The organism is Frigoribacterium sp. MCBA15_019, from assembly GCF_001864945.1.
In the GTDB taxonomy this organism is placed as follows: Bacteria; Actinomycetota; Actinomycetes; order Actinomycetales; family Microbacteriaceae; genus Frigoribacterium.
The window spans coordinates 124,172-180,210 of the sequence record NZ_MJGS01000017.1 but is presented as its reverse complement, the minus strand read 5'-3'; the positions used below and the strand labels follow the sequence as shown (position 1 = coordinate 180,210).

At 72.1% G+C, this 56,039-nt stretch carries 53 protein-coding genes, 1 pseudogene and 1 riboswitch (2 of these 55 running past the window's edge); of the genes and pseudogenes, 37 read left to right on the top strand and 17 right to left on the bottom strand.

From position 1 onward, the window contains the following. The 10 genes from ligA to BIV04_RS12965 all read left to right on the top strand — a co-directional run. Nucleotides 1–1,968 carry the 3' portion of an NAD-dependent DNA ligase LigA gene (gene ligA / locus BIV04_RS13010; protein WP_071256729.1) on the top strand. The gene continues 381 nt to the left of window position 1, outside the view, so 1,968 of the gene's 2,349 nt are visible here — the last part of the coding sequence; the start codon falls outside the window, past its left edge; its stop codon occupies nt 1,966–1,968. A gap of 125 nt (nt 1,969–2,093) precedes the next feature. After that, complete coding sequence (locus BIV04_RS13005; RefSeq protein WP_071256728.1) at nt 2,094–3,521, top strand: alpha/beta hydrolase; 1,428 nt, start codon at nt 2,094–2,096, stop codon at nt 3,519–3,521. A 111-nt stretch (nt 3,522–3,632) separates the two neighbouring features. Next, nucleotides 3,633–4,907, top strand: coding sequence for an MFS transporter (locus BIV04_RS13000; protein WP_071256726.1), 1,275 nt, complete (start codon nt 3,633–3,635; stop codon nt 4,905–4,907). A gap of 54 nt (nt 4,908–4,961) precedes the next feature. Continuing rightward, on the top strand, nt 4,962–5,261 hold the full coding sequence (gatC, locus tag BIV04_RS12995) for an Asp-tRNA(Asn)/Glu-tRNA(Gln) amidotransferase subunit GatC (RefSeq protein ID WP_043594160.1): 300 nt from the start codon (nt 4,962–4,964) through the stop codon (nt 5,259–5,261). A gap of 2 nt (nt 5,262–5,263) precedes the next feature. Continuing rightward, nucleotides 5,264–6,814, top strand: a complete 1,551-nt coding sequence (gene gatA / locus BIV04_RS12990; RefSeq protein ID WP_071256725.1) for an Asp-tRNA(Asn)/Glu-tRNA(Gln) amidotransferase subunit GatA — start codon at nt 5,264–5,266, stop codon at nt 6,812–6,814. Beyond that, entirely contained in the window at nt 6,814–8,313 is a 1,500-nt protein-coding gene (gatB, locus tag BIV04_RS12985) for an Asp-tRNA(Asn)/Glu-tRNA(Gln) amidotransferase subunit GatB (protein WP_071256723.1), read from the top strand. Before gatA ends, gatB begins: the two co-directional genes overlap by 1 nt. 37 nt (nt 8,314–8,350) lie before the next feature. Continuing rightward, complete coding sequence (locus BIV04_RS12980; RefSeq protein WP_071256722.1) at nt 8,351–9,148, top strand: hypothetical protein; 798 nt, start codon at nt 8,351–8,353, stop codon at nt 9,146–9,148. Beyond that, entirely contained in the window at nt 9,141–9,977 is an 837-nt protein-coding gene (locus BIV04_RS12975) for a DUF3097 domain-containing protein (RefSeq protein WP_071256721.1), read from the top strand. Before BIV04_RS12980 ends, BIV04_RS12975 begins: the two co-directional genes overlap by 8 nt. Nucleotides 9,978–10,078: 101 nt before the next feature. Beyond that, a complete protein-coding gene (locus tag BIV04_RS12970; RefSeq protein WP_071256720.1) occupies nt 10,079–10,921 on the top strand; it encodes a hypothetical protein in 843 nt (280 codons plus the stop codon). Nucleotides 10,922–10,973: 52 nt separating this feature from the next. Continuing rightward, nucleotides 10,974–11,390: a DUF3054 domain-containing protein gene (locus BIV04_RS12965; protein ID WP_071256719.1), complete on the top strand. Its 417-nt coding sequence runs from the start codon at nt 10,974–10,976 to the stop codon at nt 11,388–11,390. Between the two features lie 24 nt (nt 11,391–11,414). Here the strand turns inward: BIV04_RS12965 and BIV04_RS12960 are convergent, their stop codons facing one another. Continuing rightward, on the bottom strand, nt 11,415–11,741 hold the full coding sequence (locus BIV04_RS12960; protein WP_054147332.1) for a hypothetical protein: 327 nt from the start codon (nt 11,739–11,741) through the stop codon (nt 11,415–11,417). A 190-nt stretch (nt 11,742–11,931) separates the two neighbouring features. Here BIV04_RS12960 and BIV04_RS12955 point away from each other — a divergent pair, with 190 nt between their 5' ends. The 5 genes from BIV04_RS12955 to BIV04_RS12935 all read left to right on the top strand — a co-directional run bounded on the left by BIV04_RS12955 (nt 11,932) and on the right by BIV04_RS12935 (nt 16,729). Then, the gene (locus BIV04_RS12955; protein ID WP_071256718.1) at nt 11,932–12,648 is read left to right on the top strand and encodes a DedA family protein; all 717 of its coding nucleotides are present in this window, start codon (nt 11,932–11,934) and stop codon (nt 12,646–12,648) included. 109 nt (nt 12,649–12,757) lie between these two features. Continuing rightward, on the top strand, nt 12,758–13,606 hold the full coding sequence (locus tag BIV04_RS12950) for a hypothetical protein (RefSeq protein WP_071256862.1): 849 nt from the start codon (nt 12,758–12,760) through the stop codon (nt 13,604–13,606). Nucleotides 13,607–13,694: 88 nt separating this feature from the next. Further along, complete coding sequence (locus tag BIV04_RS12945; RefSeq protein ID WP_071256717.1) at nt 13,695–14,705, top strand: SDR family oxidoreductase; 1,011 nt, start codon at nt 13,695–13,697, stop codon at nt 14,703–14,705. Beyond that, nucleotides 14,702–16,165, top strand: coding sequence for an NAD(P)/FAD-dependent oxidoreductase (locus BIV04_RS12940; RefSeq protein WP_071256716.1), 1,464 nt, complete (start codon nt 14,702–14,704; stop codon nt 16,163–16,165). The genes BIV04_RS12945 and BIV04_RS12940 overlap by 4 nt, the downstream gene beginning before the upstream one ends. Before the next feature lie 108 nt (nt 16,166–16,273). After that, nucleotides 16,274–16,729, top strand: a complete 456-nt coding sequence (locus BIV04_RS12935) for an SRPBCC family protein (protein ID WP_071256715.1) — start codon at nt 16,274–16,276, stop codon at nt 16,727–16,729. Between the two features lie 85 nt (nt 16,730–16,814). Here the strand turns inward: BIV04_RS12935 and BIV04_RS12930 are convergent, their stop codons facing one another. Next, nucleotides 16,815–18,497, bottom strand: a complete 1,683-nt coding sequence (locus BIV04_RS12930) for a long-chain-fatty-acid--CoA ligase (protein WP_071256714.1) — start codon at nt 18,495–18,497, stop codon at nt 16,815–16,817. 123 nt (nt 18,498–18,620) lie between these two features. On the opposite strand from BIV04_RS12930, the gene BIV04_RS12925 reads away from it, so the two are divergent. From BIV04_RS12925 to lepB, 3 genes are all read left to right on the top strand, one after another. Beyond that, complete coding sequence (locus tag BIV04_RS12925; protein WP_218141855.1) at nt 18,621–19,439, top strand: SDR family oxidoreductase; 819 nt, start codon at nt 18,621–18,623, stop codon at nt 19,437–19,439. Between the two features lie 130 nt (nt 19,440–19,569). Then, nucleotides 19,570–20,487 (top strand): oxygenase MpaB family protein, encoded by a 918-nt coding sequence (locus tag BIV04_RS12920; protein WP_071256712.1) that lies wholly within the window; start codon nt 19,570–19,572, stop codon nt 20,485–20,487. A gap of 86 nt (nt 20,488–20,573) precedes the next feature. After that, a complete protein-coding gene (gene lepB / locus BIV04_RS12915; protein ID WP_071256711.1) occupies nt 20,574–21,215 on the top strand; it encodes a signal peptidase I in 642 nt (213 codons plus the stop codon). Between the two features lie 52 nt (nt 21,216–21,267). On the opposite strand, the gene BIV04_RS12910 is transcribed toward lepB, so the two are convergent. Together BIV04_RS12910 and BIV04_RS12905 are read right to left on the bottom strand one after the other, a co-directional pair. Then, entirely contained in the window at nt 21,268–22,962 is a 1,695-nt protein-coding gene (locus tag BIV04_RS12910) for a long-chain-fatty-acid--CoA ligase (protein ID WP_071256710.1), read from the bottom strand. Nucleotides 22,963–23,067: 105 nt separating this feature from the next. Beyond that, nucleotides 23,068–23,625 (bottom strand): TIGR03086 family metal-binding protein, encoded by a 558-nt coding sequence (locus tag BIV04_RS12905; protein ID WP_071256709.1) that lies wholly within the window; start codon nt 23,623–23,625, stop codon nt 23,068–23,070. A 144-nt stretch (nt 23,626–23,769) separates the two neighbouring features. Here BIV04_RS12905 and BIV04_RS12900 point away from each other — a divergent pair, with 144 nt between their 5' ends. Next, nucleotides 23,770–24,066, top strand: coding sequence for a DUF6412 domain-containing protein (locus BIV04_RS12900; protein WP_071256707.1), 297 nt, complete (start codon nt 23,770–23,772; stop codon nt 24,064–24,066). A 94-nt stretch (nt 24,067–24,160) separates the two neighbouring features. Then, nucleotides 24,161–24,904, top strand: a complete 744-nt coding sequence (yidC, locus tag BIV04_RS12895; protein ID WP_071256705.1) for a membrane protein insertase YidC — start codon at nt 24,161–24,163, stop codon at nt 24,902–24,904. A 54-nt stretch (nt 24,905–24,958) separates the two neighbouring features. On the opposite strand, the gene BIV04_RS12890 is transcribed toward yidC, so the two are convergent. Together BIV04_RS12890 and BIV04_RS12885 are read right to left on the bottom strand one after the other, a co-directional pair. Further along, the gene (locus tag BIV04_RS12890; protein ID WP_071256704.1) at nt 24,959–25,510 is read right to left on the bottom strand and encodes a YceI family protein; all 552 of its coding nucleotides are present in this window, start codon (nt 25,508–25,510) and stop codon (nt 24,959–24,961) included. Nucleotides 25,511–25,663: 153 nt separating this feature from the next. Beyond that, on the bottom strand, nt 25,664–26,668 hold the full coding sequence (locus tag BIV04_RS12885) for an aldo/keto reductase family protein (protein WP_071256702.1): 1,005 nt from the start codon (nt 26,666–26,668) through the stop codon (nt 25,664–25,666). 183 nt (nt 26,669–26,851) lie between these two features. Between BIV04_RS12885 and BIV04_RS12880 the strand changes: the two genes are divergently transcribed. The 8 genes from BIV04_RS12880 to BIV04_RS12845 all read left to right on the top strand — a co-directional run bounded on the left by BIV04_RS12880 (nt 26,852) and on the right by BIV04_RS12845 (nt 36,405). Further along, a complete protein-coding gene (locus BIV04_RS12880) occupies nt 26,852–28,306 on the top strand; it encodes a glycosyltransferase (RefSeq protein WP_071256701.1) in 1,455 nt (484 codons plus the stop codon). An 85-nt stretch (nt 28,307–28,391) separates the two neighbouring features. Further along, nucleotides 28,392–29,003 (top strand): GtrA family protein, encoded by a 612-nt coding sequence (locus BIV04_RS12875; RefSeq protein ID WP_071256700.1) that lies wholly within the window; start codon nt 28,392–28,394, stop codon nt 29,001–29,003. 15 nt (nt 29,004–29,018) lie between these two features. Next, entirely contained in the window at nt 29,019–30,509 is a 1,491-nt protein-coding gene (locus tag BIV04_RS12870) for a glycosyltransferase (protein WP_255364287.1), read from the top strand. After that, complete coding sequence (locus BIV04_RS12865; protein WP_071256699.1) at nt 30,506–32,512, top strand: hypothetical protein; 2,007 nt, start codon at nt 30,506–30,508, stop codon at nt 32,510–32,512. Before BIV04_RS12870 ends, BIV04_RS12865 begins: the two co-directional genes overlap by 4 nt. A 98-nt stretch (nt 32,513–32,610) precedes the next feature. After that, on the top strand, nt 32,611–33,477 hold the full coding sequence (locus tag BIV04_RS12860) for a DUF4397 domain-containing protein (RefSeq protein WP_071256697.1): 867 nt from the start codon (nt 32,611–32,613) through the stop codon (nt 33,475–33,477). A gap of 142 nt (nt 33,478–33,619) precedes the next feature. Continuing rightward, the gene (locus tag BIV04_RS12855) at nt 33,620–34,795 is read left to right on the top strand and encodes a glycosyl hydrolase family 8 (protein ID WP_071256696.1); all 1,176 of its coding nucleotides are present in this window, start codon (nt 33,620–33,622) and stop codon (nt 34,793–34,795) included. Further along, nucleotides 34,792–35,469 (top strand): class F sortase, encoded by a 678-nt coding sequence (locus BIV04_RS12850; RefSeq protein ID WP_143048709.1) that lies wholly within the window; start codon nt 34,792–34,794, stop codon nt 35,467–35,469. Before BIV04_RS12855 ends, BIV04_RS12850 begins: the two co-directional genes overlap by 4 nt. A 129-nt stretch (nt 35,470–35,598) precedes the next feature. Beyond that, nucleotides 35,599–36,405 carry a polyprenol monophosphomannose synthase gene (locus tag BIV04_RS12845; protein ID WP_071256694.1) on the top strand — a complete coding sequence of 269 codons (807 nt, stop codon included), beginning with the start codon at nt 35,599–35,601 and terminating at the stop codon, nt 36,403–36,405. Between the two features lie 79 nt (nt 36,406–36,484). Here BIV04_RS12845 and treZ read toward each other — a convergent pair whose 3' ends face one another. The 4 genes from treZ to BIV04_RS12825 form a co-directional block, all read right to left on the bottom strand. Further along, nucleotides 36,485–38,257: a malto-oligosyltrehalose trehalohydrolase gene (gene treZ, locus BIV04_RS12840; RefSeq protein ID WP_071256692.1), complete on the bottom strand. Its 1,773-nt coding sequence runs from the start codon at nt 38,255–38,257 to the stop codon at nt 36,485–36,487. A gap of 143 nt (nt 38,258–38,400) precedes the next feature. Continuing rightward, on the bottom strand, nt 38,401–40,776 hold the full coding sequence (treY, locus tag BIV04_RS12835) for a malto-oligosyltrehalose synthase (RefSeq protein WP_071256859.1): 2,376 nt from the start codon (nt 40,774–40,776) through the stop codon (nt 38,401–38,403). 17 nt (nt 40,777–40,793) lie between these two features. Then, the gene (gene glgX, locus BIV04_RS12830) at nt 40,794–42,992 is read right to left on the bottom strand and encodes a glycogen debranching protein GlgX (protein WP_082454504.1); all 2,199 of its coding nucleotides are present in this window, start codon (nt 42,990–42,992) and stop codon (nt 40,794–40,796) included. Nucleotides 42,993–43,165: 173 nt separating this feature from the next. After that, the gene (locus tag BIV04_RS12825; protein WP_071256690.1) at nt 43,166–44,743 is read right to left on the bottom strand and encodes a S8 family serine peptidase; all 1,578 of its coding nucleotides are present in this window, start codon (nt 44,741–44,743) and stop codon (nt 43,166–43,168) included. 294 nt (nt 44,744–45,037) lie between these two features. Here BIV04_RS12825 and BIV04_RS12820 point away from each other — a divergent pair, with 294 nt between their 5' ends. Continuing rightward, entirely contained in the window at nt 45,038–45,997 is a 960-nt protein-coding gene (locus tag BIV04_RS12820; RefSeq protein ID WP_071256688.1) for an NAD(P)-dependent oxidoreductase, read from the top strand. Nucleotides 45,998–46,030: 33 nt separating this feature from the next. After that, nucleotides 46,031–46,372 (top strand): hypothetical protein, encoded by a 342-nt coding sequence (locus tag BIV04_RS12815; RefSeq protein WP_071256686.1) that lies wholly within the window; start codon nt 46,031–46,033, stop codon nt 46,370–46,372. A 39-nt stretch (nt 46,373–46,411) separates the two neighbouring features. Here the strand turns inward: BIV04_RS12815 and BIV04_RS12810 are convergent, their stop codons facing one another. The 3 genes from BIV04_RS12810 to BIV04_RS12800 form a co-directional block, all read right to left on the bottom strand. Then, a complete protein-coding gene (locus tag BIV04_RS12810) occupies nt 46,412–46,597 on the bottom strand; it encodes a hypothetical protein (RefSeq protein ID WP_071256685.1) in 186 nt (61 codons plus the stop codon). A gap of 316 nt (nt 46,598–46,913) precedes the next feature. Next, nucleotides 46,914–47,618: a hypothetical protein gene (locus BIV04_RS12805; protein ID WP_071256684.1), complete on the bottom strand. Its 705-nt coding sequence runs from the start codon at nt 47,616–47,618 to the stop codon at nt 46,914–46,916. A gap of 119 nt (nt 47,619–47,737) precedes the next feature. After that, nucleotides 47,738–48,676, bottom strand: coding sequence for an alpha/beta fold hydrolase (locus tag BIV04_RS12800; protein ID WP_071256682.1), 939 nt, complete (start codon nt 48,674–48,676; stop codon nt 47,738–47,740). A 168-nt stretch (nt 48,677–48,844) separates the two neighbouring features. Between BIV04_RS12800 and BIV04_RS12795 the strand changes: the two genes are divergently transcribed. Beyond that, nucleotides 48,845–49,513, top strand: coding sequence for an NUDIX domain-containing protein (locus BIV04_RS12795; protein WP_071256680.1), 669 nt, complete (start codon nt 48,845–48,847; stop codon nt 49,511–49,513). A 24-nt stretch (nt 49,514–49,537) separates the two neighbouring features. Here BIV04_RS12795 and BIV04_RS12790 read toward each other — a convergent pair whose 3' ends face one another. Continuing rightward, complete coding sequence (locus BIV04_RS12790; protein ID WP_071256679.1) at nt 49,538–50,398, bottom strand: alpha/beta fold hydrolase; 861 nt, start codon at nt 50,396–50,398, stop codon at nt 49,538–49,540. An 82-nt stretch (nt 50,399–50,480) separates the two neighbouring features. Here BIV04_RS12790 and BIV04_RS17535 point away from each other — a divergent pair. The 3 genes and pseudogenes from BIV04_RS17535 to BIV04_RS12780 all read left to right on the top strand — a co-directional run. After that, nucleotides 50,481–50,804 (top strand): annotated as a pseudogene (locus BIV04_RS17535) (ABATE domain-containing protein); the annotation flags it as partial. Next, nucleotides 50,802–50,981, top strand: a complete 180-nt coding sequence (locus tag BIV04_RS17530) for a CGNR zinc finger domain-containing protein (RefSeq protein WP_326937864.1) — start codon at nt 50,802–50,804, stop codon at nt 50,979–50,981. The pseudogene BIV04_RS17535 and the gene BIV04_RS17530, both read left to right, overlap by 3 nt. An 85-nt stretch (nt 50,982–51,066) precedes the next feature. Next, nucleotides 51,067–51,954, top strand: a complete 888-nt coding sequence (locus BIV04_RS12780; RefSeq protein ID WP_071256676.1) for an NAD(P)-dependent oxidoreductase — start codon at nt 51,067–51,069, stop codon at nt 51,952–51,954. Nucleotides 51,955–52,014: 60 nt separating this feature from the next. Here BIV04_RS12780 and BIV04_RS12775 read toward each other — a convergent pair whose 3' ends face one another. From BIV04_RS12775 to BIV04_RS12765, 3 genes are read right to left on the bottom strand one after another with little or no spacing between them, the layout of a single operon-like run. Then, complete coding sequence (locus BIV04_RS12775; RefSeq protein WP_071256675.1) at nt 52,015–52,410, bottom strand: type II toxin-antitoxin system death-on-curing family toxin; 396 nt, start codon at nt 52,408–52,410, stop codon at nt 52,015–52,017. Then, the gene (locus BIV04_RS12770) at nt 52,407–52,604 is read right to left on the bottom strand and encodes a ribbon-helix-helix protein, CopG family (RefSeq protein ID WP_071256674.1); all 198 of its coding nucleotides are present in this window, start codon (nt 52,602–52,604) and stop codon (nt 52,407–52,409) included. The genes BIV04_RS12775 and BIV04_RS12770 overlap by 4 nt, the downstream gene beginning before the upstream one ends. A 46-nt stretch (nt 52,605–52,650) precedes the next feature. Further along, on the bottom strand, nt 52,651–53,382 hold the full coding sequence (locus tag BIV04_RS12765; protein WP_071256858.1) for an alpha/beta fold hydrolase: 732 nt from the start codon (nt 53,380–53,382) through the stop codon (nt 52,651–52,653). 84 nt (nt 53,383–53,466) lie between these two features. Between BIV04_RS12765 and BIV04_RS12760 the strand changes: the two genes are divergently transcribed. The 3 genes from BIV04_RS12760 to BIV04_RS12750 all read left to right on the top strand — a co-directional run. Next, nucleotides 53,467–53,907 carry a hypothetical protein gene (locus BIV04_RS12760; protein WP_071256673.1) on the top strand — a complete coding sequence of 147 codons (441 nt, stop codon included), beginning with the start codon at nt 53,467–53,469 and terminating at the stop codon, nt 53,905–53,907. 30 nt (nt 53,908–53,937) lie between these two features. Further along, nucleotides 53,938–54,046: riboswitch (TPP riboswitch) on the top strand. Then, on the top strand, nt 54,042–54,704 hold the full coding sequence (locus BIV04_RS12755; RefSeq protein WP_071256672.1) for an ECF transporter S component: 663 nt from the start codon (nt 54,042–54,044) through the stop codon (nt 54,702–54,704). Its footprint overlaps the riboswitch before it by 5 nt. Nucleotides 54,705–54,728: 24 nt before the next feature. Further along, nucleotides 54,729–56,039: the 5' portion of an ABC transporter ATP-binding protein gene (locus tag BIV04_RS12750; RefSeq protein ID WP_177174824.1), read on the top strand. The gene runs 201 nt beyond the window's last position; 1,311 of the gene's 1,512 nt are visible here — the first part of the coding sequence; it begins with the start codon at nt 54,729–54,731; its stop codon lies off the right edge, out of view.

Below are 56,039 nucleotides of genomic sequence, written 5' to 3'. Positions count from 1 at the left end.
GAGCGCGTGCGGTTCCTCACCGAGCTGAAGATCGACGGGCTGGCGATCAACCTGCGCTACGAGGACGGGGTGCTCGTCACCGCCGCCACGCGCGGCGACGGCGTCGTCGGCGAAGACGTGACGGGCAACGTGCTCGCGATGGGCACGATCCCCGAACGCCTCGAGGGCACCGGCCACCCGCCGCTCGTCGAGGTGCGGGGCGAGATCTTCTTCCCGGTCAGTGAGTTCGACGAGCTCAACGCGCAGCAACGCGAGGCCGGCGAACGCGTCTTCGCCAACCCCCGCAACGCCGCCGCCGGCTCGCTGCGTCAGAAAGAAGAGGGCAAGAGCCCCGAGAAGCGCGAGTTGATGCACGCTCGCCTGCGCCGCCTGCGCATGCTCGTGCACGGCATCGGCGCCTGGCCGGTGCGCGAACTCGAGCGCGCGACCGAGGTGCGGTCGCAATCCGAGGTCTACGACCTGCTGGGCGGGTGGGGTCTGCCCATCTCGACCCACTACCGCGTCTTCGACTCGATCGACGAGGTCGAAGCGTTCATCCACGACTACGGGGTACGGCGATCGTCGGTCGAGCACCAGATCGACGGCATCGTCGTCAAGGTCGACGACCTCGCCCTGCACGAAGAGCTCGGGGCCACGAGCCGGGCCCCGCGGTGGGCGACCGCGTTCAAGTACCCGCCCGAAGAGGTCAACACGACGCTGCTCGACATCGTCGTCAGCGTCGGACGAACGGGACGGGCCACGCCGTTCGCCGTCATGGAGAAGGTCGAGGTCGCCGGCAGCGAGGTCCGCCAGGCGACCCTGCACAACCAGCAGGTCGTCAAGGCCAAGGGCGTGCTGATCGGCGACACCGTCGTGCTGCGCAAGGCGGGCGACGTCATCCCCGAGGTGCTCGGCCCGGTCATCGAGCTGCGCGACGGTACCGAACGCGAGTTCGTCATGCCCGTCGATTGCCCCGAGTGCGGCACCCCGCTCAAGCCCGCGAAAGAAGGCGACATCGACCTCCGCTGCCCCAACGCCGAGAGCTGCCCGGCGCAGGTGCGCGGGCGCGTCGAGCACATCGCCTCCCGCGGCTCGCTCGACGTCGAGGGCCTCGGCGAGGTCGCCGCCGCCGCGCTGACGCAGCCCGTCGAGCCGTCCACACCGCCGCTGCGGACCGAGGCGGGCCTGTTCAGCCTGACGATGGCCGACATCTTCCCCGTCCGGGTCGTCGTGCGTGATGCCGAGACCGGCATGCAGAAGCTCGAGGCCGACGGGCAGCCGAAACTCGTCACCCCGTTCCGCCGCAAGCGCGCCAAGCGCGACGGCACGTACGACCCCACGGCGGCCGAGTTCTCTGGTGACGAGACCTCGGTGCCGTCCAAGACGGCGATCGAGATGCTCGCCAACCTCGAGAAGGCGAAGACGAGCCCCCTGTGGCGCATCCTCGTCGGCCTCAGCATCCGGCACGTCGGACCGGTCGCAGCTCGCGCCCTCGCGAACCACTTCGGCTCGCTCGACGCCATCCGGGCGGCCTCACGCGACGAGCTCGCGGCCGTCGACGGCGTGGGCGGCATCATCGCCGACGCGCTGCTGGCCTGGTTCGACGTCGACTGGCACGCCGAGATCATCGATCGGTGGACGGCCGCGGGCGTGCAGTTCACGACTCCCGGTCACCCCGGCCCGGGTGCGGTCGAGGCAGCGGGGGGCGTGCTCAGCGGGGTGACCGTCGTGGCGACCGGAAGCCTCGAGGGCTTCACCCGTGAGGGCGCACTCGAGGCCATCGTCGAGGCGGGTGGCAAGGCCGCCAGCAGCGTGAGCAAGAAGACCGACTTCGTCGCGGCCGGACCGGGGGCCGGCTCGAAGTTGACGAAGGCCGAACAGCTCGGGGTACGGATCATCGACGCAGAGCAATTCGCTGTCCTCCTTAAGGAGGGCCCGGCGGCTCTTGTTGTCCCCCAGGTGGGGGACGAGGCTTCGTCTGATTCGTGATTTCCCTGGTCAGGGGCACTTTGCCTTCCTAAGATGTGAGGACGTGTCGTCCTCCAGCAGTAGGGAGCCGGGGTACAGGCACGTGACGAGGGGGAAGACCCGACGTGCTGTTCCTCGCTACAGCAATGCTCTCTGCCTCGGTCCACCTCGCCGGGGTGGCCGATGCCCCGACCGTGCCTTCCGCGACGGTCCTGACGGTCGACCGCCCGGCAGCCGCGCCGCTCGTCGGGGCGTCCGTCCCCGGGCCCGCCCCGGTGCGGGACGGTCGGGCCGTGCCCGAGCTCGACGGCTGCCGGGGGGTCGAGGCGACCACGTTCTCGGCCGAGGCCTGCCTCGACCAGCTGACCCGCGCCTCCTCGGCCGGCGTCGAGCGGTTCGCCGCGACGCTCGACGCCGACGGTGACGACGCGGCGGCACTCGTGGCAGCGGTCGGCGAGCAGGTCCCGCCCGAGGACGCGGCGGCCTGGTGGTCCGACCTGGGTGACGACCGGAGGACCGTCCTCGCGCACGCCGTGCCCGGCGTCGTGGGCAACCTCGAGGGCGTCCCGTACTCGGTGCGCGACACCGCCAACCGTCAGTTCCTGCGGGACGCCACCACGGCCGTCGCCGGGCGCATCGGCTCCGACGCCGAGCAACCGGAGGACCCCCGGCGCCTCGCGATGCTCGAGCAGGTGCGTGCGACCCTCGACGGCGCGACCCACGACGTGCCCTTCGCCGGGACGGCCGACCGGCACCTCGTCGCCCTCGACACGGTCCTGCCCGGTCGCGCGGCCGTCACCGTCGGCGACCTCGACACGGCCGACGACGTCAGCGTGCTCGTGCCCGGCATGCTCTTCACCGTGTCGGACCAGCTCGTCGACTGGACCAACACCGCCGGCGCCCTGCACGACGAGCAGGCCACCTGGGCGACGTTGCTGGGGCGCAGCGGCCCGGGCCCCGTGCCGACCGTCGCCGTCGTGGCCTGGATGGGCTACCAGACGCCCGACCTGACGAACTTCTACGACCTCGGTCTGGCCCAGCGGGGGGCCGCCCACCTCGAGGGCGCTCTCGAGGGGCTCGACGCGGCCCGGGCGGACGACGAACCGCGGGTGTCGGTCATGGCGCACTCGTACGGTTCGACGACGGCGACGATCGCCCTGTCGTCGGGCCGCGTCGCGGTGGACTCGCTCGTGCTGCTCGGGTCGCCCGGCAGCGTCGTGCCCGACGCGGGCGACCTGGCCGTCCGCGGAACCGACGTCTACGCGGCGGCCGGCAGCTTCGACCCCGTGGCGGGCAGCGGGTTCTTCGGGGCCGACCCGGCGACGGCGGCCTTCGGCGCGGTCGTGCTGCACATGGGTGGCGGCTCCGACACGGTGACGGGTCGTGCCCTGGCCGGGGCGCTGGGCCACAACGACTACTTCCGGGCCGGCACGGAGTCGATGCGCAGCCTGGCCCTGATCGGGCTGGGTCACGGGGTGCTCGTCGACGGTCGTGCCGGCGACCCCGGCCGCGATGGCCCCGAGGCGCCGGTGCTCACGGTGGTGCGCCCCCAGGACGTGTACTTCCGCGACTGACCGGCGCGAGCGGCAGGGGCGTCGTGAGGGCGTGGCAGCGTGTCGGGCGCGACGCCCCCTGGTGGGGCCGTCGATTTGGAGGCGCGGGCCGGGCCGGTCCAGAGTCGACCGGTGACCACGTCCCGCCTCCTCCGTCGGCCCCTCGAGCGTTTCCGCGACCAGGACCCGGTGCTGCGCGGCCTGCTCGCCTCGACGCTGGTCGGCACGGTCGGTCGGGGCCTGTTCTTCACCCTGACGGTCATCTACATGACCCGGGTGGTCGGGCTCTCGGCCCTGTCGGTCGGTGCGGGACTCACGATCGCGGGCGCCGTCGGGGTCGTCGCCTCGTTCGGCGGCGGCTACCTCGCCGACCGGGTGGGGGCGAAGCGGTTGCTCGTGGTCGCCACCGCCGTGATGGCCTGCGGCCTGCTCGGGTACGCCGTCGTCGACGGGTTCGCGTCCTACCTGGCGGCCGCCTGCGTCGTCGTGGGCAGCCAGGGCACCGTCCAGTCGGCGCGCTCGGCCCTGCTGGCGCGGGCGTTCGTCGGCCCGGCGCGGGTCTCGGCGCGCGCCACCATGCGGGTCGTGACCAACGTCGGCATCGCGATCGGAACGGCCGTGGCGGGCGTGGCGCTCGTGGTCGACGACGCCGTGGTCTACCGGGGTGCCCTCGTGGTGGGCGGCGTGCTGTTCCTGGCCAGCGTCGTCTGGATCGTGAGGGTGCCGTACGTCGATCCGGCCCCCGTGCCCCGCGTCCGTGGCGAGCGGGCTCCGGGGCGCTCGCCGTTGCGGGACCGGCGCTACCTCGCGGTCACCGTGCTCGGTGCCGTGACGACCGTGCAGTTCGGCCTGTTCGAGGTGGGCGTCCCGGTGTGGGTGACCCAGCACACCGAGGCGCCTGCGGCGGTCGTGTCGGTGCTGTTGCTGATGAACACGGCGATCGTGATCGCCCTGCAGATCCCGCTGTCACGAGGGACCCACGACGTGGGAGGCGCGGGTCGCGCGAGTCTCGTCGGCGGACTCCTCATGGTGGTCGCCTGCGCCCTCTGGGCCGCCGCCGCGACGGGGTCACCCGTCGTCGCCGTCGTCGTGCTGCTCGCGGCCGCCGCGGCTCATTCGCTCGCCGAGGTGCACCTGTCGGCCGGCGGCTGGGGGCTCGGCTTCGAACTCGCCGACCCCGAGAGGGCCGGTGCCTACCAGGGTGTCTACGGCACCGGGGCCGCGATCGGGGGAATGCTGGCGCCGGTCGTGGTGACGCAGACCGCGATCGGGCTCGGCGCCCCGGGCTGGATCGTGCTGGCCTCGGCGTTCGCCGCGGCGGGGACGGGGCTCTGGCTCGTGGCCCGCCGCGCAGCGGCCGGGGGCCCTGCGGCGGACCGGGGCCCCGGCGTCGGTGCCGCCCCGTAGAATCGTGCGGTACCCCCGCCGCGGTACCCCCGCACGACCACGTGAGAGAGAAGCATGTCCGAAATCACGCGCGAGCAGGTGCAGCACCTCGCCGGTCTCGCCCGCATCGCCCTCACCGAGGCCGAGATCGACACGATGACCGCCGAACTCGGCCACATCGTCGACAGCGTCGCCAAGGTCCGAGAGGTCGCGACCGACGACGTCCCCGCGACCAGCCACCCCATCCCGCTCGAGAACGTGTTCCGGCCCGACGTCGTGGGCGAGACGCTCACGGCCGAGCAGGCGCTGTCCGGCGCCCCCGACCACGACGGCTCGCGCTTCCGGGTGAGCGCGATCCTGGGAGAAGAGCAGTAGCCATGACCGACACCACCTCGCTCGTCCACCTGTCCGCCGCCGAGCTGTCGACCCGCCTCGCCGCCGGCGACGTGTCGTCGGTCGACGTCACGCGCGCCCACCTCGACCGCATCGAGGCGGTCGACGGCGACGTCCACGCCTTCCTGCACGTCAGCTCGGCCGCGCTCGACACGGCCGCCGACGTCGACCGTCGTCGTGCCGCGGGCGAGGCCCTCGGCCCGCTCGCCGGCGTCCCGATCGCCATCAAGGACGTGCTGTGCACGATCGACATGCCGTCGACCTCGGGCAGCAAGATCCTCGAGGGCTGGGTGCCGCCCTACGACGCGACCGTCGTCGCCAAGCTGCGCGCGGCCGACCTCGTCCCGCTCGGCAAGACGAACATGGACGAATTCGCCATGGGCTCGTCGACCGAGTTCTCGGCCTACGGGCCCACGCACAACCCCTGGTCGCTCGACCGCATCCCCGGCGGGTCGGGCGGTGGCTCCGCGGCCGCCGTCGCCGCCTTCGAGGCGCCCCTCGCGCTCGGCAGCGACACCGGCGGGTCGATCCGCCAGCCAGGCGCCGTCACCGGCACCGTCGGGGTGAAGCCGACCTACGGGTCGGTCAGCCGCTACGGCGCGATCGCCCTGGCCAGCTCGCTCGACCAGGTCGGTCCCGTCAGTCGCACCGTGCTCGACAGCGCCATGCTGCACGACGTCATCACCGGGCACGACCCTCGCGACTCCACCTCGCTGCGCGACGCCTGGCCGTCGTTCACCGAGGCGGCCCGCACCGGTCTCGCCGGCGGCGCCCTGAAGGGCGTCCGCGTCGGTGTCGTCCGCGAGCTGAACGGCGAGGGCTTCCAGGCCGGCGTCAAGACCCGCTTCGCGGAGGCCCTGGAGCTCATGAGCGCGGCCGGTGCCGAGATCGTCGAGATCTCGGCCCCCAGCTTCGAGCACGCGATCAGCGCCTACTACCTGATCCTGCCGGCCGAGGCGTCGAGCAACCTCGCCAAGTTCGACTCGGTGCGCTTCGGGCTGCGAGTCGTCCCCGAGGGCGGCGGCACCGTCGAGGACGTCATGGCCGCCACCCGTGAGGCCGGCTTCGGCCCCGAGGTCAAGCGCCGCATCATCCTCGGCACGTACGCCCTGAGTGCCGGCTACTACGACGCCTACTACGGCAGTGCGCAGAAGGTGCGCACCCTCGTGCAGCGCGACTTCGCGGCCGCGTTCGACCAGGTCGACGTGCTCGTCTCGCCGTCGGCGCCCACCACGGCGTTCCGGCTCGGCGAGAAGATCGACGACCCGCTGGCGATGTACCTCAACGACATCACGACCATCCCCGCCAACCTGGCCGGCATTCCCGGCATCACGGTGCCGATGGGCCTGGCCGAAGAAGACGGTCTGCCGACGGGGCTGCAGTTCATGGCCCCCGCGCGCGGCGACGCCCGTCTGTACACCTACGGCGCCGCCCTCGAGCAGTTGCTCGAGCAGGGCTGGGGCCACACGCTCATCTCGCGCGCGCCCGACCTGAGCGCGACCGAGCAGACCGCCGCCACCGAGGGAGTCATCTGATGGCCAAGGCAGACCTGATGGACTACGAGAAGGCGCTCGAGCAGTTCGAGGTCGTCCTCGGCTTCGAGGTGCACGTCGAGCTCGCGACCAAGACCAAGATGTTCTCGGACGCCCCGAACTTCTTCGGCGGCGAGCCCAACACCAACGTCACCCCGGTCGACCTGGGCCTGCCCGGCTCGCTGCCGGTGGTCAACGAGCAGGCCGTGCGCTACTCCATCAGCCTCGGCCTGGCCCTGGGCTGCTCGATCGCCGAAAGTTCGCGCTTCGCCCGGAAGAACTACTTCTACCCCGACAACCCCAAGAACTACCAAGTCAGTCAGTTCGACGAACCGATCGCGTTCGAGGGCGAGGTCGAGGTCGAACTGCCCGACGGGACGGTCTTCGCCATCCCGATCGAGCGTGCCCACATGGAAGAGGACGCCGGCAAGCTGACGCACGTCGGCGGGTCGACCGGTCGCATCCAGGGCGCCGAGTACTCGCTCGTCGACTACAACCGTGCGGGCATCCCGCTCGTCGAGATCGTCACCAAGCCGATCATCGGCGCCGGCGCCAAGGGCCCCGAGCTCGGTGCGGCCTACGTCTCGACCATCCGCGACATCGTGCGGGCCCTGGGCGTCAGCGAGGCCCGCATGGAGCGCGGCAACCTGCGCTGCGACGCGAACGTCTCCCTGCGCCCGCACGGGCAAGAGAAGCTCGGCACCCGCACCGAGACCAAGAACGTCAACTCGTTCCGCTCGGTCGAGCGTGCGGTCCGCTACGAGATCCAGCGCCAGGCCGCGATCCTCGCCGCGGGCGGAACGATCACGCAAGAGACGCGCCACTGGCACGAAGACACCGGTCGCACCTCGGCGGGCCGCCCGAAGAGCGACGCCGACGACTACCGGTACTTCCCCGAGCCCGACCTGCTGCCCGTCGTCCCTCCGCGCGAACTCGTCGAAGAACTGCGCCTCGCCCTGCCCGAGGCGCCGGTCGCCCAGCGTCGCCGGCTCAAGTCCGAGTGGGGCTTCGCCGACCTCGAGTTCCAGGACGTCGTGAACTCGGGGCTGCTCACCGAACTCGTCGAGACCGTCGCCGCCGGTGCCTCGCCCCAGGCCGCCCGCAAGTGGTGGACCGGCGAGATCGCCCGCCTCGCCAACGCCCAGGGCGTCGAGGCCTCGAGCCTCGTGTCGCCGCTGCACGTCAGCGAACTCATCGCGCTCGTCGAGAGCGGCGAGCTGACCGACCGACTGGCCCGCCAGGTGCTCGAGGGCGTCGTCGCCGGCGAGGGCAGCCCGTCCGAGGTCGTCGAGGGCCGCGGCCTCAAGGTCGTCTCCGACGACGGCGCGCTGATCGCGGCGATCGACGAGGCCCTGGCCAGCCAGCCCGACGTGCTCGCGAAGATCCGCGACGGCAAGGTGCAGGCGGCCGGTGCCGTCATCGGCGCCGTCATGAAGGCCATGAAGGGCCAGGCGGACGCCGCGCGCGTCCGCGAGCTGGTGCTCGAGCGAGCCCAGGCCTGATCGACGTGACCACGGCCGCGGCAGGGTGCGGCGCACGATGAACCTCGTCGCGCGTCTTCGCCCCGCCGTGCCCGTGGCGGTCGCCCTCGTCGGCGTCCTCGTGACGTTGGCCGTCGCCTCGCGCGTCCTGCCCGGTCGGGTCGTGATGGTCCACCTCAGCGAGACCGGGGGGTCGGCGTTCGCGGCCAGCCGCGGCGACCTCGTCCTGCTCGGCGCCGTCCTCGTGGTCGGCATCGTCGTGACCTGGCTGATCTCGGCGCTGTTCCTCGCGGTGACGCCCGTCCGCCACGTGCTCGTCCCGCACGCCGCGTTCTGGAAGAAACCGCCGAACCGGGCCGAGATGAGGCGCCGGTACGCGCGGTACCTCGCCGTGGCGACCAGCGCCTCCTTGTGGTTCGTCGCGGCGTTGTTCGTCCTCGCCCTGGTCTCGCAGAGCGGGCCTCTTGCCGCCTGGTGGCTGCCGGCGGCCGTGTCGACCGCGTACGTGCTCTTCGTCCTGGGTGGTCTGGTCTGGGTCTTCACCGCCGGGTTCACGCCGACTCCTACGGGTGTCTCGGCCCGTGCGGCCGCGTCCGACCAGGAGGCGCGGGTCGCGTCCGGGCCGTCCGCTTCCGTCGTCGAGACCACCCGGTCCGGCCCGTCGGCGGTGCGCCCGCCGCGCGCGAGCCCGCGTCCGACGGCCGAGACCCCGCGGACCGGCACCGCGCCTCCTGCTCCGTCATCCCGGCCGGGCCGTGCGCCCGGACGGCCCCAGACACCGACCGGGGACGGTCCGCGCACGGGCCCGCCCCGCCCCTACCAACCCCGACCCCGCTCCGGAGGCCCCCGTGGATGACGACCGATACGGGGCCGACGTGCTCGCCGGCGACTGGAAGCGATCGTCGAAGCCCGCTCCGACGCCGACCGACGCCGTCCGCGACCTCGTGGTCGAAGAGGTCCGGTCGGGTTTCACCGGAGCGATCGTGCGCGTCGAGGCCGGCACCGTCGAGCTCGAGGACTGGAAGGGCCGGGTACGGGCCTTCCCGATGACCGGGTCGTTCCTGATCGACGGCGCCCCCGTCGCCCTGCGCGTGCCGCGGGCGGCACCGCAGGGCCGGGCACGCACCGCCTCCGGCTCGTTCGCGGTCGAGGGGGCGAAGGCCCGGGTCGCCCGTCAGAGCCGCATCTTCGTCGAGGGACGACACGACGCCGAGCTGGTCGAGAAGGTCTGGGGCTCCGACCTGCGGGTCGAGGGCGTCGTCGTCGAGTACCTCGAGGGCGTCGACCACCTGGCCGACGTCCTGCGCGAGTTCCGGCCGGGGCCCGACCGGCGCGTCGGTGTGCTCGTCGACCACCTCGTCCCGGGCTCGAAAGAGAGCCGCGTCGCCGAGGGCATCGCCCGCAGTCCGCTCGGGCGCCACGTGCTCGTCGTCGGGCACCCGTTCGTCGACGTGTGGCAGGCCGTCAAGCCGGCCCGGCTCGGCATCGACGCCTGGCCGGTCGTACCCCGGTCGGTCGAGTGGAAGCACGGCGTCTGCGAGGCGATGGGCTGGCCGCACGACGACCAGGCCGACATCGCCCGGGTCTGGCAGCACATCCTGTCGCGCGTGCGCAGCTACGCCGACCTCGAACCGTCGGTGCTCGGCCGGGTCGAAGAACTGATCGACTTCGTCACGTCGGGCTGAGCCCGGGCATCGGCCCCGAGAGGGCGCTTCGGGACCACGATCCCCGGGAATCGCCCGGGCGTGTCGGCTCTCGGGCCGCTTTTCGCCCTAGATTCGAGGGCATGGCCGAGCAGATCGAAGGACGCGTCAGCTCTGCCGTCGACGCGTGGCTGCGCTGGCTGCCCCGGTGGCACATCGGCACCGCCCGGGGTCGCACGCGACCCTGTCGGGTGTGCCTCGGCTCGCCGGTGGCCACGGCTGCGGGTTTCGACCACGACGTGCCGCACGCCGTGCAGCACGCGCTGCTGAACCGGATGCGGCAGATCGTCGACGACGACGTCGACGAGTACACGGCCCGCAACCTGCCGCTCGTGACGCGCGAGCTGCGACTCGCCGAGGCCCAGGAGGCGCGGGGCTACCGACCCGAGCAGGGTCTCGACCCCGAGTTCCAGGGTCTCGACCTGGACCCTGAGCCCGAACCGGGCCAGCCGTTCCTGTTCACGCTCGCCGGTCTCGCGGGGATGCCCGCGGACGACGGCATCGTCCCGCCCGACCCGACCGTAGCGGGTGGCGAGCCCACGGGGCCGACTTCCGAGCTCGACAACGGGGCCGCCTCCTTCGACGTCGAGGACCTCGACGGCTGGTTGTTGCCGCCCGACTCGACGACGCCGAGCGACGCGCTCCCGCCGGTCGCGCCCGGCCCGGTGGTGCGACCGGAACACCAGCCCGAACCCGCCCCGCGAGCCGAGCCCGAGGCCGAGTACTCGGACGAGGCCAAGGCCGCCCTTCGACACGAGATCACCCTGGCCGGCGACCACGCGGAGGCCGTCGGCACGAGCCTGTGCCTGGCCCTCGTGCAGCACCGCCCTCGCATCGCCGAGGCGATCGACCGCCTCGTGGCCCCGCAGGTCGACGAACTGCTGGCAGAGTTGTCACGCGCACTCGAGCAGCCGCGGTCCCGCTGACACGGCACCGACCGCCCTGCGGCGGGTGCCGACGCCACGAAAGGACCCCGAGATGACTCGCCCCACCCCGACCGCGACCACGACGACCCGGCGACGGGACGCCGGCCGGGCCAGGTGGCCGATCGTCGTCGACCTCGTCGCCGTCCTGGCCTTCGTCGTGATCGGGCGTCGCAGTCACGCCGAGGGGCTCGACCTGCCCGGGCTGCTCGGCACCCTCTGGCCGTTCGTCGTCGGCGCGGTCGTCGGCTGGGTGAGCGTGGCGGGGGTCCGCTGGCCGTTGTCGGCCGTCCGGTCGGGCGCGGTCGTCTGGGTCTCGACCGCCGTGATCGGGGTGCTGCTGCGGGTGGTCGCCGGGCAGGGCGTGCAGCTCAGCTTCGTGGTCGTGACGATCGTGGTGCTCGGTGTGTTCCTCGTGGGCTGGCGGGCCGTGCTCGCCCTCGTGCGACGGGTGCGCGGCAGCCGGAGCTGAGCCCGCGGCGGCACCCGGCGCGGGTCAGCTCCGCCGCTTGACGCTGTTGTCGAGGCTGGGTTCGTCGGTGAGCACGAGACCGGACGAGCTGTTCGACGAGGCCGTCAACTCGGTGAGCCAGTCGCGGTTGATCGACGGCACGCGACCGCCCGAGTACTTGAAGTAGAGGGGGATGCCGGCGTCCAGCCAGATGCTGCTGCGGCCGTCGCCGACCTTCTGCGTGTCACGCCATGAGAAGAAGAACGACTCGCGTCGGCGCAGCTTGGTCGCGATGACGATCTGGAGGTGTTCGAGCACGCGGTCCTCGAACTCGACCTCGATGCCCGAGGTGCCGTAGATGAGCGATCCCATGGGGGTCCTGTTTCGTGAGTGTGTCCGGCGTCGGCAACGAGTCCGACACAGGTCAATGTACCTTGCGATCAGGTGTTCCCCGACAGTCGACCTGGTGACGGCGTTGTGGGCGGACGTGCAGGCTGCCCCGCCATACTCGGGGCTGCCGATCCGCTGCGCCCCCGAGCGCCCGACCGACCACCTGGGACCCATGACCTCGACCGCCCTCGTCCTCCGCGCCTCCTCGTCCTCGAGTCGGGACGTCGTCGCCGACCTCGACGGCCTCGTCGGGTTCGCCGCCCGCGTCATCGACGCCCTCGGCGAGTGGGGCGTCGCCCTGCTGACCTTCGTCGAGACGGTGTTCCCGCCGATCCCGAGCGAGATCATCCTGCCGCTGGCCGGGTTCCTCGCCGGCGCCGGGTCGATGAACATCGTGCTGTTGATCGCGCTGAGCACCCTCGGCGCCTACCTGGGCGCCCTCGTGCTGTACGGGCTCGGGGCCGGTCTCGGCCTCGACCGCAGCATCCGGTGGCTGGCCAAGCTGCCGCTCGTCGACCGGCACGACTTCGAGCAGGCGGCCGGCTGGTTCGAGCGTCACGGGCGGTCGGCGGTGTTCTTCGGCCGGTTCATCCCGGGCGTGCGCAGCCTCATCTCGCTGCCCGCGGGGGCCGAGCGCATGCCCCTGCTGGTCTTCTCGATCTTCACCATCGTGGGCAGCGGCCTCTGGAACGGCCTGCTGATCGGCCTGGGCGCCGCCCTCGGCACCCAGTACGAGCTCATCGACCAGTACGCGAAGTACCTCGACTACGTCGTGTACGCGGCCATCGCGGGCGTCGTGGTGTTCCTCGTCGTCCGGTCGGTGCGCCGTCGTCGGGCCGGTGTCGACGACGCCTCGCGTGACGCCGTCGATCAGGACGTTCGCGGCTGACGTTCCGTCGCCGTCCAGGCGACAGGCCGGGTCGATCCGTACCGTGGTGGGCAGACCGACGTCGCGCTCCGCGTGCGGCACCGAGCACACGATCCGACAGGACACCACCATGGGATTCCTCGACCGCCTCCTCGGCCGCGAGCCGCAGCAGGGCCAGCCGCAGCAGCCCTCCGCCCCGCAGGGCTACCGGTACGGCCAGCAGAGCTACGAGCAGCCTGCCGCCCCGCAGCAGGGATACGACCAGCCGGGGTACGGCCAGCCGGGGTACGGCCAGCCGGGGTACGGCCAGCAGGGGTACGGCCAGCAGCCGCCGGTCCAGTCCGCCGGCCCCGGCGGTGGGCCGGCCCGCAGCGAGGACGAGATCGCCGTTGAGCGGTACCGCTACCTGCTCAAGACCGCCCCGCCCGAGACGATCGAGCAGGTCCACGCCGAGGCGTTCGCGAAGCTCAGCCCCGAGCAGCGGCGCCTCGTCTTCGACCAGCTGACGGCCGAGTCGAGCCCCGGCGAGGCACCTCGCGGCGACGACGCCGGCTCGCTGGCCCAGGCGGCGACCCGCTCCGAGCTGCGTCGGCCCGGCACCCTCGAGCGCACGCTCGGCGGCGGCGCTCCCGGCCAGCAGCAGGTCGGCCGGAACGGCCAGCCCGTGCGTCAGGGTCCCGGCATGGGCTCGATCATCGGCGGCTCGATCCTCGGCACGGTGGCCGGCTACGTGATCGGGTCGACCCTGATGAGCGCGTTCCTCTCCGACGCGGGCGCGACGGCCGACGGAGGCGCGGGCGACGACTCCGGCGCCGACCAGGGCACCGAGGGCGACGGGGGAGCGGACGGCGGTGCCGACGCCGGCACCGAGACGGCGAGCGACGGCGGCGGGGACTTCGGTGCCGACGGGGGTGGCGACTTCGGCGGCGGCTTCGGTGACTTCGGTGGAGGCGACTTCGGCGGCGGCTTCGACATCTGACACCTGGGCGTCACCCGGGACGGACCCCTCGACGCGGACTACCGTCGGGGGTCCGCCCACCACCCGCCGTCAGGCCCCAGGGAGCACCATGACCAGCACCAGAGTCGCCGTCGTCACCGGAGGGTCCGCCGGCCTCGGCCGGGCCACCGTCCGAGAGCTCGCCGCGCGCGGGTGGGACGTCGCGGTGCTCGCCCGAGGCCAGGACGGACTGGACGGCGCCGTCCGCGACGTCGAGGCCGCGGGGCGTCGGGCGCTGGGCATCTCCACCGACGTGGCCGATCGGGCCCAGGTCGAGTCGGCCGCCGACCGGGTCGAGGCCGAGCTCGGCCCCATCGACCTGTGGGTCAACGACGCCATGGTCGGCGTGTTCGGCGAGTTTCTCGAGACCGATCCCGACGACTTCGAGCGGGCGACGGCCGTCAACTACTTCGGCTTCGTCAACGGCACCCGAGCGGCGCTGTCGCGCATGGTGCCCCGCGACCGTGGTCACGTGATCCAGGTCGGGTCGGCCCTCGCGCACCGCGGCATCCCGCTGCAGGCGTCGTACTGCGGCGCGAAGCACGCCGTGCAGGGGTTCACCGAGTCGGTCACCACCGAGCTGATCCACAACAAGAGCTCGGTGCGCATCAGCACGGTCGACATGCCGGCGCTCAACACGATCCAGTTCAACTGGGTGCGGTCGACGCTGCCCGAGCACCCCCAACCGGTGCCGCCGATCTTCGAGCCCGAGGTCGGGGCCCGGGCCATCGCCGACGTCGCCGACAAGCCGCGACGCCGCACCTGGCTCGGCGAGCCGACCGTCATGACGGTCCTCGGCAACCGCTTCGTGGCGAACTTCCTCGACGTCTACCTGGCCAAGAGCGGGTACTCGGGCCAGCAGGCGCCCGACAAGACCGAACCCATGCTGCCGGACAACCTCTACGAGCCCACGGCCGGCGACCAGGGTGCCCGGGGCATCTTCAGCGACCGTGCCCGCAGCACGAGCCCGCAGGTCTGGTACACCCGTCACCGCGCCCTGACCGTCGGCGCCGCACTCGGTGCCTCCGCGGCCGCCACCGCTGCCGTCGTGGGCCGGGTGACCCGGGGGCGTCGGGCATGAGCGCCGCGCCTGAGGTCGACGCCGTCGTCGTCGGCGCGGGCCCGAACGGGCTCTCGGCAGCCGTCGTGCTCGCCCGGGCGGGCCTGCGCGTCGAGGTCGTCGAACGCGCGGACACCATCGGCGGAGGTGCCCGGACCCAAGAAGCCACCCTGCCGGGGTTCCGACACGACATCTGCTCGGCCGTGCACCCCATGGCCCTCGCCTCGGGGTTCTTCCAACGCTTCCAGCTCGACCGCCGCATCGAGTTGACGGTGCCCGAGATCTCGTACGCGCACCCGCTCGACGGCGGTCGGGCCGGCATCGCGTACCGCGACCTCGACCGGACGGCCGAGGGTCTGGGCAGCGACGGGGCCGCCTGGACGCGTCTGCTGCGAGGACTCGTGGAGCGCGAACCCCGCATGTCGAAGTTCACGATGCGCGAGCTCGTCCGGGTGCCGGACGACCCGGTGACCCTGGCCCGCTTCGGTCTGGCCGCCCTCTCACAGAGCGGCCCGTGGTGGAACGCCGGCTTCACGGGCGACGAGGCCCCGTCGATGCTCGCCGGCGTGATGGCCCACGCCATCCGTCCGATGCCCAGTCTCTCGACCTCGGCCGCCGGGCTCGTCCTGGCCGTCCACGCGCACGCGCGGGGCTGGCCCGTGCCGACCGGCGGCAGCCAGTCGATCGTCGACGCCATGGCCGACGACGTCCGGGCCCACGGGGGCACGATCACGACGGGCGTGGACGTCACGTCGATCGACGAGCTGCCCACGGCGCGGGCGACGATCTTCGACACGAGCGCGCGCGCCCTCGCCGACATCGCGGGCAGCCGTCTGCCCGACCGGTACGAGCGCGCCCTCCGTCGCTTCCGGTACGGCAACGCGGCGGCCAAGGTCGACTTCGCCCTGTCGGGCCCCGTGCCCTGGGCGAACGAGGAGGCCCGGCGCAGCCCGACCCTGCACCTCGGGGGGACGCGGGCCGAGATCGCCTCGGGCGAGCACGACGTCGCGTCCGGCCGACACGCCCGCACGCCCTACGTGCTGGTCGCCCAGGCCGGTGTCGTCGACGGCACCCGCGCGCCCGAGGGGCAGCAGTCGCTCTGGGCCTACACGCACGTTCCCCGCGGCTCGACCGTCGACCAGACCGAGACCGTCATCGAGGGCATCGAACGCTTCGCCCCGGGCTTCCGTGACACGATCCTCGCGACGCACAGCCGCACGGCCGTCGAGCTCGAGCGGCACGACCCGAACTACATCGGGGGCGACATCGCCTCCGGGGCGCCGAGCGTCTGGCAGCTCGCGGCACGACCGACCCTGTCGACCGAGCCGTGGCGCACGCCGACCCCCGGCCTCTACCTCTGCTCGTCGTCGACGCCACCCGGACCGTCCGTCCACGGTCTCGGCGGGGCATACGCCGCCCGCAGTGCGCTGAAGCACGAGTTCGGCATCGACCGCCTGCCCTACCTCGGCCTGGACGCCTGACCGGGCCCACCCGAGATCGGGCCGACACCCGACGCCCGATCTGATCCACGCCCGAAAGGGCGCGTCAACGGGGTGCGCGGCTCGCGGGGATCATGCCAGGATCGACGGATGAGCACCACGCACCGCTTCATCGAGGCCTCGCCCCACGACGTCTTCGACGTGCTGAGCGACGGGTGGCTCTTCCCGAGCTGGGTCGTCGGGTCGGCGCGCATCCGCGAGGTCGACCTGACCTGGCCGAGCGTCGAGGCCACCATCCACCATTCGTTCGGCGTCTGGCCGCTGGTCATCGACGACGTGACGACGATCCTCGAGTGGGACCCTCCGGTCCGCGCCGTGTTCCACGCCAAGGGCTGGCCGATGGGCGAGGCCCGGGTCGAGATCGACGTCCGCAACCGCATGGGCGGCTGCTTCGTCACGATGACCGAGTACGCCGTCGCCGGCCCCGGCCGCCTGGTGCCGAAACCCCTGATGGACCCTCCGCTGCACTGGCGCAACAAAGAGGCACTGCAGCGTCTCGCCTGGCTGGCCGAGGGACGCGTGAACGACCGCGTCTCGCCCAGCTGACCCGCGCCTCCCGGACCGACCGCGTCGCAGGCGAGCGACCCGCGCCTCCTGACCGTCGTCCGGACGAGGAGGCGCGGGTACGGTCTCAGCGCTCGGCGAGCGAGTCGCGCACCTTGCGCCGCAGCACCTTGCCGATCAGCGACCGCGGCAGGTCGTCGACGACGACGATGCGTCGCGGCACCTTGTAGGGCGTGAGGTGCTTGCGGGCGAACGAGCGCAGGGCCGCGACGTCGACGTGGGCACCCGGCTTGGTGACGATCGCGGCGGCCACCTGCTCGCCGCCGGGGGTCGGCAGGCCGACGACGGCCGCCTCGGCCACGCCCTCGAACCGGGTCAGCACCTCTTCGACCTCGGACGGCGAGACGTTGAACCCGCCGGTGATGATCAGCTCTTTGATGCGGTCGACGACGCGGACGAAGCCGTCGTCGTCGATGGTTACGATGTCGCCGGTGCGGAACCAGTCGCCGTCGACGAAGACCTCGCCCGATTCTTTCGGCTTGCGGTAGTACCCGCTGAACACCTGCGGGCCGCGGACGATCAGCTCGCCGCGTTCGCCGGCCGGCACGTCGACCGTGGGGTTCTCGGGGTCGACGACCCGCACCTCGGTGCCCGGCAGGGGCAGACCGACCGTGCCCGCGCGACGCGTCGGCCCGACCGGGTTGGCCATGAGCACGGGCGAGCACTCGGACAGCCCGTAGCCCTCGACCAGCCAGCCGCCGGACTCGGCCTCCCACGGCTCGACGACGTCGGCCGAGAGGGGCATGGCGCCCGAGATCGCGACGTCGACGCCCTTCAGCGAGACGCCGGCATCGAGAGCGGCTTTCTGCAGGCGCGCGTAGATCGGCGGCACGGCGGGCAGGAAGGTCGGCGGGTGCTTCTTCATCACCTTGAGCACCAGTGCCGGGTCGAACGCCGGGAAGAGGACGAGGCGGGCGCCCATGCTCATGGCGAAGGTGAGGCAGAGCGTGAGGCCGTAGGCGTGGAACATCGGCAGCACGGCGTAGACGACGCAGGTGCCGCGCTCGATCGTCGGCACCCAGGCCTGGGCCTGTGCGGCGTTCGACAGCAGGTTGTGGTGCGTCAGCTGGGCGCCCTTGGGCGTGCCCGTGGTGCCGCTCGTGTACTGGATGACCGCGAGGTCGTCGGTGGTCGGTCGCGGGTGCTTCGCCTTGATGCGCGACGAGCCGACGATCTTCTCCCACGGGGTGGTGCCCGACACGGTCGTCGTCAGCCGCTCGCGGGACTCGCGGGCCTTCTTGATCGGCAGGGCCAGGGCGGCCCGCGTGGCGAACGGCATCGCCCGGGTGACGTCGACCGAGACGAGGTGCTCGACGGCGACGTCGTCGGGGAAGGCCTGGATCGTGTCGACCACCTTGTTCCAGGCGATGGCGACCTTCGCACCGTGGTCCTCGAACTGGTGACGCAGCTCGCGCGGCGTGTAGAGCGGGTTGTGCTCGACGACGATCGCCCCGAGGCGCAGCACCGCGTAGAACGCGACGACGTGTTGCGGACCGTTCGGCAGCACGATCGCGACCGTGTCGCCGTGCCCGACGCCGAGCTTGCGCAGCCCCTCGGCCGCCCGCGAGATCTGGTCGACGAGCTCGGAGTAGGTGGTCGTCGCCCCGAAGAACTCGAGCGCCACCGCCCTCGGGTACCGCGCGGCGGAGGCCTCGACCAGGTCGAGCAGCGAGCCGTCGACCGGTTCGAGGTCGTGCGGCACGCCGGGTGCGTAGGAGTCGAGCCAGGGACGAGCGCTGTCGGTGGTCACCGGGCCACTCTATCGACCGCCGGGCGTACCCCGTCGGCTCGACGCCGCCTGGCAACCTGACCGTGGACGAGGAGGCGCGGCGCAGCATGGTCCTCGAATTCACGGAGAGAGGAACGACACATCGTGAGCAAGGTCTGGTTCATCACCGGTGCATCCAAGGGCTTCGGCCGCGAGTGGGCCGAGGCGGCCCTCGAACGCGGCGACCAGGTCGCGGGCACCGTACGGAAGATCGACGACGTCACGCCCCTGGTGGACGCGTACGGCGACTCCTTCCTGCCCATCCAGCTCGACGTGAACGACCGTGCGGCCGACGTCGCCGCGGTCCGGCAGGCCGCCGAGCACTTCGGTCGCCTGGACGTCGTCGTGAACAACGCCGGCTTCGGACACTTCGGCATGATCGAGGAGATCACCGAGGACGAGGCCCGCGCCCAGCTCGAGACGAACCTGTTCGGTGCCCTCTGGGTGTCGCAGGCCGCGCTGCCGATCATGCGCGAGCAGGGCTCGGGCCACATCGTCCAGGTGTCGAGCATCGGCGGCATCAGTGCCTTCCCGACCGTCGGCATCTACCACGCCTCGAAGTGGGGCCTCGAGGGCTTCAGCCAGTCGCTGGCCCAGGAGGTCGCGGGCTTCGGCATCAAGGTCACCCTCGTCGAGCCCGGCGGCTTCTCGACCGACTGGTCCGGCCCGTCCGCCTCGCGCAGCGACGAGCTGGAGGCCTACGCCGAGGTGCGCGAGGCCGCGTCGAAGCGTCCCTCGGCCGCCGACCCCGGTGACCCCACCGCCACGCGCGCGGCGATCCTCAAGGTCGTCGACGCCGACGAGCCGCCGCTGCGCATCTTCTTCGGCAAGGCACCGCTCGAGATCGCCACGAAGGACTACGAGTCGCGTCTGAAGACGTGGAACGACTGGCAGCCCGTCTCGGTCGAGGCGCACGGGAACTGACACCCGCCCCGACACGCACGCCGCGCCTCCTGCCCCCGCCCCGGGACGCAGGAGGCGCGGCGTGCGTCCGCGGGGTCTCGCGCCCGGCGTCCGCCGCGAGCGTCCAGCTACCGCGGCGCATGATCGAGGCATGCCCGCTCTGACCGAACCGCTCCGCGCCCGCCTGCAGTACACCTTCAACGGGCAGTACACGGGCACGCCCGAGTGGGTCACCGACCTCGAGAAGGGCGACGACGAGGGGTTCTTCCTGCCGGGCTCGGCGGTGTGGGCCGTCCACGGTGCCATGTCGACCATCCCGGCCGGCGTGCGGGCCCTGCTCGTCCAGGCGCTGCACCCGGGAGCGCTCGCCGGCGTGCACGACCACTCGCGCTTCCGTGAGGACCCGCTCGGTCGCCTGGCCGGCACGATCCGCTGGATCTACACCGTCTCGTACGGCAGCCGCGAGGCCGCCACCCACGCGTCGAACTGGGTGTCACGCCTCCACACGAAGGTCGTCGGCACGTACGACGACCGGAACGGCGTGAGCCACGACTACGCCGCCAACGACCCCGAACTGCTCAGCTGGGTGCACATGGCCTTCGCCGACTCGTTCCTCGCCGCCTACCTCGAGTGGGGCCGTGAGCCGATCCCGGGTGGGCCCGACGCCTACGTCCGCGAGTGGGCGACGGCCGGCGAGCTGATGGGCGTGCCGAACCCGCCGCGCAGCGTCGCCGAGATGCAGCAGCAGCTCTTGGACTTCGACCGCCGAGGCGTGCTCGAACGCACGGCCCGGACCGACGACGTCGTGAAGTTCATCAAGCACCCGCCCCTCTTCCCCGCGCTCAAGGTCGGCTACCCCGTGCTCTTCAACGGCGCGGTGGGCACGCTGCAGCCGCGCTTCCGTGAGCTGCTCGGGCTGCGCGCGCCGCACGTCGGGCCGATCGACCTGCCCACCCGGGCGCCGGCCCAGGCCATGCTCGCCGGTGTCGGGGGAGTCCTCGGCAAGCGACCCGTCGCCGAGGAGCACGCCCTCGCGCGGCTCGACCGCATCGGGTGGACGGCCGCCTGACGCGTGGCCCGGCGCCGTGGGGCCGCGACCCGGCGGCCCCCTGACCGGGGAGGGCGGGGCCGGGCGGCCGCTGGCAGGATGAGCCGGTGACCGACACCAGCCCCCTCGCCGACGCGACCGACGAGGGCGAGGCGACCCGCGCCTCCTCGGCTCGGTGGGGTTCGACGGGACGGTGGCTGCTCGAGCTGCTGGCCATCGTGCTGGTCGGGCTGTTGCTGTCGTGGGGCGTCCGCACCTTCCTCGTGCGCAGCTTCTCGATCCCGTCGGGGTCGATGGAGCAGACCCTGATGATCGGCGACCGCATCATCGTCAACGAGCTCGCTCCGAGCGTGATGCCACTGCACCGCGGCGACATCGTCGTGTTCGAGGACCCGGGCGGGTGGCTCGGCTACGGCGACGACGCCGGGCAGGACCTCGTCAAGCGCGTCATCGGGCTGCCGGGCGACCACGTCAGCTGCTGCGACGCGGACGGTCACGTGCTCGTGAACGGCCGGCCCCTCGACGAGCCGTACCTCGTGCTCGCCGACGGCGGCCCCCGGGCCTCGGCCACCGACTTCGACGTGACCGTGCCCGAGGGTGCCCTCTGGGTGCTCGGCGACAACCGCGACCGCTCGGCCGACTCGCGCGCCCACCAGACCGGGCCCTACGCGGGCTTCGTGCCCGTGGACGACGTGATCGGACGGGCCTTCGTGATCAGCTGGCCGATCGACCGGTGGCAGCGGCTCTGACCCCGCCGGCCGGGCCCGCCGACCGGGCCAGCGGCAGGACCCGCCCCGGGGCTCAGCCCGCGGCGATGAGCCGGTCGCGCACCTCGCGACGCAGCACCTTGCCGATCAGCGACTTCGGCAACTCGTCGAGCTGCACGACCCGACGGGGCACCTTGTAGGCGGCCAGTTGGCCGCGTGAGGCGTCACGGATGGCCTCGGCGTCGAAGGAGGCGCCCGGCTCGAGCACGACGGCCGCGACGACGTCCTCGCCGCCGCCCGAGCGGGGCAGGCCGACCACGGCGACCTCGGCCACGCCGGGGGCGTTCCGCACGGCCTCCTCGACCTCGGAGGGGGCGACGTTGAAACCACCCGTGACGATGAGCTCCTTGATGCGGTCGACGATCGTGACGTAGCCGTCCGCGCTCATCGTGACGATGTCGCCGGTGCGGAACCAGCCGCCCTCGAGGAACGCCTCGGCGGTCTCGTCGGGGCGGTTCCAGTAACCGCGGAAGACCTGCGGTCCGCGCAGCAGCAGTTCACCCGCGGCCCCGGCGACGACCGGGCGGCTCGGGTCGGGGTCGTCGCGGTCGACGACCATCGCCTCGGTCGACGGGAACGGCACGCCGACGGTGCCGACGCGGCGGGTCGGGCCGATCGGGTTGCCCAGGGCGACGGGAGAGGTCTCGGTCAGGCCGAAGCCCTCGACGAGCATGCCGCCCGTGACGCCCTCCCAGGCCTGGACGACCGCGGTCGGCAGGTTCATCGCGCCCGAGATGGCGAACCGCGCCGACGACAGGTCGACGCCACGCTCGCGGGCCGCGTCGGCCAGGCGCTGGTAGATCGGGGGCACGGCCGGCAGGAAGGTCGGCGGGTGCTTCTTCGCGGCCTTGAGCACGAGGTCGACGTCGAACTTCGGGAAGAGGACGAGGCGTGCCCCGATGCTCATCGCGAAGGTGAGGCAGAGCGTGAGGCCGTAGGCGTGGAAGAACGGAAGCACGCCGTAGACGGTCTCGTCACCGTCGACCAGGCCGGGCACCCAGGCGCGGCCCTGCGCGGCGTTGCTGCGCAGGTTGCGGTGTGTCAGGATCGCGCCCTTCGGCGACCCCGTGGTGCCGCTCGTGTACTGCAGCAGGGCGATGTCGTCGACGTCGGGGCGCGGGTGCTTCTTGCGCAGCGGACGGTTCGCCAGCAGGCCCTGCCAGGTGACGTCGCCCTCGGCTCCGTCGGTCAGGGCCGCGCGACTCTTCTTCGCCGCGGGCACCGGCAGCTTGAGGGCGAGGCGCGTGCCGAACGGCATGCCCTTCGTCACGTCGACCGAGACGACGGTCGAGAAGCCGATGTCGGCGGGCAGGGAGCGCAGCCGGTCGACCAGCTTGTCCCACGCGATGGCGATCGTGGCGCCGTGGTCCTCGAAGAGGTGCCGCAGCTCGCGGTCGGTGTAGAGCGGGTTGTGCTCGACCACGACGGCGCCCAGGCGCAGCACGGCGTAGAACGCCACCACGTGCTGCGGGCTGTTCGGCAGGATCAAGGCGACCCGGTCGCCGCGACCCACGCCGAGCCTCCTGAGGCCCTCGGCCGCGCGCGCGACCTGGTCGCCCAGGTCGCGGTAGCTGGTCTCACGACCGAAGAACTCGAGGGCCGGCTTCTGCCGGTACGTCGACACGGCGTCGTCGATGAGGTCGACGAGGCTGCCCGTCACGGGCTCGATGTCGGCGGGGACGTCGGGGGCGTAGCTGTGCAGCCACGGGCGATCGATCGGGGCGGTCATGCCACCACCTTGGCAGGGTCGGGTGATGAACCCCCGGGAGGCGCGGGCCGCGTCGCCGGGGACGCCCCCGTGGGGCTCGCGCCGGGACGGTGGGCCCGCGCCGCCTCAGCGGGCGTCGCGCCCGGTGAGGGCGAGCAGGCGGATGCGCAGCGGGGCGTCGTCGTCGACCGGGACGGGCGAGGCGAACAGGCCGGAGGCCTCGAGCGCGTCCTTCTGCGGCGCGAACACGCCCCAGACGGCCTCGACCAGCGCGTCGTCGAGTTCTTCGTCGGTGCCCACGGCGCGGGCGAGGTCCCAGGTGTGGATCGTGACGTCGGCGACCTGCTCGGCGAGGTACTCGTGCACGGGCACGACGTCGGCGCTCAGCCGCACCTCGGCGTGGGGGTCGGCCTCGCTCCAGGCGGCGGTGGCCGCACTCGACCACCGGTGCCAGGCCTCGACGAGGTCGTCGCCGAGCGGCTCGATCGAGTTCTCGGCCTCGGCGGGGTCGCCGCCCTCGAGCAGCAGCGGCACCCACTGCTGCTCGCGCGTCACGTGCCGCACGAGGTCGCGCACCTTCCACTCGGTGTCGGGCGTCGGGGCGTCCCAGTCGGACACGGCCTCGACGCGGCGGGCGAACTCGTCGTGGGCGGTCTTCTGCAGGGTGATCCAGTCGACGGTCATCGGGAGTCCTCTCGGGGTGGGGCGGTGGCTCTCGGCGTCAACCGCGGACGTCGCCAGGTTGTTCCTGAGGCTAGTGCGCTCGCCGTGTCCGTTCGGCGGTCTCCGACCCTGTCGCGGCAGGGAGGCGCGGGGTAGGTTGGGCGCATGACCCTCGGCCTCTCGATGCTGGCGCCCCTCGCGGCGTTCGTCGAGGCCGTGCTCTCGTCCGGCGGGGCGCCGCTGTCCGCGGTCGTGCTCGTCGGCCTGCTCGGCGCCGCCACCGCGGTGGTCGCGCTCGGCGTCGCCCGTGTCGTGCTCACGCTCTGCGGGCTGGCCGGTGCGGTGCCCGAGGCGACGCTCCGTGAAGAAGCCGGCACGCGCCTCCTCGTCTGGCGACGCGATCCCGACGCGCGCGGTCACGTGCGGTCCCGGGCTCCCGGGCGGGCCGTCCCGGCCGCCTGAGCGCACCCGAGCCTTCGTCGATCCGACATCCGCGTCGATCCGACGCCCCCGGCGGCCAGAAGACACCCACCGTCTCTCTGACCGAGGAGTCCTCATGGACCTGTCCACCTTTCCCCCGATCGCCGTCGTCCTCGGCGGTCTGCAGTCGCTCGTCACCACCCTCGGCGTGCTCGTCGAACCCGTGGCCGGGGCGTCGGCCGCCGCCGTCGGCGTCGTGCTGCTCACCCTGCTCGTCCGCCTCGTGCTCGTGCCGGTGGGCGTCTCGCAGGTGCGCGCCGAGATCGCCCGCCGTCGACTCGCGCCGGCGATCGCCGACCTCACCCGCCGGATCACCGACCCCGAGGCCCGGAGCAAGGCGCTCATGGCGCTCTACGCCTCCGAGAAGGTGTCCCCGCTGGCCGGCTGCCTGCCGACGCTCGCGCAGGCCCCCGTGCTCACGGCCGTCTACTCGCTGTTCGCGCACTCCGAGATCGCCGGTCACGCCAACACCCTGTTGACGCACACCCTCGGCGGTGCGGCGCTCGGGGCGAACCTCTTCGTCACGCTCGGGACGGGGCTCGCGGCGGTCTGGCCGTACCTGGTGCTGCTCGTGCTGCTCGCGATCGTCGTCGAGCTGAGCCGGCGCGCCACGCTGCGCTTCACCGGGCCGGCGACCGTTGCGACGGCGGGGCCCGGGCAGGAGGCGCTCCTCGGCACGGCGGGCGTGCTGCGCTGGTTGCCGTTCGTCAGCGTGCTCTTCGCGGCGTTCGCGCCGCTCGCCGCCGCGCTCTACCTCGTGACGAGTGCGGCCTGGACGCTGGGGGAGCGCGCGGTGCTGCGCCGAGTGCTCGCGCGGTGACGCCGAAGGGCCCGCCCTCGCCGTGCGAGAGCGGGCCCTTCGGGGTGCTGCTGCCTACGCGGCGAGCGTGAACTGGATCTCGAGCGTGACGGTGACGTCGTTGCCGAGCGTGAAGCCGCCGGCCTCGAGGGCGGCGTTCCAGGTGACGCCGAACTCGGTGCGGTCGATCTTGGTCGTGGCCGAGAAGCCGAGCTTGGTCTGGCCGTAGCCGTCGACGACGAGGCCGCCGAACTCGCTCTTCAGGGTGACGGGCTTGGTGACGCCGCGGAGGGTCAGGTCGCCGTGCACGAGGAACGCGTCGTCGCCCTTCTCCTCGATGCTGGTCGACACGAAGGTCATCTTGGGGTGCTGCTCGGCGAGGAAGAAGTCGCCGGTCTGCAGGTGACCGTCGCGGTCCTTCTGGTTGGTGTTGACCGAGGCCACGTCGATCGAGGCGGTGACCTTCGAGGCGGTGTGGTCCTCGGCCGTGACGAGCGAGGCGTCGAAAGACTCGAACGAGCCCTTGACCTTGCTGATGGCCAGGTGGCGGACGCTGAACGAGACCTCGCTGTGCGTGGGGTCGAGGTTCCAGGTGCCGGCGGGGATCTTCTCTGCGGTGATGGTCATGGTGTTCTCCTGAATCTGTGAGGTCGAGGTCGATGACGTGTCATCGAAGCTGGTACGAGTATATGCAAGCGCATCCAGCCGGACAACATTCCCGGGGTGTCCGGAAGATGTCGAGGGGGTGTCGGCCGGCCCGAGATCGGGCCGGCCGCGGGGTCACGCCGGGCGACGCTCGGGCGAGACCGTCTTGCCGGGGTCCTTCTCGGCGAGGTCGCCGAGCGCCTCGTCGATGCGGGCCATGACGTCGGCCGGCAGCGCCACGCCCGCCGCCTTGACGTTGTCGGCCACCTGCTCGGGGCGCGAGGCCCCGATGATCGCGGACGCCACGTTGTCGTTCTGCAGCACCCACGCGATGGCCAGCTGGGCCATCGAGAGGCCGAGGTCGGCGGCGATCGGCTCGAGCTTCGCGACGCCGGTGAGCACCTCGTCGGTGAGGAAGCGCTTGATCGTGTCCGCGCCTCCCTTGTCGTCGGTCGCGCGGCTGCCCGCGGGCAGCTCGGCGCCCGGCTTGTACTTGCCGGTCAGGACGCCCTGGGCGACGGGCGACCAGACGATCTGGCCGAGGCCGTGCTGCTTGCTCGCCGGCACGACGTCGGACTCGATGACGCGCCAGAGCATCGAGTACTGCGGCTGGTTCGAGATCAGCTGAACGCCGTGCTTCACGGCGAGTTCGTGGCCCGCGCGGATCTGTTCGGCGGTCCACTCGCTGACGCCGATGTAGAGCGCCTTGCCGGCACGGACCACGTCCGCGAAGGCCTGCATGGTCTCTTCGAGCGGGGTCTCGTGGTCGTAGCGGTGGGCCTGGTAGAGGTCGACGTAGTCCGTGCCGAGGCGTCGGAGCGACCCGTCGATGGACTCGAGCACGTGCTTGCGGCTGAGGCCGACGTCGTTGTGCCCGCGCGGGCCGGTGGGCCAGTAGACCTTGGTGAAGATCTCGAGGCTCTCGCGACGCTCGCCCTTGAGGGCGTCGCCGAGGACCTGTTCGGCCGCCGTGTTCGCGTAGGCGTCGGCGGTGTCGAAGGTCGAGATGCCGGCGTCGAGGGCCGCGCGGACGCACTGCGTCGCCACGTCGTTCTCGACCTGGGACGCGTGCGTCAGCCAGTTGCCGTAGGTGATCTCCGAGATCTTGAGTCCGCTGTCGCCGAGGTGTCTGAATTCCATGACCCCACGCTACGCGTCGGGGCGGGCGCAGCGAAGGCGCGTGCGGTCGACTCGGAAGGCGTACAGTGACGATTCATCAGATCGTGTCCCCCGACTGGGGGACACGATCCGTCGGACGCCGCGGTCCCACCCGGGGGCGGGCGTCCGAGGCTCCCGCTGACCCGACCCGACTGGAGCACCACCGTGACCTCCACCCCGCCCCTCGCGGCGCCCGGCCCCGTCCTCACGCCGACGCTGCCCGCGACGCCCACGCCGTTCGCTCCGAACCGCGGCGGTCTGCCCTCTGTCCCGGTCGAGGACGCCTCGGCCGCCCTGCCGTGGGCCGACTGGTCGAGCCTGCAGTGGGCCGGTTTCCTGCTGCTCGCCGTGCTGGTCGCCCTGGTCCTGCTGGTCTCGATCCGTCGCATCGTGCACAGGCTCCACCTCGTCCGTGAGCAGGAGGAACTCGGCCACCGCGACCTGGACGGCCCCGTGCTGCCCCCGGCGCACGCCTTCACCGCATTGGTGGCGGCGCGAGGACCGGCCGGTCTGGCCGTCACCCTCGACCTGCTGGCGCGGCAGCAGCACCCCGACGTGCGCGTCCTCGTCGCCGTCGATCCGGACGACACCCTGGCGCTCGACGTGACGACCTCCGCCGTACGGCGTCACCCCGGGCGTGTCCAGATCGTCCAGGCGGGGCCGCTCGCCGGGCCTTCGCCCGCGCTCGCCTCGTCGCTCGCCTCGTCGCTCGTCGACGCGCTCGCCGAGGTCGGTGACGGCGTGGTCGGCGTCTTCTCGGCGGGCGACCGGCCACACCCCCGGCTCTTCGCCCTCGTCGACTCGGTCCTCTCCCGAACGGACGCCGACGCGGTCCAGCACGCCAGTCGGCCGGCGCTCGAGGCGACGCCCTGGTGGGCGCCCCGGTCGGCCGTCGACCGGTGGTGGTGGTCCCGGTCGGTGGTCCGCTCGCACGGACGGGCCGGCTTCGTGCCGCTGTCGGACAGCACGCTCTTCGTGCGTCGCTCCTGGCTCGCCTGGTCGGGCGGCTGGGATGCGACCCGTGTCGCGGCGGGCCTCGACCTCGGCGTCCGCATGACGGTGGCCGGGGCCCGCGTCGTCATCGCGACCTCGCCCGAGACGACCACCGTCGAGCGTTCGCCGGGTGGGCTGCGCGACCTGGCCCGTGCCCGGGCGACTTGGATCCGTGGGTGCCTGCAGGTGCTCGGCCACGGGGACTGGCGTCGGCTCCGGCCGAGGGCGCGGCGCCGTGCCCTCGGTGTGCTCACCGAGCCGCTGCTGGACGCCGGCGTGACGATCGTGACGGCCGCGGCGCTCGTGTCGACGGTCCTGGTCGGCGCGCCCGCCCTCGTGATCGCGCTCGCGGCGTTGCCGGTGCTGCCCTGGCTGCTCTCGCAGCTCCTGGACGTCGGGGGCACGACGGAGGCGGCCGCGGAACAGGGGCGGCGGGCGACGGGGCGGGAGCGCCTCCTGGTGGTCGTGGGCTCGGTGCCCGACCGGCTGGTCACCCTCGTCGCCGTCGTGGCGGCGGTCGGGGCGGAGCTCGCCGTCGCGCGGCCGGAGGTCGTGGGCCCGTCTGCGTCGAGCGACCCGATCCGCGGCGCACGACCCGTCGGGGTCGACGAACCCGCCACCGGATGAACGGCAGATGTCGGCTCTCTGGCAGTTGGCCCGGATGTGCGTACCCCGACCAAACCGATCCTGCGATGCCCCCCGAACCGGTGTCATGCCCGAAACCGAGTCCCCCGTCCGGGGGGCACGCCCCGACCGTGCCCCCTCGACGAACCCGACACCACCCCTGCGCCTCGTCGCCCGGGTGAGAGAACTCGCGACCTTCGGCGCCGTGGGCGGCATCGCCTTCGTCGTCGACGTCGGCGTGTACAACCTGTTGCGCGCCACCCTCCTCGACGACAAGCCCATCGGCGCCAAGGTCGTCTCGGTGCTCGTCGCCACGGCCGTCGCCTGGCTCGGCAACCGCTACCTGACCTTCCGCGAGGGCCGCAACCAGGCCGTCGTCCGCGAGGCCGTCACCTTCGGCCTCGTCAACGTGGGCGGCCTGCTGATCGCCTCGGCCTGCCTGTTCGTCTCGCACTACCTGCTGGGCTTCACCAGCCAGCTCGCCGACAACGTCGCGGCCAACGGCGTCGGCCTCGTGCTCGGCACGGCCTTCCGGTACCTGGCCTACCGCCACCTCGTCTTCCGCGGCTCGTCCGCGGTCACCACCCCGGCCGACACCCCCGACGCGTCGGCCGCGCTCGCCACCGTCGCCGGCCCCCCGCCGACCGACGACCCCACCCGACAGAACACCACGCAGACCCACCTGCACCCGACCCACTGACTGGAGAGTGATCCTGTGTCGACTGACCCGACCCAGATCCCGACATCACATCTCGCAGCAGGCGAACCCGCGCCGCTGCTCACCCCGCAAGCCCCCGCCGACCCGTCCCGGTTCGTCCCGAACCGTGGCTCGACCGGTGCGGCCGAGTCGACGATCGGCTTCCAGTTGCCCGACTGGTCGCCCCTCGAATGGATCGGCTACTCGTCCCTGATCGTCGTGACGATCCTGCTGACCGCCGTCGCCGTGTCGACCCTCTGGTGGATGCTGCACGCCTGGCGGTCGAAGGACAACCTCGACGACAGCCAGTTCAGCGAGAACCCGCTCGACGCCGCCCACTCGTTCACCCTCCTCGTGCCCGGCCGGCACGAGGAGGAGGTCATGGGCCAGACCCTCGACCGTCTCGCCCAGCAGGACCACCCCGACTTCGAGATCATCGCCATCGTCGGCCACGACGACCCCGGCACCGAGCGGGTCGCCCGCGAGGCCGCCGCCCGTCACCCCGAGCTGATCCGCGTGGTCGTCGACTCGAGCGTGCCGAAGAACAAGCCCAAGGCGCTGAACCTGGCGCTGCAGTCGTCGCGCGGCGAGATCGTCGGCGTGTTCGACGCCGAGGACGAGGTGCACCCCCGCCTCTTGACGCTCGTCGACTCGCGGTTCACCGAGACCGACGCCGACGTGGTGCAGGGCGGCGTCCAGCTGATGAACTTCCAGAGCAGCTGGTGGAGCCTCCGCAACGTGCTCGAGTACTACTTCTGGTTCCGGTCGCGCCTGCACTTCCACGCCAAGGAGAAGTTCATCCCGCTCGGCGGCAACACCGTCTTCGTGCGCAAGGACTGGCTCGACTGGTCCGAGGGCTGGGATGCCGAGTGCCTCGCCGAGGACTGCGAGCTCGGTGTCCGCCTCTCGAGCGCCGGCGCCAAGGTCGTCGTGGCCTACAGCCCCGAGGTCGTCACCCGCGAGGAGACCCCCGGCACCTTCGTCTCGTTGCTCAAGCAGCGCACCCGCTGGAACCAGGGCTTCATGCAGGTCTACGGCAAGGGCGAGTGGAAGAAGCTGCCCCGCCTGCGCCAGCGCCTCATGGCCCGCTACCTGCTGACCATGCCGTTCATCCAGGCCGCCACCGGTCTGCTGATCCCGGTCTCGATCATCCTGATCCTGACCACCAAGGTGCCGACCGCCATCGCGCTCGTGTCGTTCGTGCCCCTGGCGCCGACGCTCGTGCTGCTGGCCGTCGAGTTCACCGGACTGCGCGAGTTCGGGCGGGTCTACGGCCAGAAGGTCCGGGCCCGGGACTACTTCCGTCTCGTCTGGGGTCTGCTGCCCTACCAGATCTTCCTCGCGCTGGCTGCGGTCCGGGCGGTCTTCCGCCAGCTGAAGGGCCTCAACGCGTGGGAGAAGACCGAGCACACCGGAGCGCACCGCGACGAGGTCGCGACGACCCCCGAGGAGGCGCCCCGCGCCTCCCAGCAGGAGCCCGCCATGGCCATGACCGGAGGTGACCGATGACCAGCACGCTGAACCGCCCCCGCGCGGCCGACACCACCGTGTCGAACGGCCCGGGCACCCCCGTGGTCCCCACCAAGGACCCGCGACGCTCCGAGCCCGCGTCGTGGTTGCGTCGGCACGGCGCGAGCCTCGCCTGGCTGCTGCCCGTCCTCGCGGTCGCCGCCGTCGTCATGGCGTTCAACATGGACGGCTCGCCTCAGCGCATCGACGACGAGGGCACCTACGCCGCCCAGGCCTGGGCGATCCAGAATCTCGGCGAGATCACCCACTACACCTACTGGTACGACCACCCGCCCGTCGGCTGGCTGCAGATCTCGGCCTACACGGCCCTGACCGGTGCCTTCTCGCGCTACGACGTCGCGGTGCTCGCCGCCCGTGAGGCGATGCTGTTCTTCACGGTCGCCTCGGTCGCGCTCGTCTGGCTGCTCGGACGCAAGCTCGGCCTCAGCCGTCCCGCGGCCGCCGTGGCCGGTCTCGTGTTCGCCGTGTCGCCGCTGGCCCTGCAGTTCCACCGCACGGTCTACCTCGACAACGTCGCCACCCCGTGGCTGCTCGCCGCGTTCGTCTTCGCCCTGAGCAAGCGGTACCAGCTCGCCGGCTTCGCCGCGGCCTCGCTGTCGTTCGGCATCGCGGTGCTCTCGAAGGAGACCTACCTGCTGGCGCTGCCCTTCCTGGCCTGGATGATGTGGCGGGGGGCCGACAAGTCGACCCGTCGGTACACGCTGTCGATCGCGGGCAGCCTGCTCGTGCTCGTCGGCCTCGGCTACGTCGCGCTCGCCGCGGTGAAGGGCGAACTGCTGCCCGGTGCCGGCCGGGTGAGCCTGCTCGAGGGCATCCAGTTCCAGCTCGCGACCCGCGAGGCCAGCGGCTCGGTCTTCGACACCGGCAGCCTGTTCTTCGCCACCGTGTCGCAGTGGTGGCAGCTCGACCAGGTGCTCATCGTGCTCGGCACGCTCGCCTCGATCGTGGCGGTCTTCATCAAGAAGGTGCGTCCGCTCGGCGTGATGATGGTCTTCCTGATCGCGTTCATGTTCCGCCCCGGCGGCTACCTGCCGGTGCCCTACGTGATCATGCTGCTGCCGTTCGCGGCGCTGCTCGTCGCGGCCGTCACCGACCACGCCGTCAAGGCGTTCCGTGCCCGCCGTGCCGGCGCGCTCTCGACCGCGGCCACCCGCACGGGCTCGGTCGCCTGGCTCGCCCTGACCCTCGCGGCCGTCGTCGCGATCGTCCCCCTCTGGGCCGTGCAGTTGCGCGGCTTCCTGGACAGCGACCTCGACGCGCCCATGCGCAACGCCGAGAGCTGGGTCGAGACGAACGTGCCGAAGGACAGCCGCCTGCTGGTGGACGACGCCGTGTGGGTCGACCTGGTCAAGGCCGGCTTCGCCCGCGACAACGTGATCTGGTTCTACAAGATCGACACCGACGGCGCCGTCCAGGCGCAGTCGCCGAACGGTTGGCGCGACTCGGACTACCTGTTCGAGACCGAGTCGGTCCGCACCTCGGGGCCCACCTCGCCCGAGATCCGCGAGGCCCTCGCGAACTCGACCGTCATCGCCTCGTTCGGCGACGGCGACCAGCAGGTCAACGTCCGGCAGATCGACAGCCAGGGCGCCGCCCAGGCGCAGACCGAGGCGGACGACGCCGCGTCGGCCCGCGCGCAGGCCGGTGCCGAACTCGCCCAGAACCCGAACCTGCAGATCTCGTCGACCCTGTCGACGGCGCTCTCGGACGGTCGGATCGACCCCCGCGCGATCATCGTGCTCGGTCAGCTCGCCGCCCAGGGGCCGATCTCGGTCGCCGATCCCGAGGCCCTGCCGGGCGAGCAGGACGCCCTGTTCCGGCAGATCGACATCACTCCGCAGGGCGGCCAGTCCGTCGACGAGCTGCAGGCGACGCTCGAGGGCCTGGGCAGCGTCTACGTCCCCGAGTCCGCCGTCCCCTCGGGTGACGGACTGCGCGTCACCTTCTCGGCCGTCGCCCCGACCGGCGTCCTCTCGAACTGATCGCCACGCCGGTGCCCGTCCTCGGGCGGGCACCGGCACCTCCTCACCGCGTCCCACCCGTCCCGGGTGGGGCACCCGACCGGAAAGGACCAGCCTCCGTGGCTTCCCTCTCACGCACCACCGGCGCCTCCGCCGCCCTCACCGCCGTCCCGACCCGGCGCCGCCGTCTCGCGACGGTGCTCGCCCTCACCGCCGCCACCGGGGTCGCCCTCGCCGGCGCCCTCGTGGGGACGTCGCCCGCCCACGCCGCCGACGGCGACGGCTGGGTGCGCGTCGGCCACCTCTCGCCCGACACGAAGGCCGTCGACGTCACCCTCACCTCGCTCAAGGGCGGCCAGGTCGTCATGGACCTCGACGACGTCACCTACGGTCAGGTCAGCCCGTACCAGGCGCTGGCCGCCGGCACCTACGTGGTCGCGATGACCGCAGCCGATGCTCCCGCCAGCGCGAAGCCCGTCATCACGGCCAACGTGACGGTGGCGAGCGACCAGCCGATCACGGCCGTCGCGTACGGCCCGAACGACGACCTCAAGACGCAGGTCTTCAAGGACGACCTGACGCCGCCCGCCGACGGCCAGGCCAAGGTCCGTCTCGTGCAGGCCGCGAACGTGAGCAAGACCGTCACCGTCGCGACCAGCACGGGCACCACCATCGCCGAGAAGGCGCCCTTCGGCAGCGCGAGCGGCTACGCCCAGGTCGCGGCCGGCCCGTGGACCCTCGACCTCACGGGTCAGAAGGTCACCGGCACGAGCGACGTCGACCTCACGGCCGGCAGCACCAACACCCTGTTCGTGCTCGACAACTCGACCGGCGGCCTGACCGTCGTGCCCGTCGTCGACAGCGCGGCCACTCCCCAGGCGCCCGTCGGCGGCGTCCAGACGGGTGGCGGCTACCTCGCCGAGCACCCGCAGAAGAGCGAGGCGAAGAGCCTCTGGGCCACCGTCCTCGGCTGGTTCGGGGTCTGACGACCCGCACGACCCGGCACGACGAGCACGGCCCGGCAGGACGAGGAGGCGCGGTGGGCGACACACCGCACCGCGCCTCCTCGGCTCCCCGCCCCACCGCACGACCGACGCCCGGCACCATCGGGCAGGAGAAGAGAACGACATGACGAAGAAGACGAAGGCGCTGCTCGCAGCGGCCGTCGTGGTGGCGCTCGCCGTCACGGCCGGCATCGCCTCCCTCGTCGTCGGAGGGCCGGGCGGCCCGTCGACGGACCAGGCAGGCGGCGGTGCGGACGCGACCGGCACCCCCGGCGCGGGCACCGCGACCCCGCAACCCCGGACCGCCACCGAGATCGGCGAGGATTTCCTGGCGGACTACGTCGACGACGACGGCCGCGTCGTCCGGCGCGACCAGGGCGACGACACCGTCAGCGAAGGGCAGGCCTACGGGCTGCTCGTCGCGGTCGCCGTGGGCGACGAGAAGCGGTTCGACGCCATCTGGCGCTGGACGGAGGACGAGCTCGTCCGTCCCGACGGACTGCTCGCCTGGCAGTGGAAGGACGGCGCGGTGGTCGACGACATGCCCGCCAGTGACGCCGACGTCGACGCGGCCCGGGCCCTCGTGCTCGCCGGCTCGACCTTCGACCGGCCCGAGCTCACCACCGCGGGTGTCGACCTCGGCACCGACGTGCTCGACGAGATGACGGTCTCGACCGACGTCGGCCGCATCCTGCTGCCCGGCCCGTGGGCGATGGGCCCCGGCCCGTGGTCGTACAACCCCTCGTACGCCTCGCCCGCCACCTTCGCGCAGCTCGGCGCCGCGAGCGGCGACCCCCGGTGGGCCGAGCTCGAGGCCGGCTCGCGTGCCGTGACCACGAACATCCTCTCGTCGACGGCCCTGCCGAGCGACTGGGCCCAGGTGCGGCAGGACGGCACGACCGTGCCGCTGCCGAGCGCCGACGGCTCGTCGGGCACCGTGCAGTACAGCTACGACGCGGGACGGTTGGCCCTGCGTTACGCCGAGTCGTGCCAGCCGGACGACGTGGCCCTCGCCGCCTCGATGGCCTCCGTGCTGCAGCGGTACGACGAGCTGCCGATGCAGCTCGACCTCGGCGGGCAGTCCCTGGGCTCGGACCAGAGTCCGCTCGCCTACGCCGCCCGCGCGGCGGCCGAGGCCGGCGACGGCCAGCACGACCGGGCCGCCGCCGACCTGCGCACCGCCGACGCCCTGTCGCAGTCGACCCCGACGTACTACGGCACCGCCTGGGCGGCGCTGGCCGCCCTGCAGCTCGAGGGCACGAGCCTCGGCGCGTGCTCGCCCCTGGCGGTGGCCGGATGAGCCTCGCGACCTTCGTGGCCGGCCATCGCGCCGCCGCCCTCGCCGTCGGTGCCGCCCTGGTGCTCGTCGCCGGCGGGGTGACCGCGGCCGCCGTCGCCGACCGGCCCGACGACACGGGCACCCCGGCCGCGGCCTCGCCGTCGGCCACCTCGACGCCGGACCCTGCCAGCGGGTCGGCCGGTGCCTTCCAGGACCCGGCGGCACCGTCGTACACCGCACCGCCGGCGGACGCCACGCCCGTCCGCGTGCAGATCCCGTCGATCGGCGTCGACTCCGGCCTCGAGGACCTCGGGCTCGGGGCGCAGGGCGAGCTCGACCCTCCGAAGGAGTGGCAGTCGGCCGGCTGGTACCAGGACGGTGTCGTCCCCGGAGCGGTCGGACCGGCCGTCATCGCCGGGCACGTCGACTCGGGCTCCGGCCCGGCGGTCTTCGTCGACCTGGCGAAGCTCGTGCCCGGCGACGAGGTGCAGGTCACGCTGTCCACCGGCTCGGTCGAGACCTTCCGCGTCACCGGCAGCGAGCGCACCCCGAAGGCGACGTTCCCGACCAGCGACGTCTACGGCGCGACTCCGACGCCCGGGCTGCGGCTCATCACCTGCGACGGCACGTTCGACCGGTCCACCGGCCACTACGTCGACAACCTGATCGTGTTCGCGGACCTCGTGACCTCGTGACCGGCGGCTGTCCGGTCGGACCGCGCCGCGCCTCCTGACCTCCGGGCCCCCGACCCGCCCCGAACACCGACACCCGACACCCGAACACCCGACACCTCCGACTCCCACCCGACGGGAAAGGACCCCACCATGAACGACGCCCTCGTCATCATCCCGACCTTCAACGAGCGCGAGAACCTCGACTGGATCGTGGGGCGCACCCTCGCCTCCGGTGCCTCGGTCGACGTGCTCGTCGTCGACGACGGCTCGCCCGACGGCACCGGGGAGCTGGCCGACGCCTACGCGGACCGCGACCCCCGCGTGCACGTGATGCACCGCACCGAGAAGGCCGGCCTCGGCGCCGCCTACCTCGCCGGCTTCGCCTGGGGACTCGAGCGCGGCTACGACGCCCTCGTCGAGATGGACGCCGACGGCTCGCACCACCCCGAGTACCTGCCCGGCATGCTCGAGCTGCTGCGCGAGAACGACCTCGTGCTCGGCTCGCGGTGGGTGCCTGGCGGCGCCGTCGAGAACTGGCCGCTGCGTCGGAAGCTGCTCAGCCGCGGCGGCAGCTGGTACACGCGCGGCGCCCTGGGTATCCGGGTGGCCGACACGACCGGCGGGTTCCGGGTGTTCCGGTCGTCGGCGCTGCGCCGGATCGACCTCGACCGGGTCGAGTCGCGCGGCTACTGCTTCCAGGTCGATCTGCTCTGGCGCGCGCTGCAGGCGGGCCTGCGAGTCGTCGAGACCCCGATCACGTTCACCGAGCGCATCCACGGCGCCTCGAAGATGAGCGGCTCGATCGTCCGGGAGTCGCTGACCAAGGTGACCCTGTGGGGTCTGCGGCGACGGTCCCGCGCCGTCGTCGAGCTGGTCGTGCGACACCGTCGCCTGCCGAGCGTCCGCGCCACCTCGCACCGGGTCGGGCCCGTGAGCGGCGACGTGTCGACGCGCTAGTCGGAAGGCGGCACGCGCGCGCCCGGAGTGGTCAGCCCCGGGCGCGCGTCATCCGTGCCTGCGTCGTCCCTTCCCGGCGTCAGCGGACGATCGCGACCGAGTGCGCCGGCAGCAGCAGGCTCGCACCCGGGACGATCGACTCGTCGCTGGCGAACAGGACGGTCTCGGCGCTCACCGCGACCCGCGCCTCCCGGTCGGCGAGGTTGATCGCGATCCGCAGGTCGCCCCGCGTGAGCACGAGCCAGCGGGCGTCGCCGTCGTATTCGACGCCGGTCTCGCCGAAGCGGGGGTCGGTGAGTGCGGGCTCACTGCGGCGCAGGGCGCCGAGGCGGCGGTACGCGTCGAGCAGGACCGCGTGGCGGCCGGCCTCGAGCTCGGACCAGTCCAGCTTGCTGTTCTCGAAGGTCGAGGGCTCCTGGGGGTCGGGCACCGACGACTCGTCCCAGCCCATCTTCGCGAACTCGGCGATGCGGCCCTTCGCGGTCGCCTCGCCGAGGTCGTGCTCGGGGTGCGAGGTGAAGAACTGCCACGGGGTCGAGGCACCCCACTCCTCGCCCATGAAGAGCATCGGGGTGTACGGGCCGGCCAGGGTCAGCGTGGCGGCGATGATCAGCTGCCCGTCGTCGAGCGTCGCGGCCAGGCGGTCGCCGATCGCCCGGTTGCCGATCTGGTCGTGGTTCTGGTTGGCCACGACGAGGCGCCAGGTCGGCATGTGCTCCGTGTCGACCGGGTGCCCGTGCGTCGCCTCGCGGAACGACGACCAGGTGCCGTCGTGGAAGAAGCCCTTGGTCAACACCTTCGCGAGGGCGCCGAGGGGCTCGAAGTCGGCGTAGTAGCCCGTCGTCTCGCCGGTGAGCGCGACGTGCACGGCGTGGTGGAAGTCGTCGCTCCACTGGGCGTCGAGACCGTAGCCCTGGCGGTGGTCGGGGCCGAAGCCGCCGCCGTCGCGCGGGGTGACCAGACGCGGATCGTTGAGGTCGCTCTCGGCGATCAGCGAGAGCGGGCGGCGCAGATGGCTGCTGAGGGCGGCGGTGCGCTCGGCCAGTTCCTGCAGCAGGTGGACCTCGCTGTCGTCCTTGAGCGCGTGCACGGCGTCGAGGCGCAGACCGTCGACGTGGTAGTCGTCGAGCCACATGGCCGTGTTGTCGAGGATGAACTCGCGCACCTCGTGGGCGCCGTCGTCGTCGAGGTTGACGTTGTCGCCCCAGGTGTTGGCGTGCTTGCTCGACAGGTACGGGCCGAACAGGGGCAGGTAGTTGCCCGACGGGCCGAGGTGGTTGTAGACGACGTCCTGCACGACGCCGAGGCCGGCCGCGTGTGCGGCGTCGACGAAGCGCTGGTACGCCTCGGGGCCGCCGTAGTTGTCGGTCACCGTGAACCAGTCGACGCCGTCGTAGCCCCAGTTCCAGCGGCCGTTGACGCCGTTGACCGGCAACAGCTCGACCAGGTCGACGCCGAGGTCGACGAGGTGCGGCAGCTTCTCGATCGCCGAGTCGAGGGTGCCTCCGGGCGTGAAGGTGCCGACGTGCAGCTCGTAGACGACCGAGCCGGCCAGCTGGCGGCCGGTCCACGCGTCGTCGGTCCACGCGAAGGCGCGCGGGTCGTAGGTCTCGCTGAGCCCGTGCACGCCGTCGGGTTGGCGACGCGAGCGGGGGTCGGGCAGCGGCGTCTCGCCCTCGGGGGAGTCGCCGCCGTCGAGCACGAAGCCGTAGCGGTGACCCGGGCCCCGGTCGAGGTCGGCGGGGGCGCGCCACCAGCCGGTGTCGGCCTCGGCCGTCAGCGGCAGCAGTTCGCCGTCGAGGTGTAGGTGCACGGTGGTCGCTTCAGGGGCCCAGACGTCGTAGACGCTCATCGGTCTCCTCGGGTTCGGAAGGGGCGGGGGAGGGGAGGTCGAGAAGGCACGACATGCCGCTCACATCAGGAGGTGAGCGGCATGTCGTGACGTGTCGCCGGGGGCGACGGTAGTCGGGCGCGACGCGGCGCGACCCGGCGGGGTCAGTCCTCTGCGGGGATCAGCAGGGCGACGGGGTACGTGTCGAGCACGTCGGCCAGGCGAAGGCGACCGCCCTCGTGCCGGCGGCCGGTGAGCACGTCGCGGTACGCGCCTCCTGCGGTCAGGACGACGGTGTCGTCCCAGCCGCCGGCCTGCTCGAGCGCGACGGGCAGACGGGTCGCGATCGCGAGCGCCCCGCCGCGGTCGACGCCGACCGCCGACGCGGCCTGCTCACCGAAGACCGGGAGCGCGGCGTACCGCGTGAACAGGTCGGGTCGGTCGCGGCGCAGCGTCAGGGCGTGGTGCGTCACGACGAGCTTGGCGGCACCGGTGTCGTCGACCGCCGGCGTCGCCCCGCCGCGGACCTCGTCCAGGAGGCGCCGGCGCAGCCCGAAGTCGACCTCGCGTCGGTTGTCGGGGTCGACGAGCGAGAAGTCCCACAGCTCGCCGCCCTGGTAGACGTCGGGGCTGCCGGGGCCGGTGAGCTGCATCAGCGCCACGCCGAGCGCGTTGCTGTAGCCGGGTGCGCGGAGGACGTCGACGATGCGCTCGACCTCGTGACGCACCTCGTCGTCGTCGAAGGCGGCGTCGACCGCGGCGTGCATCCGCTCTTCGAAGGCCTCGGCCTCGTCGGTGCGGTCGGTCCACCTGGTCGACGTGCTCGCCTCGCGGGACGCCTTCTCGGCGTAGGCGTGCAGGCGCTCGCGCGACGCGGGCCACGAGCCGACGATCGTCTGCCAGAGGATGTTCTCGAACGGGCCGTCGCCGACCGGAGCGAGCTCGCGCAGGCGCTCGAGGGTCGCCGCCCACTCGGTGGCGACCTCGGCCAGCACCGAGATGCGGGCGCGGACGTCGGCGCTGCGCTTCGTGTCGTGCGTCGACAGGGTCGTCATGCCGAACGGGCGCTCGGCGAGGCGGACCTGCTGACGCGCGTGGAACTCGTCGGGCGCGAGGGAGAACTCGCTCGGGTCGGCGCCCACCTCGGTCAGCGTCGCCAGGCGGCTGTAGCGGTAGAAGGCGGTGTCCTCCACGCCCTTGGCCATGACCATGCCGCTCGTCTGCTGGAAGCGCACCGAGGCGGGGTGCGACTCGTCGCGCAGCACCGCGACGACGCGCGCGACGGCGTCGGCGAGGTCGGGGCGGTGGCTCGTGGCGACCTTGGCGGCCTCGGTCAGCCGTTCGGCACCCTGCGGCAGGTAGCTGCGGTACACCGGGAAGGCCGCGGCCAGCTCGGCCAGCGCGTCCACCACCGACGGGTCGACGGTGCCGCCCTCGGCGATCAGCCGGGCGAGGCGGTTGATCTCGCTGCCCAGGATGCCGTCGGCGATGCCGCGCTTCGTGCCGAGGATCATCTCGTGCCAGTCGACGGGCTCGTCGCCGGTCGTCTCGTCGGCCCCGGCGGCGTGTTCGTCGGCGTCGACCCCGCGGGCCCGGCGCAGGCGTGCGTCGAGGGCGTCGAGGGCGGGTACTCCGTTGGGGTCGACGAAGAGGCGGTCGAGGTCGGCCAGGGCGTCGTAGCCCGTCGTGCCGGCCGTCGCCCAGTCCTCGGGCAGGCGCTCGTCGCCCTCGAGGATCTTCTCGACGAGCACGTGCGCGTCGCCGGTCAGGGCGGCGAGCAGGTCGAGGTAGCCCTTGGGGTCGGCGAGGCCGTCCGGGTGGTCGACGCGCAGACCGTCGACGAGGCCCTCGGAGAACCAGCGGCCGATCTCGGCGTGCGACTCGGCGAAGACCCCCTGGTCTTCGACGCGGATGCCCGCGAGGGTGTTGACCGCGAAGAAGCGACGGTAGTTGAGGTCGGTGTCGGCTCGCTTCCAGTGCACCAGCTCGTAGTGCTGGCGCGAGTGCACCGTGGCGGCGTCGTCGCCGGGAGAGCTCGTGCCCGGGGCGATCGGGTAGACGTTGTCGTAGTAGTGCAGCTCGTCGCCGTCGACCGTGAGGCCGTCGATCGAGCCGTCCGCGGCGGCGGGCTCGCCGAGCACCGGCAGCAGGACCTTGTCGGCACCCGCGGCCCAGTCGACGTCGAACGCGTCGGCGTAGCGGGACGCGCGGCCGTGGGTCAGGAGGTCCCACCACCAGACGCTCGCCTTCGGGGTCGCGACGCCGACGTGGTTCGGCACGATGTCGACCAGCACGCCGAGGCCCTCGGCGTGGGCACGCGTCGAGAGCTCGTCGAGGCCCTCGGCACCGCCGCGCTCGGGGTCCACCAGGCTGTGGTCGACGACGTCGTAGCCGTGGTCGCTGCCCGGCTCGGCGGCGAGGATCGGCGACAGGTAGACCCAGTCGGCACCGAGGTCACGCAGGTACGGCACCAGGTCGGCGGCCGCGTCCAGATCGAAGGAGGCGCGCACCTGGAGTCGGTACGTCGAGCGCGGGTGCATGGTCGGTTCGTGTCGGGTCACAGTTCTTCCTCGGCCGTGGCGCGCAGGACGACGAGCGAGCGACCCACCACGGGGAGTCGGTCGCCGGCCCGCAGGGCCGAGAGGGACTGCGGGGTCGAGGGCGGTTGGGGGGTGGTGGCGGCGCGTGTGGCCGTCGGGGTGCGGGGAGCGGCGCTCGCCGGCGGCGGGGGAGCGGTCACGGTGCTGTCGACGACGACCTCCCAGCCCTGGGCGTACTCGTCGGGCGGCAGGACGAAGGTGACGGTCTCGGCGCTGGCGTTGAAGTACAGGACGAAGTTGACGTCGGTGATGCGACCTCCGCGGGCGTCACGGCCACGGATGCCGTTGCCGTTGAGGAACATGCCGATCGCCTTGGCGTAGGACTCGTTCCACTCGCCCTCTTGCATGGCGTCGCCCTCGGTCGTCAACCAGACGATGTCGGGCAGGGGCTCGCCCTCGCCGCGGGTCACGGGGCGGCCGTTGAAGTAGCGCTGGCGACGGAAGGTCGGGTGGTCGTGACGCAGCTTGATGACCTCGGCGACGAACTCGATCAGGTCGCGGTCGGCGTTCGGCCAGTCGATCCAGCTGATCTGGTTGTCCTGCGCGTAGGTGTTGTTGTTGCCGCCCTGGGTGCGGCCGAGCTCGTCGCCGTGCAACAGCATGGGCACGCCCTGGCTGAGCAGCAGCGTCGCCAGGAAGCTGCGCTGGCGTTGCTCGCGCAGGGCGCGGATCTCGCCGTCGTCGGTCTCGCCCTCGACGCCCGAGTTCCACGAACGGTTGTGGCTCTCGCCGTCGTTGCCGTCCTCGCCGTTGGCGTCGTTGCGCTTGTCGTTGTAGCTGACGAGGTCGCGCATCGTGAAGCCGTCGTGCGCGGTGACGAAGTTGATGCTCGCGACCGGACGGCGTCCGTCGCGTTCGTACAGGTCGGCCGAGCCGGTGATGCGGCTGGCGAACTCGCCGAGGGTCGAGGGCTCGCCGCGCCAGAAGTCGCGGACGGTGTCGCGGTACTTGCCGTTCCACTCGGTCCACTGCGGCGGGAAGTTGCCCACCTGGTAGCCGCCGGGACCGACGTCCCAGGGCTCGGCGATCAGCTTGACCTGCGAGACGATCGGGTCCTGCTGCACGAGCTCGAAGAAGGTCGAGAGGCGGTCGACCTCGTAGAACTCGCGGGCGAGCGACGCCGCGAGGTCGAACCGGAAGCCGTCGACGTGCATCTCGGTGACCCAGTAGCGCAGGCTGTCCATGATGAGCTGCAGCGAGTGCGGGTGGCGGACGTTCAGGCTGTTGCCGGTGCCCGTGTAGTCCATGTAGTGCTGCTGGTCGCCGTCCATCAACCGGTAGTAGGCGGCGTTGTCGATGCCCTTGAACGACAGGGTCGGGCCCAGGTGGTTGCCCTCGGCCGTGTGGTTGTAGACGACGTCGATGATGACCTCGATGCCGGCCTCGTGCAGCACCCGCACCATCGTCTTGAACTCCTGCACCTGCTGGCCGATGTCGCCTGTGGCCGAGTAGGCGGCGTGCGGGGCGAAGAACCCGATGGTGTTGTAGCCCCAGTAGTTGCTGAGGCCCTTCTCGAGCAACGTGTTGTCCTGCACGAACTGGTGCACGGGCATCAGCTCGAGGGTCGTGATGCCGAGCTTCTTGAGGTGGTCGATGATCGCCGGGTTCGCGACGCCGGCGTACGTGCCGCGTTCTTCCTCGGGGATGTCGGGGTGCGTCTCGGTGAGGCCCTTGACGTGTGCCTCGTAGATGACGGTCTCGTCGTAGCTGTACTTGGGGGCGCGGTCGCCCTGCCAGTCGAAGAACGGGTTGATGACGACGCCCAGCATCATGTGCGGGCCGCTGTCCTTGTCGTTGCGCGAGTCGGGGTCGCCGAACGTGTAGGCGAACAGTGCCTCGTCCCAGTCGATCTCGCCGCAGGTGGCCTTGGCGTAGGGGTCGAGCAACAGCTTGTTCGGGTTGGCGCGCGAGCCGTTCGCGGGGTCGTACTCGCCGTGCACGCGGTAGCCGTAGCGCTGGCCGGGCTGCACGGTGGGCAGGTAGGCGTGCCAGACGTAGGCGTCGACCTCGGTGAACTCGACCCTCGTCTCGGTGCCGTCGTCGTCGAACAGACACAACTCGACCTTGCTGGCGGCTTCGCTGAAGATCGCGAAGTTGGTGCCGCTGCCGTCGTAGGTCGCGCCGAGGGGGTAGGGGTTGCCGGGCCAGGTGTGCATCGAACCTCCGATTGGGACTCGCTCAGCCTAGAGGCGAACGGGCGCCCCGTCCGCGCGAGGACGGGGCGCCCGTCGGGCCGCTCGGGCCGGTCGGACGCCCCGTCGGGCGTGGTGCTCGCTACGCGGTGCTCGCTACGCGGTGCTCACCGTCCGGTGCCCGCTGCGCGCCAGCACTACCTCGTGACGGCCGCCAGGGCGTCGACGATCCCCTCACCGAACCAGCCGTTGTCGGCCGGGGTGCCCGTGCAGGTCGTCGTGCCGGTCGGGCACGGGGTGTCCGTCGCCTGCTGCTCGAGCAGACCGGTGAGGGCCGTGCCGCTCAGGCGCGGGTGGGTGGACTTCAGCAGCGCCAGCACGCCGGCGACGTGGGGCGAGGCCATCGACGTGCCCGACTTGGTGCCGTAGCCGCCGCCGGTCACGGTCGACAGGATCGCCGAGCCGGGGGCCGCGACGTCGACGACGCCTTCGCCGTAGTTCGAGAAGCTCGACTTCGCCCCCGCCGAGGTGGTCGACGACACGGTGACGACGCCGTCGAGCTCGGTCGGGATGTCGAGGCAGCGCGAGTCGATCGGCCGGGACACCGGCGTGGTGTCGTTCGGGCTGGCGGTGTCGACGGTCTTGTTCGCGAGGTCGATCGACGAGTTGCCGGCCGCCGCCACGTTCACGATGCCCTTCTTCTGCGTGAACTGCACGGCGCGGTCCACGGCGGTCAGCACGGCCGCCTGGTCGACGTCCGAGCCGCACCAGAACTGCCACGGGTCGACGTAGTAGCTGTTGTTCGTGATGTCGGCGCCGGTCGCGGCGGCCTGCATGAAGCCGCAGATCGCGGCCTCGGGGTAGATGAAGCCGTCGTCGCTGACGACCTTGACGGCCGACATCGTCACGCCGGGGGCCACGCCGACGATGCCGACGCCGTTGCGGGCGGCGGCGATCGTGCCGGCCACGTGGGTTCCGTGGTCGCTCGTCGTGGGCTGCCAGGCGGCGTAGCTCGCGTCGGGCGTCCCGGTCAGGCAGCTCGCCGAGGCGGCCACGTCGATGTTCGGCTGCAGGTCGGGGTGGTCACCCTCGATGCCCGAGTCGAGCACGGCCACGAGCACGTCGCGGCTGCCGTCGGTGACCTGGTGCGCCTGGTCGGCCTTGATCGCCGTGAGGTCCCACTGCTGGGCCTCGAGGGGGTCGGCGACGACGGTCGTGGCCTCTTCGAGTCGCTGCTCGGGCGAGGTCGCGGCCTTCGGCTTGCCGGGGTGTCCCGGTCCGCCGGGCTTGCCGGGACCGCCCGGGTGGCCGGGCCTGACGGGTTTGCCCGGGCCGGGGGCCGTCGTGCCGACGCCGTAGGTCGGGTCGGTCTCGGCGACCGCGGCGGTGCGGGTGGCTCCGGCCGACGAGACGGCCTTGTCGCCGCGCACCGAGGCGGAGAAGTTCGTGTTGCTCGACTGCGCCACGACCACGCCGAGATCGGCGTACGCGGCGATGACGCTGCCGCCGGAGGCGGCGACCGCACGCTCGACCTGCTTGGTCGCGCCCGGGTTCGCCTTCGTCGCGTTGACGACGTAGTTCATCACCGGTCCCTCGACGACCGGCAGCGTCGGCGCGGGGCCCGGCTTGCCGGGTGCGGCCGGTGCGGACGCAGGAGGCGCGGCGACGGCGGTGCCGGAGCCCACGGCGACGAGTCCCAGGGTCAGGGAAGCCGCGAGGCAGACGGTCGTCACGCGGCGGCGGGTGCCGCGGGCGCGGGGGTCGGTGAAGGTCATGGTTCTCCTCGTCGGGTCGCGCGTGCCGGATGGGACGCGCGGAGCGGGTGGCTCGTCGCGGGCCGTGCCCGGTGATCCGACGAGCCGCTGTGCCCCTCATAGGAAGTCTGAAGAATCCGGGGACCGGGCGCAGTGGGCACTTGGGGGGACGCCGGGTGACCCCCATGCGGGGTACGCCGGTGTCGGGGGCGCGGGGTAGCGTCGGGCCATGTCCTCCGATGCCGTGCGCAGCGCTGCCACTCCTCGTCCCCGCCGTCCGCTCCAGTCCCTCTCGATCGTGTCGGCGGTGGCGTCGTGAAGATCGTCGTCATCGGGTCCACCGGCCACGTCGGTGGTTTCCTCGTCCCGCGACTGGTCCAGGCCGGCCACGAGGTGGTCGCCGTCAGCCGCGGGGCCTCCGAGCCGTACCGGCCGCACGCGGCGTGGTCACGCGTGACGCGCCTCCTGCTCGATCGCGAGGCGGGCGACGCCGACGGCACGTTCGCGGGCGAGATCGCCGGGCTCGGGGCCGACGTCGTGATCGACATGATCTGCTTCACGGTCGCGTCGGCGCGGCGGATGGTCGACGCCCTGCAGGGTACGGGCACCGTGTTGGTGCACTGCGGCACGGTGTGGGTGCACGGCCCGTCCCGCGAGGTGCCGATCACCGAAGAAGCCGAGCGCACCCCGTTCGGCAAGTACGGCACGCAGAAGGCCGCCATCGAAGAGCTGCTGCTCCGCGAGTCGCGGCGCCCGGGCGGGGTGCAGAGCATCGTGTTGCACCCGGGGCACATCACCGGTCCGGGCTGGCCGATGATCAACGCGGTCGGCAACCTCGACCTCTCCGTCTGGGAGGCCCTCGCCGCCGGCCGCGAGATCGCGATGCCCGGCCTCGGGCTCGAGACCGTCCACCACGTGCACGCCGACGACGTCGCGCAGGCCTTCCAGCTCGCCGCCGAGCGGCACTCGCAGGTGGTCGGCGAGGCGTTCCACGTCGTCAGCGAGCGAGCGATCACGTTGCGTGGGCTCGCCGAGGCGATCGCCCGGCACCACGGTCAGGAGGCGCGACTGCGGTTCGTCTCGTGGGCCGAGTTCCGAGACCAGACGTCCGACGAGCACGGCGACGCGTCGTGGCAACACGCCTCGCGTAGCCACTCGATGAGCATCGAGAAGGCCCGCCGCCTGCTCGGCTACGCCCCGCGCTACACCTCGGTGCAGGCGGTCGTCGAGGGCCTCGAGTGGCTCGAGGCCGACGGGCAGCTGACGCTGGGCTGACTCTGGTGCGCGCGCGTCGGGCAGGCTGGTCGAATGACTGATGAATGCCGACAAGTCGTCCGTTTCCACCGAAAGCACCGCGACGCGATCATCGGTGGTGAGAAGGTGACCACGGTCCGGTGGGGCGAGTCGGTCCGGGTCGGCGCGTCGACGTTCGAGTTCGACGGCCGGCCCACCCTTGCTCCGCTCGCGGGGCACGTCACCGCCGTGCGGAGGTACCGCCTCGACGAGCTCACCGCTGAACGAGCCCGGCAGCCCGTGGGGACGGACATGACGCGCTTCGGGGAGCAGCTGCGGGAGAACTACTATCCGGACATGCCGGACGACGCGATCGTCGAGGTCGCCGAGCTCGTCGTGGCGACTCCGTCCCCCTAGCCGAGTCGCCGGCACGACAGAGGAGTGGACGGCTCGTCGTCAGCCGCGGCGGAGGAGGTGTGCCGTGACGGCGGCCTGCCACGAGTGGCCGTAGCGGGTCGTGCCGGCCGCCGTGCGGACGACGAACGCCCCGGCCCGGTAGGCGAGTCGTCCGTGACTGACGAGCTGCTCGCCGAAGCGCTCGGCGATCGACCACGTGTCCGACGACTCGAAGCTGATCGCCACGGGGAACCGTGAACGCGGCAGATGCACCTCGACCGGCGCTGCTTCGGCATGGGTCGGGAGGCGCCCGAGGAGCATCGGGGGAGTCAGAGCTGATGCGGGGTGGACCACGGAGTTCCGTTCGTCGGTCGGCGGTTGGGCCAGGGCAGAGGAAACCCCCTCCCGCACGAAGGCGGAAGGGGGGCCACCGGGATGACCGGCCCTCGAGGAGCGAGGGCCGGTGCGTCGTCACGGAGACGACCCGGGTTCCGGGTCGCACCTCGCCGAGCGGGGCGCGACCCAGGGGCCGAGCCGGCGGGTAACCGGCCGGCAGGGGGAACTACTCCGTGGCGGCGGTGATCTTCGCGACGCCGACGAGCATCTCGTCCTGGACGGCGTCGGTCTTGAAGGTCTGGTTCAGCAGCGCGGCGGCGTCGGGGCTGATGTGGACGGTGGTGCCCTCGAGGACGGCGTTGGAGCCTTCCATCTGGATGGGCTTCAGGGTGCCGCCCCAGAGGTTGAAGAGGTAGGCGTCTTCGGCGGCGACGGCGCCGTTGGCGGTGACGGTGCCGTAGAGCTTGCTCTCGCCCGGGTCGATGCGGAAGTCGGTGAGTTCGACGACGGTGCCGTCGGCCGAGGTCAGCGACAGGCCCGAGCCGTCGTGGTCGATCTCGCCCTGGACGTAGGGGCGGACGTCGCTGTCGGGGCCGTAGTAGTCGACGTTGCCGCCGGTGATCGGGAACGAGAAGGTTCCGTCGGTGAAGGTCGCGGTGCCGACGACGCCGGGGGTCAGGCCGAGCGAGGTGATGGCGTCGACGAAGGACTGGTCGACGGCGACCTGGGTGTCGACGCCGTTGCTGAGGTCGGCGATCGACGCGGCGGGCGTCGACGCGGCGCTGGGCTCGGCGGACGACGACGACGTCGAGGAGGTGTCCGTCGCGGTGCCCGAGTTGGACGAGCAGGCGGCGAGGGAGAAGATCAGGGCGCCGGAGGCGGCGATGCCGAAGGCGGCTTTCGTGATGCGCTTGCGAGTGAAGGCGTTCATGGTGAAGCTCCTTGTCTGTTGGTCCCGGTGGGGATGTACAGGGTTCGCCACCGTCCCCGAAAAGGATTGGAACGCATCGACTTCGTTACCCCGCCGTGACCTTCACCCCGTGTTCTGACTCACTCGGCGAGGAACGCGTCGGTCTCGTCGGCGATCCGTGTCGACTGCGTGTGGTGCAGGTAGTGGTCTCCGTCGAGCGCGACGACCTGGCCGCGGTCGACGCTCGCCGCCTGGTCCTCGTGCAGCTCGAGCCAGCCGCCGGCGTCGGGGTCGGCATCGTCCTGCGCGACGAAGAGAAGGACCGGAAGGTCCGCCGGGAACGTCCGTCCGCTGACGGACGCGAAGTTGCTCGCGGTGTGGTCCATCTCGTCGAGCAGGGTCGGAGCGGTCGAGTTCTTCGTCGTCAGGAGGCGCATCTGCTCTTTCGTGGCCTCGTCGTACGGCAGCCCCGCGTAGGTGTCGCCGGCGACCGCGGTCGCCACGCGGAGCAGACCGAGGTCGCGCAGGGCGACGAGCCCGTCGGTCGGCGTGGGTTCGTCCGTGCCGGGCTGGTCGGGGACGCTGCTGTCGATCCCGATGAACGCCGTGAGCTCGTTCGCGTAGAGCCGGCTGTACTCGAGGGCGTAGATGCCCGAGATCGAGTGCCCCATGAGCGCGTAGCGGTCGATGCCGAGCTGGCGCAGTGCTTCGTGCACCTCGCCTGCGATGTTCTCCGCCGTGCGGGGGGAGTCGGTCTGGTCGCTCAGCCCGGTGCCGAACGGCTCGACGGCGACGACACGGTGGGTGTCGTCGAGCTCGGAGATGAGCGGCTGGAAGTCGAGGCCGGGTGCCGCCGTGCCGAGGCCTGGCAGCAGGACGATCGTGTCCGCTCCGGACCCGCTGACGACGACGTTCATCTCTTTCCCGTCGACGGGTACCAGCTCGCCGTACGAGGTGATGGCGGCCAGCTCCGACTTCGTGGCGACGACGTTGACGATCGACGTGGTCGCCAACGTCAGGACGGGCAGGGCCACGAGGGCACCGACGGTCCACAGGGCCACCTTAAGGGATGTACGCACGAGGTCCTCTCTCCGGGCGTTCGAGTCGGGTCCGAACGCTCCTCCGGAAGCACACCAGAGGGCGACGGCCTCGAGAAGTGCCGAGGCGTCACGACATCCTGTGACGGATGTCATCACCGGCCGTTCCCGCCCTCGCGGGCCGTCGCTCTCCGTTATTTTCGAGGGGTGATGAACTCTCGTGGCTCTCGATCACCCGACGGTCGCGGACGGACGGGTCTCGACCTGACCGGCCGCGATCTGACCCGCAACCCCGACGTCGTGGTCCGTGACGTCGAGGTGACCTCGGACGGGTGGCACGTGCTCCGGCGCACCACCTTCGACGTGAAGGGTCGCGACGGGCGGTGGTCGACCCAGCAGCGCGAGACGTACGACCGCGGCAACGGGGCGACGATCCTCCTGCTCGACCCGAGGCGGGGCACGGTCCTCCTCACCCGGCAGTTCCGGTTCCCCGCCTACGTGAACGACCATCCCGACGGCATGCTGATCGAGAGCGCCGCGGGCCTGCTCGACGACGACGACCCCGAGACCGCGATCCGTCGCGAGGCGCAGGAGGAGACGGGCGTCGAGGTCGGCGACCTGATCCACGTCTTCGACGCCTACATGAGCCCGGGCTCGGTCACCGAGCGGGTGCACTTCTACGCCGCCTCGTACTCCGTGGCCGATCGGACCGGCGACGGCGGTGGTCTCGAGGACGAGGGGGAGGACATCGAGGTCCTCGAGCTGCCGTTCCGGGACGCTCTCGACATGATCACCGACGGGCGCATCGTCGACGGCAAGACGATCATGCTGCTCCAGTGGGCCGCCCTGAACCCGGGCCGACTCGCCCTCCCGTCCTGAGCGAGTGGCCGCGGGTGGTCCGTGTCACGTGTTCGGGAGCCACTCCCGGATCGTGGCCGCGACCCGATCGAGGTGCGACTCGAGCAGGAAGTGTCCACCGTCGACGAGCTCGACGCGAGCGTCGAGGGCGTCGCGGGTGAACGCACCCGCACCGGCGGCATCGAAGATCTCGTCGTTGCGGCCCCAGATCGCGAGGACCGGGACGCGGGAGGCGCGGAGCCAGGAGTGCACGGCGGGGTACAGAGCGCGGTTGGTGGCGTAGTCGCGGAAGAGCGCCAGTTGGACGTCGTCCTGTCCCGGTCGGGCGAGGAGCGCGAGGTCGTGTTCCCAGGCATCGGGGTCGACGGACGTGGGGTCCGGCACGCCGTGGGTGTACTGCCACTCGACCGCCTCGCGGCCCAGGGCGGGCCGGAGCGCGTCGCGCGTCTCGGACGTCCGTTCGGCGGCGTCGGCCCAGATCGGGTCCCAGAAACCCGGCACGAAGCCTTCTTCGTACGCGTTGCCGTTCTGCGAGACGACAGCGGTCACCGCATCGGGCTCGGCCAGCGCGAGGCGCCATCCGACGGGGGCGCCGTAGTCCTGCACGTAGATCGAGTACCGCGCGACGCCGATGGTCGACAGGAAACGACCGGTCACCCGCGCCAGGGCCTCGAAGGTGTACTCGAACTCGTCGACCGACGGGGCGGAGGAGCGGCCGAAACCGATGTGGTCGGGGGCGATGACGCGGTACCGGTCGGCCAGTGCGGGGATGAGGTGGCGGAACATGTGCGAACTCGTGGGGTAGCCGTGCAGGAGGACGAGAACGGGCGCGTCGGCGGGCCCGGCGTCGCGGTAGAAGACGTCGAGCCCGTCGACGGAGACGGTGCGGTGGTGGACGGTGACCATGTCTAACCCCTTTGGATTGTTTTAGTGGTTACCCCGACGGTAGCATGGGCGAGATGCGCCGGACGGTGCGAGAGAGCGGGGAGACGTGCTTCGTGACGAAGAGCTGCTGCTGGCCGTGCTGAACAGCGCACCGGTGGTCGACGGCGTCCCGACGGACGCCCTCGAGGGCGCGGCGGGGCGAGATCTGGTGCGGACCTGGGGTGGCATCGGTTCCTCGGGCGAGGTCGCCCAGCTCCGGCGCGTGCGGGAAGCCCTGCACGCCGTCGTCCGCGGTGGCGACGACGGGGCCGTCGCCGAGCTCGCCGACGTCATGGACCGGGCCGTGCAGGTCCCGCGGACGACCCGGGACGGCGTCGTCTGGGAACTCCGGGTGCCCGACGACGACCGACTCGCGGCCGGAGCCGTGTCGGCGTGGTCGAGCGTGACCTCGACGCTGCCCGGGCGCCTCCGTGCCTGCGCGAACGACGAGTGCAACCTGTTCCTGGTGGACCACAGCCGTCCCGGCACCGCGAAGTGGTGCTCCATGGCGACCTGCGGCAACCGGATGAAGGCGCGGGCCCACGCACGCCGCGCGAAGGACTGAGCGCGCCTCCTCGGGGCCGCGCGCGTAGCGTCGCCCGGGTGGATGCTCCGGCCCTCGGCGCATCCCTCGATCGAGGGAGCGCGTCATGAAGGTCGTCATCACGGGATCACGCGGCAAGGTCGGACGCGCCGCCGTCCGCCGGTTCGTCGAGGCCGGGCACGACGTCATCGGCGTCGACCTCGTCCGGCCCGTCTTCGACACGGGCGTCGACGAGCCCGGCCGGTACGTGATGGGTGACCTGACCGACGCGGGGACCGCCTTCTCGGTCGTCGCGGGGGCCGACGTCGTCGTCCACGTCGCGGCCATCCCTCAGCCCACCGCGAATCCGGCCCACGTCGTGTTCCACACCAACCTGATGTCCACGTTCAACCTGGTCGAGGCGGCCGTGAGGTTCGGCGTGCCCCGCTTCGTCAACGTGTCGAGCGAGAGCATCGTGGGCAACTTCTTCCCCGAACGGCCCTTCCTGCCCGACTACGTGCCGGTCGACGAGGAGCACCCCCTGCACCCGCAGGACCCCTACGCCCTCTCGAAGGCGTTTGGCGAGCAGCTCATGGACGCCGCCGTCCGCCGCTCCGACCTGCGGGCGATCTCGATCCGCCCGTGCACCGTGCACGACGAGACCAACTACGAGGCGAACCTCGGCCCGCAGGTGCGCGAGGCCGACCCCGACAGTGCGAACTTCGGCAGCTACATCGACGCCGACGACCTCGCCGACGCGCTCCTGCTGGCCGCCGAGTCCGACCTGCCGGGTCACGAGGTCTTCTACATCGCAGCAGCCGACAACGCCGGCGGCCACGACTTCGCCGCCACCCTCCGCGAGCACCACGGCGACCGCATCGAGCTGCGCGAGCTCGACCGGGTCGACGCGTCGGGCATCTCCACCGCCAAGGCCGGCCGCTTGCTCGGCTGGACGGCGAAGCGATCATGGCGAGACCACCTCGACGCCGACGGTCGCCCCCTACCCCGACGGTGACATGGAGAGTCGGGTCGCCGCGCGTCGGTCGAGTCGATGGTGCTCGGTGATGCGGCCGGTCTACAGCTTTCGACCGGAGCGTCGTGCAGCACTGTGTGCCGCGATGCAGTGGGCGATCGTCTCGACGTCGTCGAGACGCCCGTCCGCGATCTCGACGATGAAGTCGTAGGCGGCGTCTTCGGTCATCGTCAGACGACGTCCGTTGACACCGAGGAACGTGATGAGACCGGCGAGTCCCAATCTCTTGTTGCCGTCGACCAGGGCGTGGTTCGTCACGAGCGAGTGCACCAAGGCCGCCGCTTTGAGGTCGAGGGTCGGGTACGCATCCGCCCCCATCACCGAGGTGCGCGGCCTCACGATCGCCGACTCGAGCAGCCCGGCGTCGCGGACGAGCACGTCGGCGTCGATCGCCCGTCGAGCGACCCGCAACATCTCGTCGAGGGTGAGGTGGATCATTCGCCGAGTCGACGCAGGGCTTCGGCGTAACGCGGGAGCTCGGTGTCGAGGACGTCATCGATGAGATCGGCGCGGCTGTGGTTCTCGACGTATTCGCGAACGGCCTGTCGTGCGACGTCTTGCATCGATCTCGATTCACGCGCCGCACGTCGGCGGAGCGCGTCTGTTTCGTCGTCGTCGAGGCGAAGCGTCATGGGCATGACCTGATGGTATCAAGGGTGATACCAGGCGGGAACCGGGTCAGAGCAGCTCGGCCAGCAGGGCGAAGGTCCGGTCGGGTGCCTCGAGCTGCATGTCGTGGTGCACGCCCGGCAGACGGCGGATCTGCCAGCCGGCCTGCTGGTAGCCCGACACGAGCCGTTCGGGCAGGACGGCGGGGGAGTCGTCGGACAGCACGATGACCGAGGGCACCGCGGGCGCCGTCGTCGCGACCGGGTGGAAGGCCACGTCGCGGAACACGCCCGTCGCCATGCCCGAGTCGAATCGGGCACGGGCCTGATCCGAGGAGGCGCGGGTCGCGTCGTCGTACCCGGCGCGCAGTCGCGCACCCTTCCGCGCCTGGGCGAGTGCCGCGACGCCCATCGTCACGGTGGGCACGGCCCAGAACAACCGTCCGGCGAGGCCCGTCGTCGGCAGGGCCAGGGAGAACCCCGGGTCGAGGTAGACGGCCGTCCGAGGCTGCAGCCGTTCGACGGCGCGGACGAGCACCGAGCCGCCCAGCGAGTGCCCGACGACACCGTCGAGGCCCCGGGGCAGGGCCGAGGCGACGTCGTCCGCGAACTCCTCGAGCCGGTACGACGACGCCCGGTCGCTCTCGCCGTGACCCCGCAGGTCGAGGGTGGTGACCGTGTACGAACCGGTCGCGACGAACCGGTCGACGATCGGCTTCCAGGTCGCGCCGTCGGCGCCGAGCCCGTGGACGAGGGCGACGTGGCGGTCGCCGTCGCCGGTGGTCGTGACGTTCAGGTGCATGACGACCATCCTGCCTGTCACCATGGGGCGTACGCCGGCCCGACCGAGCCGACGCACGCACGCACGCACGAGAAGGGCACGATCATGGCCGACGCCGGGTTCAGCAAAGAAGAGAAGGCCGCCGTGAAGCAGCGCGCCGCCGAGCTGCGGGCCGAGGCGAAGCGCCAGAAACTCGCCGACAAGTCGGCCGCCGAGGCGCAGGATGCCGCGGACGCCATCGCGGCCATGACCGACGTCGAGCGGCCGATCGCACAGATGGTGCACGAGGTCGTCGCCGAGCACGCCCCGAACCTCGCCCCCAAGACCTGGTACGGCTTCCCCGCCTACGCGAAGGAGGACGGCAAGGCCGTCGTCTTCTTCCAGCCGGGCGCGAAGTTCGGCACGCGCTATTCGACGCTCGGCTTCCAGGACGGCGCCCAGCTCGACGACGGCACCCTCTGGCCCACCTCGTACGCGGTGACCGCCGACGACGACGCGACCCGCGCCTCCGTCGCCGCCCTCGTCCGGAAGGCCGCCGGGCTCTGACACCGGCCGGGGTCGGCGCTATGATCGACCCCACAACACACGGGAGTCCGGTGAGCCGGGCTGAGAGGAAGCGAACCACGCTTCGACCGTCGAACCTGATCTGGGTCATGCCAGCGCAGGGAGGAGAAGAACCGATGTCCACGTCCACGCCCGAAAACCGTTCCACGGCGGCTCGCGACAGCTCGACCGGCTTCACGCCGAAGGCCCGCACCACCCCCACCCGGCGCTGGCGAGTCGTCGACATCGTGGTCGCCAGCGTCATCGGCGTCGCCGCCGGCGTCGTCTTCTGGGCCTGGGGCCTGGCCTACACGCCCATCGACAGCGTCCTGAGCTTCTCGGGCGGCTTCGAGGGCATCCTCAACGGCGGCTGGCTCTTCGCCGGCGTGCTCGGCGGCATCGTGATCCGCAAGCCCGGCGCCGCCGTCTACACCGAGGTCGTCGCGGCGGTCGTCTCGATGCTGATCGGCACCCAGTGGGGCTTCTCGGTGCTCATCTGGGGCATCGTCCAGGGCCTGGGCGCCGAGATCGTGCTCGCGATCTTCCTCTACAAGTCGTGGCGGATCGGCACGGTGCTGCTCGCCGGTGCCGTCGCCGGCCTCGCCGTCGGCCTGATGGACACGAGCTTCGCCTCGGCAGCCGCCTACGCCGCCGGGTCGAAGACGATCTACGTCGTGACCTCGGTCGTCTCGGGCACGGTCCTCGCCGGCCTGCTCTCGTGGCTCGCCGCCCGCGGCCTCGCCCGGACGGGCGCGCTGTCGCGGTTCGCCTCGGGACGCTCGGCGGACGCCCGGGTCTAGGCGCGCCTCGTCGTGGTCCTTCCCGTGAGCGGAGCGAGCGCCGGACGGCGGACACCGGAGGACGGTGCCCGCGTCACCGCCCGTGGCTGGGGGTGGCGGCACGCCGGTCGACGACTGCCCGCCGTCTCGCAGCTCGACCTCGACGTCGCCCCCGGTGAGCGCGTCCTGCTGCTCGGTGCGTCCGGCGCGGGCAAGTCGACGTTGCTCGCCGGTCTCGCCGGGGTGCTGGGCGGCGACGACGAGGGCGACGAGGCGGGCGACCTGCTGGTGGACGGCCGGCCCCCTGCCGAGCAGCGCGGCCGGGTCGGCCTCGTCCTGCAGGACCCGGACTCGCAGGTCGTCCTCGCGCGGGTGGGCGACGACGTCGCGTTCGGCTGCGAGAACCTGGGCGTGCCCCGCGACGAGATCTGGCGCCGCGTCGGCCACGCCCTCGACGCCGTCGGGCTCGACCTGCCGCTGTCCGCGTCGACCTCCGAGCTGAGCGGCGGCCAGAAGCAGCGGCTCGCGCTCGCCGGGGTGCTCGCCATGCAGCCGGGCCTGCTGCTCCTCGACGAGCCGACGGCCAACCTCGACCCCGAGGGCGTCGTCGAGGTGCGCGACGCCGTGGCCCGTGTCGTCGCCGACACCCGGGCGACGCTCGTCGTCGTCGAGCACCGGGTGTCGGTCTGGCTGCCCGTCGTCGACCGCGTCGTCGTGCTCGACGCCGGTGGGGGAGTCCTGGCCGACGGTCGACCCGACGACGTGCTGCGCGCCGAACGCGACCGCCTCGTCGACGCGGGGGTGTGGGTTCCCGGCGCCGCGCCTCCTGCGCCCGTCCGGTCGCGCACGACCGGTGACCTGCTGCTCACGGCGAGGGGACTCGACGTGGGGCACAAGGGGCCCAAGGGCCGCGCGGTCGCCGTCGGCATCGACCTCTCCGTCACCGAGGGGCGTGCGCTCGCGGTGACCGGCACGAACGGCTCGGGCAAGTCGACGCTCGCCCTCACCGTCGCGGGGCTGCTCGTGCCCGTCGCGGGCCACCTCGAGGCCACGCCGTCGTTCGCCGACGGTGCCGGCCCGTCTCCGATCCGCTGGAAGCCCCGGCAGTTGCTCACCCGCGTCGGCACGGTCTTCCAGGACCCGGAACACCAGTTCCTGACGGCGACCGTCCGCCGCGAGCTGGCGGTGGGTCCGGAGGCGCTGGGCGCGTCCCCGAGAGAGGTCGCGTCGCGCGTCGACCACCTCCTCGACCGGCTGCGGCTCGACCACCTCGCCGGCGCGAACCCGTTCACGCTCTCGGGCGGCGAGAAACGCCGCCTCTCGGTCGCGACCGTGCTCGCCTCACGCCCGTCGCTG

Coding starts and splice junctions, on each gene's coding strand:
- BIV04_RS12795 (WP_071256680.1), top strand. CDS start 48,845: ATGAACTCTCGTGGCTCTCGATCACCCGACGGTCGCGGACGGACGGGT.
- BIV04_RS12940 (WP_071256716.1), top strand. CDS start 14,702: ATGAGCGCCGCGCCTGAGGTCGACGCCGTCGTCGTCGGCGCGGGCCCG.
- BIV04_RS12885 (WP_071256702.1), bottom strand. CDS start 26,668: ATGGAATTCAGACACCTCGGCGACAGCGGACTCAAGATCTCGGAGATC.
- BIV04_RS12805 (WP_071256684.1), bottom strand. CDS start 47,618: ATGAACGCCTTCACTCGCAAGCGCATCACGAAAGCCGCCTTCGGCATC.
- gatB (WP_071256723.1), top strand. CDS start 6,814: ATGGCCAAGGCAGACCTGATGGACTACGAGAAGGCGCTCGAGCAGTTC.
- BIV04_RS12920 (WP_071256712.1), top strand. CDS start 19,570: ATGCCCGCTCTGACCGAACCGCTCCGCGCCCGCCTGCAGTACACCTTC.
- BIV04_RS12980 (WP_071256722.1), top strand. CDS start 8,351: ATGAACCTCGTCGCGCGTCTTCGCCCCGCCGTGCCCGTGGCGGTCGCC.
- BIV04_RS12960 (WP_054147332.1), bottom strand. CDS start 11,741: ATGGGATCGCTCATCTACGGCACCTCGGGCATCGAGGTCGAGTTCGAG.
- BIV04_RS12845 (WP_071256694.1), top strand. CDS start 35,599: ATGAACGACGCCCTCGTCATCATCCCGACCTTCAACGAGCGCGAGAAC.
- BIV04_RS12955 (WP_071256718.1), top strand. CDS start 11,932: ATGACCTCGACCGCCCTCGTCCTCCGCGCCTCCTCGTCCTCGAGTCGG.
- BIV04_RS12790 (WP_071256679.1), bottom strand. CDS start 50,398: ATGGTCACCGTCCACCACCGCACCGTCTCCGTCGACGGGCTCGACGTC.
- BIV04_RS12945 (WP_071256717.1), top strand. CDS start 13,695: ATGACCAGCACCAGAGTCGCCGTCGTCACCGGAGGGTCCGCCGGCCTC.
- BIV04_RS12825 (WP_071256690.1), bottom strand. CDS start 44,743: ATGACCTTCACCGACCCCCGCGCCCGCGGCACCCGCCGCCGCGTGACG.
- treY (WP_071256859.1), bottom strand. CDS start 40,776: ATGCACCCGCGCTCGACGTACCGACTCCAGGTGCGCGCCTCCTTCGAT.
- BIV04_RS12890 (WP_071256704.1), bottom strand. CDS start 25,510: ATGACCATCACCGCAGAGAAGATCCCCGCCGGCACCTGGAACCTCGAC.
- BIV04_RS12865 (WP_071256699.1), top strand. CDS start 30,506: ATGACCAGCACGCTGAACCGCCCCCGCGCGGCCGACACCACCGTGTCG.
- BIV04_RS12765 (WP_071256858.1), bottom strand. CDS start 53,382: ATGCACCTGAACGTCACGACCACCGGCGACGGCGACCGCCACGTCGCC.
- BIV04_RS12770 (WP_071256674.1), bottom strand. CDS start 52,604: ATGACGCTTCGCCTCGACGACGACGAAACAGACGCGCTCCGCCGACGT.
- BIV04_RS13005 (WP_071256728.1), top strand. CDS start 2,094: ATGCTCTCTGCCTCGGTCCACCTCGCCGGGGTGGCCGATGCCCCGACC.
- BIV04_RS12850 (WP_143048709.1), top strand. CDS start 34,792: ATGAGCCTCGCGACCTTCGTGGCCGGCCATCGCGCCGCCGCCCTCGCC.
- BIV04_RS12970 (WP_071256720.1), top strand. CDS start 10,079: ATGGCCGAGCAGATCGAAGGACGCGTCAGCTCTGCCGTCGACGCGTGG.
- BIV04_RS12905 (WP_071256709.1), bottom strand. CDS start 23,625: ATGACCGTCGACTGGATCACCCTGCAGAAGACCGCCCACGACGAGTTC.
- gatC (WP_043594160.1), top strand. CDS start 4,962: ATGTCCGAAATCACGCGCGAGCAGGTGCAGCACCTCGCCGGTCTCGCC.
- BIV04_RS12780 (WP_071256676.1), top strand. CDS start 51,067: ATGAAGGTCGTCATCACGGGATCACGCGGCAAGGTCGGACGCGCCGCC.
- glgX (WP_082454504.1), bottom strand. CDS start 42,992: ATGCACACCTGGCCCGGCAACCCCTACCCCCTCGGCGCGACCTACGAC.
- BIV04_RS12755 (WP_071256672.1), top strand. CDS start 54,042: ATGTCCACGTCCACGCCCGAAAACCGTTCCACGGCGGCTCGCGACAGC.
- treZ (WP_071256692.1), bottom strand. CDS start 38,257: ATGAGCGTCTACGACGTCTGGGCCCCTGAAGCGACCACCGTGCACCTA.
- BIV04_RS12910 (WP_071256710.1), bottom strand. CDS start 22,962: ATGACCGCCCCGATCGATCGCCCGTGGCTGCACAGCTACGCCCCCGAC.
- BIV04_RS12855 (WP_071256696.1), top strand. CDS start 33,620: ATGACGAAGAAGACGAAGGCGCTGCTCGCAGCGGCCGTCGTGGTGGCG.
- BIV04_RS12815 (WP_071256686.1), top strand. CDS start 46,031: ATGACTGATGAATGCCGACAAGTCGTCCGTTTCCACCGAAAGCACCGC.
- BIV04_RS12760 (WP_071256673.1), top strand. CDS start 53,467: ATGGCCGACGCCGGGTTCAGCAAAGAAGAGAAGGCCGCCGTGAAGCAG.
- gatA (WP_071256725.1), top strand. CDS start 5,264: ATGACCGACACCACCTCGCTCGTCCACCTGTCCGCCGCCGAGCTGTCG.
- BIV04_RS12965 (WP_071256719.1), top strand. CDS start 10,974: ATGACTCGCCCCACCCCGACCGCGACCACGACGACCCGGCGACGGGAC.
- yidC (WP_071256705.1), top strand. CDS start 24,161: ATGGACCTGTCCACCTTTCCCCCGATCGCCGTCGTCCTCGGCGGTCTG.
- BIV04_RS12875 (WP_071256700.1), top strand. CDS start 28,392: ATGCCCGAAACCGAGTCCCCCGTCCGGGGGGCACGCCCCGACCGTGCC.
- BIV04_RS12900 (WP_071256707.1), top strand. CDS start 23,770: ATGACCCTCGGCCTCTCGATGCTGGCGCCCCTCGCGGCGTTCGTCGAG.
- BIV04_RS12950 (WP_071256862.1), top strand. CDS start 12,758: ATGGGATTCCTCGACCGCCTCCTCGGCCGCGAGCCGCAGCAGGGCCAG.
- BIV04_RS12775 (WP_071256675.1), bottom strand. CDS start 52,410: ATGATCCACCTCACCCTCGACGAGATGTTGCGGGTCGCTCGACGGGCG.
- BIV04_RS12935 (WP_071256715.1), top strand. CDS start 16,274: ATGAGCACCACGCACCGCTTCATCGAGGCCTCGCCCCACGACGTCTTC.